The following is a 56108-nucleotide window of genomic DNA, read 5'->3' as shown; positions in this document are numbered from 1 at the left end:
TGATATTCAAGGAGTTTTTCGTTCCGATGTCGCTGGAAGTGGGGCGCATTATAAGGGGATCTGACAGGGCGTCAACCTTTTATTTCAGGAATATGAAAAGGACCGCGTCAGGGCTACCAGGCGTCCCCACCGCCCTTGCCGCGCCTGACAGCCCTCACACCATCTCCCCCATCCCATCCTTGCCAACCCGCCTACCACTGCGCACTATATTGCGCACCCTTGCGCGCACACTAAACGGAAACCTTCATGAACACCCCAAACCGCAGCCTGACCGCCACGCTGTTCCCCATCGGTCTGCTGCTGATCGCCATGGCCTCCATCCAGTCCGGGGCCTCGTTGGCCAAGAGCATGTTCCCCGTCGTCGGCGCCCAGGGCACCACCGCCCTGCGCCTCATTTTCGCCAGCATCATCATGCTCCTGCTGTTGCGTCCCTGGCGCGCTCGCCTGGACGCCAGCACCCTGCGCAGCGTGATCATCTACGGCATGGCCCTGGGCGGCATGAACTTCCTCTTCTATATGTCTTTGCGCAGTGTGCCACTGGGTATCGCCGTCGCCCTCGAGTTCACCGGGCCGCTGGCCGTGGCGCTATGGGCCTCGCGACGGGCGCTGGACTTCCTGTGGATCGCCCTGGCGGTCGTCGGCCTGCTGCTGCTGATTCCCGTTGGCCAGGCCGGTGCCAGTCTCGATCCGGTCGGCGCCGCCTACGCCCTGGGGGCCGGAGTGTGTTGGGCGCTGTACATTCTCTATGGGCAAAAAGCCGGCGCCGAGAACGGCATCCAGACTGCAGCCCTGGGCGTGGTGATCGCAGCGCTGTTCGTCGCCCCTATCGGCATCGCCCACGCCGGCAGCGCCTTGCTGACGCCTGCGCTGCTACCCGTGGCCCTGGGCGTGGCCATCCTGTCGACAGCCCTCCCCTACAGCCTGGAGATGGTCGCCCTGACCCGCATGCCCGCCCGTACCTTCGGCACGCTGATGAGCATCGAACCGGCCTTTGGCGCATTGTCCGGGCTACTTTTCCTGGGCGAGAAACTCACCCTGTGGCAATGGCTGGCGATCCTCGCCATCATCACCGCCTCGGTGGGCGCGACACTTTCCATGAAACGGGATGCAGCACCGCCCGTGGCCGCCGACTGATTTGAGAAATATTTGCATTTAGATGACCTGTAACCTTGTACCACCCGGCCTGGCTGATTAAGCTGTCACCCAATCATCATCTTGACGCTATCTACTGTGCGGCACATGGACGCCGGGGATCATCAGGGAAGAGGCAAAGCGCAAACGACAGGTCCGTTAAAGCAGTCGGGCCGATAAGGACAGGAATGAAACGTATTTTGCTCATCCTGGGCATCCTGGCCATCGCGGGATGCGCCGCGACAGCCAACACCGAGGTGAAGCGGGGGAAGAAGGGCCTGCACATCAACTGCTCGGGGCTCTCCTCGTCGTGGGACAAGTGTTATAGCAAAGCTGCCAGCTCCTGCAGCAGCAAGGGCTACAAGGTCATCGCCCGCTCCGGCGACACCGACGAAGAGCCTGGCGATTATGTATTCGGCATCAATCCGGCCGGCTATACCAGCCGCAGCATGATCGTGATCTGCAAGTAACAGATGCAAACAGGGCAGCCAGTGGCTGCCCTTTTCATAGTCAGAGCGCCGCGGTGCGCCGCTCCAGCCAGGCCAGCGCCTCGCCTTCGAGCAGCGGTGCCAGCCGTTCCCGCACCGTCTGGTGGTAACGGTTCAGCCAGGCGATATCTTCACTGCCCAGCGCCTCGACCAGCAGGCAACGCGTGTCGATCGGACACAGGGTCAACGTCTCGAAGTTCAGGAACTCTCCGAACTCACTGATACCAGCCTCGCGGTTGACTACCAGGTTCTCGATCCGCACACCCCACTGCCCCGGACGATAGGTCCCAGGCTCGATGGAGCTGATCATGCCCGGCTGCATGGCCGTCTGCGGTGTGGTCGCGGCCTGGTAGGCGATCACCTGCGGGCCTTCGTGCACGTTCATGAAATAGCCGACACCGTGGCCGGTGCCATGGCCGTACTCGACCTGATCGGCCCAGATCGGTGCGCGGGCAATGGCATCGAGCAGCGGCGAGAGTATTGCGCGCGGGAACGTGGTCCGCGACAAGGCGATCATGCCCTTGAGCACCCGGGAGCAATCGGCCTTCTGCTCATGGCTCGGCTCGCCGATCGGCACCATGCGGGTGATATCGGTGGTCCCGCCCAGGTACTGGCCACCCGAATCGATCAACAGCAAACCATTGCCTTCGATGACGGCATGGGACTCTTCGGTGGCGCGGTAATGCGGCATCGCGCCGTTGGCGTTGTAAGCCGCAATGGTGGAAAAGCTCAGCGACACGAAGCCCGGGCGACGGGCACGGGCCGCGCTCAACTGGTCGTCGATGGTCAGCTCGGTGATTGGTTGCGCACCAAGGTTCGCTTCGAACCAGGCGAAGAATTCGCACAGCGCCGCGCCATCCTGCTCCATGGCCTGGCGGATATGGACGAGGTCGCCCTCCCCCTTGCGCGACTTGCTCAGGGTAGTCGGGTTGATGCTCTCGACCAGCCGCACCTGCTGGTGCAGGTTGTCCAGCAGGCCACGGGTGACCCGCGCCGGGTCGACCAGCAGGCTCGCCGCAGCCGGAATCGCGGCCAGCGCGTCATTGACCCCGGCGTAGTCGCGAACCTCGATGCCATCGGCCGCCAACACCTGGCGCAGGTGGCCATCGACCTTGTCACGCCCGACAAACAAGAACGCCTTGTCCTGGCTGACCAGCGCGAAGGAAACGAACACGGGGTTGTAGGAGACATCGCTGCCCCGCAGGTTGAACAGCCAGGCGATGTCGTCGAGGGTGGCGATGAAATGCCAGTCGGCGCCCTTCTCCCGCAGTGTGCTGCGCAACTCGGCGAGTTTTTGCGCACGGTTGACCGTGGCATGGGGTGGCAGGTGCTGGTACACCGGATTGCCTGGCAGCGAGGGACGGTCGGCCCAGACCCGATCCAGCAGGTCAAGATCGGTGCGCAACGTCGCGCCTCGCGCCTGCAGGCGCTCGCCCAGTTGCCGCGCCGAGGCCAGGGCCATGACCGCGCCGTCCACCGCGACGGTACCGGACACTTCTGCGCCCAGCCACTCCAGCGCCCCGGGCTGGCCGGGGCGCAGCTTCATCAATTCGATGCCGCTGCCGGCCAGTTCCTTGTCCGCCTGTTCCCAGTAACGGCTGTCAGCCCACAGCCCGGCAAAGTCTGCCGTCACCACCAGCGTCCCCACCGAACCGAGGAACCCGGACAGCCACTGCCGCCCCTGCCAGTAGCCCGGCAGGTACTCGGACAGGTGCGGGTCGGCCGAAGGCACCAGCAGGGCATTCACGCCCTCCCGGGCCATGGCCTCGCGCACGCGGGCAAGGCGCGCCGGGATGGATTCGTGAAGGGGGGACTGACTGTTCATGCGCACTCCTGCGGATAGGTGACGACGGGTCCAGGACGCTGATAATGGAACAGCCGGCAGGCGCCCGCAATCACCACGACCTTAACAAGGCATGCATTGCCCCATGTGCCCTGCTTCGGCACCCCGTGCTTGATGCTCCGCTATGCGCCCTGGGCATCAAGCACCGCACCCAGCTGGCAATGCAGACCGCCATCGGCGCCACGCACCAGACTGCGCAGCGTCTGGTACGCGGCGAAGTTCACCCCACGGGCCTGATGCTCGCCCAGCAGGTCGAGGAACGGCTCCTCGATGAAGCAGCCGGCGGCGGCGGCCCAGGCCTGGCGCGATTGCCAGCGCAGGTGCTGGAGCACCCGGCGACCGTCGTCGCTGACCTGGATGCTGACGCTGAGCAGGCCGTCGCAGCGTTGCGCGAGGTGCTCGCTGCGCACCACCAGGGCCTCGGCCAGGGCATCCTGGCGCAAGGGTGGCACGTCGTACTCGATCATCTGGGTGAACCACAGGGAATGGGTGTTGACCGCCATGACGCATCTCCTCGTTTCGGGCTCTTGCAGCAGATGGTCGTGGAGGGTAAAACCTCCAGCTAACTCAAGGTCAAGGATTTTATTGCCGATGAAGCCCCCTTCCGCCCAGGAGCGCCTGCTCAGCGTCGGCCAGCTGGCCGCGCGCAGCGGCGTGGCCGTGACCGCCCTGCACTTCTATGAAACCAAGGGGCTGATCCACAGCACCCGCAACGCCGGCAACCAGCGCCGCTATCCACGGGCCATGCTGCGCCGGGTGGCGGTGATCAAGATGGCCCAACGCCTGGGCATCGCCCTGGCCGACATCGCCAGCGCCCTGGAGGCCCTGCCCTGCGATCACACCCCCACCGCCGACGACTGGCAGCGCCTGTCAGCGCGGTGGCGCGACGACCTGAGCCGGCGCATCGACGAGATGGTGATGCTGCGCGATCAGCTCGACGGCTGCATCGGCTGTGGCTGCATGTCGTTGAAGGAATGCCCGCTGCGCAACCATCACGACCGCCTCGCCGATGAAGGCCCGGGGCCGCACCCGACCACCAGCGAAGCTCAGCCGCTGATGACCGCGAAGCGCCGCCGGTAGTCGCTTGGGGTCATCCCGGTCAGGCGCTGGAACACCTTGCGAAAGGCGCTGGGGTCCTGGTAGCCGACGCCCCAGGCGATCTGGTCGACGCTGCGCCGGGTGAACTCCAGCAAGCGGCAGGCCCGGCCGACCCGCACCTGCTGCGCGTATTCGGTGGGGCGCAGGCCGGTGGCGGCGCGAAAGCGGCGCAGGAAGGTGCGCGGCTCGAGACCCGCGCAACCGGCCATGTCGGCCAGACCCGCATCCCGGGCCTCCTCTGCCTGCAACCAATGTTGCACCTTAAGCACCGCCTCGTCGCCATGGTCCAGGCGCGGCTGGAACAGGGCGCCGGGCAGCGGCGCCGGCGAGGGCTCGACCGCAAGATAGCGGGCCGTCTCGCGGGCCAGGGTGTGGCCGAGGAAGCGCTCGATCAGGTGCAGGCCGAGATCGGTCCAGGCCATCAGCCCGGCGGAGGTGACGATGTCGCCGTCGTCGAGCAGTGGCTGGCTGCCTTGCACCCGCACCTTGGGGAAGCGATCGGAAAGGGCCTGGGTATAGTTCCAGTGGGTACAGGCCGCCCGCCCATCCAGCAGGCCGCTGCCGGCAACAAGGAACACACCGATGCACACCGAGGCCAGCACGGCACCCTGGCCGTGCACCTGGCAGAGCGCGGCGCGATGGGCCTGCAACACCTCGGCCGACGGGGTCGCCGCCAGGCTCGGCGGGATCATCAGCGCTCGCAGCGCATGGCCGTTCGCCGGCTGGCTGTCATGCACCACCTGCAGCTGCCCCGCGCCATCGAGCTGCCAATGGGTGACTCGCAACACCGGCAGATCGTGGGCACCCAGTTGCCCGGCGACCCGGTTAGCCACCGCGAACAGGTCGGTCAGGCCGTGCACCGCCGCGCTCTGCGCGCCGGGATAGATCAGCACGCCGATTTCCAGGCTGTCAGTTTTTGCCGTCATTGTGTCGCTCGCGCCTATCCTCGATCGGGTCGCCCAAGCCTATAACTATCGGCAGTTCATCACTACTGCCGCTGGAGGCACCATGAGCAAGCGCGCCCTGATCATCATCGATATCCAGAATGACTACTTCCCCGGTGGCAAATGGACCCTGGACGGCGCCGAGGCGGCGGCCGACAACGCCGCCCGGTTACTGGCTGCGGCCCGCGAGCGGGGCGACCTGGTGGTGCATGTGCGCCATGAGTTCGAAAGTGCCGACGCGCCCTTCTTCGTGCCAGGCTCGGCCGGCGCGCAGATCCACCCCAAGGTCGCGCCGGCGGCCGGCGAAGCGGTGGTGCTCAAGCACAAGGTCAACAGCTTCCGCGACACCCAGCTGAAGGCGCTGCTCGACCAGCACGACATCAAGGCACTGACCATCGCCGGCAGCATGAGCCATATGTGCATCGATGCCGCGACCCGCGCCGCCGCCGACTTCGGCTATGAAGTCAGCGTGGCCCACGATGCCTGCGCGACCCTGCCGCTGGAGTTCGACGGCAAATCGGTGGCGGCGGCCGATGTGCACGCCTCGGCAATGGCCGCGCTGGCATTCGCCTACGCCAGGGTGACCAGTACCGACGAGTTGCTGGCCGGTTGAAGGCTCAGATCACCACGTTGCGCACGAAGCGCACCGACTCCTGCCCATCGTTGCGGTAGGCGTAGCGGCAGTCGCTGGGGAAGACGAAGAATTCACCCTTGCCCAGTTGCCGCTCCCCCCCTTCGATGATCAGGGTCAGGCGGCCTTCGGTCACATAGATCTGCTCGCTCCAGCCAGCGGCATCGGCTTCGCTGGCGTAGCACTCGCCGGGGGCCAGGGTCCACTCCCACAACTCGACCTCGCGTCGCGCCGGACTGCTGCCGAGCAGCACGGCGCGGCTGGCAGGGTGCACACCGGCCCAGGCCAGCTCTTCGATGCGGCTGGGGTCGCGGCGGTCCGGCGCCTGGATCAGGGTGCTGAACGCCACCCCGAGCGCTTCGGCGATCAGGTCCAGGGTGGTGAGGCTGACATTCTTCTCGCCGGCCTCGATGGCCACCAGCATCCGCCGGCTGACCCCGGAACGCTCGGCCAGAGCGGCCTGGCTCAGGCCGGCGTCGCCACGCAGGCGACGAACGTTCTGGCTGACATGCTGCAGCACCGATGCGCGGTGCTCGGAATCTTTGTGCACTATATTGCTCACTGGTAGGGGATGCGCAGTATACTGCCCACTTTGCGGCGAATTGTGCGCCGCCCCTTCCGAGTGCGCAAGACCATGAGCCAGGCCCCCACCCGCAAACCCACCGTCAGCTTGCGCCTGAGCAAGGCCGAACTGGTGCTGGTGTTCATCACCATGCTCTGGGGTGGCACCTTCCTGATCGTGCACAACGTCATGACCGTCAGCGGGCCGATGTTCTTTGTCGGCCTGCGCTTTGCTGCCGCCGCCCTGTTCGTCGGCCTGGTGTCGGCCCGTTCGCTGTCGGGACTGACCCTCACCGAGCTCAAGGCCGGCGTGCTCATCGGCGTGTCGATCATGCTTGGCTACGGCTTGCAGACCATGGGCCTGCAGACCATCAGCAGCAGCCAGTCGGCGTTCATCACCGCGCTTTACGTGCCCTTCGTGCCCCTGCTGCAGTGGCTGGTACTGGGCCGCCGCCCGGGCCTGATGCCGAGCCTGGGCATCGGCCTGGCCTTCGTCGGACTGATGCTGCTGGCCGGTCCCGAGGGCGGCGCGTTGCACTTCAGCGAAGGCGAACTGGTGACGCTGGTCAGCGCCGTGGCGATCGCCGGCGAAATCATCCTGATCAGCCGCTACGCCGGCAAGGTCGATGTGCGCCGGGTCACCGTGGTGCAACTGGCCACCGCCTCGGCACTGTCGTTCCTGATGATCGTGCCGACCCAGGAGCAACTGCCCGGTTTTTCCTGGCTGCTGCTGGCAAGCGCGGTAGGCCTGGGCGCCATGAGCGCGGTGATCCAGGTGGCGATGAACTGGGCGCAGCAGTCGGTCTCGCCGACCCGCGCCACCCTGATCTACGCCGGCGAACCGGTGTGGGCCGGCATCGTCGGGCGCATCGCCGGCGAGCGCCTGCCGGGCGTGGCGCTGATCGGCGGGCTGCTGATCGTGCTGGCGGTGGTGGTAAGCGAGCTGAAGATCCGTCGCCAGGATGAGGCCGATGCCTTGCAGGATGATGAGGCGCGTGAGCGTGAGGCGGGGTTGTAGGTAAGGCAACCACCCTGTGTAGGATCGACTTTGCGCCGCGAAAGGGATGCAGAGCTGCCCCGGCAATTGATGCGTCAACGCTGAATCCCCGGGGCCGCTTTGCGGCCCTTTCCGGCCGGTCCGACGCCTCGGCGAGGCCGATCCTACAGGGAACGCACAACCCCACGGGCACACGATCAGCCGCTATGCTCTGAAAGAAACTGTTATAAAAAAACAGCTTGTCACTGCACATTTGTAGGATCCTGCAAACCCTTGCGTGTTGGTGATCAACCGTCCGGCACGTATGATCCTTGGCAAACTTCTCAGAACAGAACGCTATGTCATTGATTGTGCTATTGCTTCTGCCCTTCCTGGGCAGTTGCCTGGCGGCTGTACTGCCGCACAACGCACGCAACGCCGAGTCCATTCTCGCCGGGCTCGTGGCCCTGGTCGGCACCGTCCAGGTGGCGTTGCTGTACCCTCAAGTCGCCGATGGCGGGGTGATCCGCGAGGAATTCCTCTGGCTGCCGAGCCTGGGCCTGAACCTGGTCCTGCGCATGGACGGCTTCGCCTGGCTGTTCAGCCTGCTGGTGCTGGGCATTGGCACCCTGGTGTCGCTGTACGCCCGCTACTACATGTCGCCCCAAGACCCGGTGCCGCGCTTCTTCGCCTTCTTCCTGGCATTCATGGGCGCCATGCTCGGCCTGGTGATCTCCGGCAACCTGATCCAGCTGGTGTTCTTCTGGGAGCTGACCAGCCTGTTCTCCTTCCTGCTGATCGGCTACTGGCACCACCGTGCCGACGCCCGCCGCGGCGCCTACATGGCCTTGATGGTCACGGGGGCCGGCGGCTTGTGCCTGCTGGTCGGGGCCCTGCTGCTCGGCCATGTGGTCGGCAGCTACGACCTGGACAAGGTCCTGGCTGCCGGCGACACCATCCGCCAGCATGCGCTGTACCCGGTGCTGCTGCCCCTCATCCTGATCGGCGCCCTGAGCAAAAGCGCGCAATTCCCCTTCCAGTTCTGGCTGCCCCATGCCATGGCGGCGCCCACCCCCGTCTCGGCTTACCTGCACTCGGCGACCATGGTCAAGGCCGGGGTGTTCCTGCTGGCCCGCCTGTGGCCGGCGCTATCGGGCAGCGAGGAATGGTTCTGGATCGTTGGCGGCGCCGGCGCCGCTACCCTGCTGCTCGGCGCCTTCGCCGCGATGTTCCAGAACGACCTCAAGGGCCTGCTGGCCTATTCGACCATCAGCCACCTGGGCCTGATCACCCTGCTGCTGGGCCTGAACAGCCCGCTGGCGGCGGTCGCCGCGGTGTTCCACATCCTCAACCACGCCACCTTCAAGGCCTCGCTGTTCATGGCGGCGGGGATCATCGACCACGAGAGCGGTACCCGTGACATCCGCCGCCTGAGCGGCCTGTTCCGCCTGGTGCCGTTCACCGCGACCCTGGCCATGGTCGCCAGCGCCTCGATGGCCGGCGTGCCGCTGATGAACGGTTTCCTGTCCAAGGAGATGTTCTTCGCCGAGACCGTGTTCATCACCTCCACGGCCTGGGTCGAAGCGGCCCTGCCGGTGATCGCCACCCTGGCCGGGACCTTCAGCGTGGCCTACGCGCTGCGCTTTACCGTCGATGTGTTCTTCGGCCCACCGGCCCAGGACCTGCCGCACACGCCCCACGAGCCGCCGCGCTGGATGCGCGCGCCGGTCGAGCTGCTGGTGCTCACCTGCCTGGTGGTCGGCATCTTCCCGGCGCAATCGGTCGGCCCGCTGCTGGCCGCGGCCGCGACCCCCGTGGTGGGTGGCGTGCTGCCGGAATACAGCCTGGCCATCTGGCACGGCTGGAACGCGCCACTGATGATGAGCCTGATCGCCATGACCGGCGGTATCGTCCTCTACCTGCTGTTGCGCAAGCAGCTGCAGCGCGGCCGTTTCCCCTACCCGCCGCTGATCGAGCGCTTCAACGGCAAGCGCCTGTTCGAGCACGGCCTGGTGCGCCTGATGCTGCTGGCCCGGCATGCCGAGCGCCTGCTGACCACCAAGCGACTGCAGACGCAACTGTTCATGCTGGTGCTGGCAGCCTTCGTCGCCGGCCTGGTGCCGCTTCTGTACAGCGGCCTGAGCTGGGGTGACCGACCAAAGATCCCGGGCTCCGGCGTGTTCGTCGCGCTCTGGCTGATCGCCATCGCCTGCGCCATCGGCGCCGCCTACCAGGCCAAGTACCACCGACTGGCCGCCTTGATCATGGTCGGCGTCTGCGGCCTGATGACCTGCATCACCTTCGTCTGGTTCTCCGCGCCGGACCTGGCGCTGACCCAGCTGGCGGTCGAGGTGGTCACCACCGTGCTGATCCTGCTCGGCCTGCGCTGGCTGCCACGACGTATCGAAGGCGTGTCGCCGCTGCCCGGCAGCCAGGACCGCGCACGCCTGCGGCGCCTGCGCGACCTGGTGCTGGCGGTGCTGGTCGGCGGCGGCATGGCGCTGCTGTCCTACGCCATGCTGACCCGTCCGACGCCCAACGACATCTCGTCGTTCTACCTCAGCCGCGCCTTGCCCCAGGGCGGCGGCAGCAACGTGGTCAACGTGATGCTGGTGGACTTCCGCGGCTTCGACACCCTCGGCGAGGTCACCGTGCTGGTGGCCGTGGCGCTGACCGTGTTCGCCCTGCTGCGCCGCTTCCGCCCGCCGAAGGAGAGCATGCAGTTGCCGGCCCAGCAGCGTTTGCTTGCGCCGGACGTGGTCACCGACCTGGTCAACCCGCGTCAGGCCACCGACACCGCGCTCGGCTTCATGATGGTGCCGGCCGCCCTGGTGCGCCTGCTGCTGCCGATCGCCCTGCTGGTGTCGATGTACCTGTTCATGCGCGGCCACAACCAGCCGGGTGGCGGCTTCGTCGCCGGCCTGGTGATGTCGGTGGCGTTCATCCTGCAGTACATGGTCGCCGGCACCCAGTGGGTCGAGGCGCAGATGAGCCTGCGTCCGCTGCGCTGGATGGGCACCGGCCTGCTCTGCGCCACCCTCACCGGCGCCGGGGCGATGCTGCTGGGCTACCCGTTCCTGACCACCCACACCGCCCACCTGCACCTGCCGCTGCTGGGTGACGTGCACGTGGCCAGCGCGCTGTTCTTCGACATCGGCGTGTACACCGTGGTGGTCGGCTCGACCCTGCTGATCCTCACCGCCCTGGCCCACCAGTCGGTACGCGCCTACCGCCCCACCAAGTCCAGCCAAGCAGGAGCCGCCTGATGGAAGAAGTCATTGCAGTCGCCATCGGCGTCCTGGCCGCCTCCGGGGTCTGGCTGGTCCTGCGCCCACGGACCTACCAGGTGATCATGGGCCTGTGCCTGCTGTCCTACGGGGTCAACCTGTTCATCTTCAGCATGGGCAGCCTGTTCATCGGCAAGGAGCCGATCATCAAGGACGGCGTGCCCCACGACCTGCTGCACTACACCGACCCGCTGCCCCAGGCACTGGTGCTCACCGCGATCGTCATCAGCTTCGCCATGACCGCGCTGTTCCTGGTGGTGCTGCTGGCTTCCCGCGGCCTGACCGGGACCGACCACGTCGATGGCCGGGAGCGTGAGGAATGAGCGGGATGAACCAACTGATCATCGCGCCGATCCTGCTGCCGCTGATCACCGCCTCATTGATGCTGCTGATCGGCGAGAAGCACCGCTGGCTCAAGGCGCGCCTGAACCTGCTGTCCACCGCCGTCGGCCTGGGCATTGCCGTCACCCTGCTGATGTGGGTGCGTACCCAGGGCCAGGCCGAGTCCATCGGCGTCTACCTGCCGGGCAACTGGCCGGCGCCGTTTGGTATCGCCCTGGTGGTCGATCACCTGTCGGCGCTGCTGCTCACCCTCACCGGCATCGTCGGCTTGAGCGCCCTGCTGTTCGCCCGGGCACGCTGGGACGGCGCCGGAGCCAGCTTCCATGCGCTGTTCCAGATCCAGCTGATGGGCCTGTACGGCGCCTTCCTTACCGCCGACCTGTTCAACCTGTTCGTGTTCTTCGAGGTGCTGCTGGCGGCCTCCTACGGCCTGCTGCTGCATGGCTCGGGGCGGGCGCGGGTCAAGGCCGGGCTGCACTACATCGCCATCAACCTGTTCGCCTCGTCGCTGTTCCTGGTCGGCGCGGCCATGCTCTATGGCGTGACCGGCACCCTGAACATGGCCGACCTGGCGCTGAAAGTGCCGCTGGTCCCGGAAGCCGACCGCGGCCTGCTGCATGCCGGCGCGGCGATCCTGGCCATCGCCTTCCTGGCCAAGGCCGGGATGTGGCCGTTGAACTTCTGGCTGGTGCCGGCCTATTCGTCGGCCAGCGCGCCGGTGGCTGCGCTGTTCGCGATCATGACCAAGGTCGGGTTGTACGCCATCCTGCGCATGTGGACGCTGCTGTTCTCCGGCCAGGCTGGCGCCTCGGCGTTCTTCGGTGGCGACTGGCTGGTGTACGGCGGCCTGGCGACCCTGGCCGTGGCGGCCATGTCGATCCTCGCCGCCCAACGCCTGGAGCGCCTGGCGGCCCTGAGCATCCTGATGTCCGCCGGCACGCTGCTGGCCGCCGTCGGCTTCGGCCAGTCGATCCTGACCGGCGCCGCGCTGTTCTACCTGGCAAGCTCCACGCTGGCCCTGTGCGCGCTGTTCCTGCTGGCCGAACTGGTGGAGCGTTCGCGCTCGGCCAACGAGGCACCGCTGGACGAAGAAGAGGATGCGATGCCCTCGCCGCTGGAGTCGCTGCACCCGCCCAAGGGCATCAACCTGGACGACGAGCAGCAGGTGGTGATCGGCCAGATCATTCCCTGGACCATGGCCTTCCTGGGCCTTAGCTTCATCGCCTGCGCCCTGCTGATCATCGGCATGCCACCGCTGTCGGGCTTCATCGGCAAGCTCAACCTGATCAGCGCGCTGTTCAACCCGCAAGGCCTGGGCGTTGCCCCGGAGCAGCCACTGGGCGCCGCGGGCTGGACCCTGGTCACCCTGCTGGTGCTGTCCGGCATGGCCTCGTTGATCGCCTTCGGCCGTGTTGGCATCCAGCGCTTCTGGAAACCCGAGGAGCGCCCCTCCCCGGTGCTTCGCCGCTATGAATGCGTGCCCATCGTCATCCTCCTGGGCCTGTGCATCTTCCTCAGCCTCAAGGCCGAGCCGCTGCTGCGCTACACCCAGGACACCGCCGCCAGCCTGCGCACGCCGGAGGCCTACATCAAGGCCGTGATGTCGACCCGGCCGCTGCCCGGCCCGACCACCGCCGGCCTGGAGGTGCAGCCATGAACCGACTGTTCCCCGCGCCGCTGCTGTCCGTCGCGCTGTTCGTGCTGTGGCTGCTGCTCAATCTGTCGGTCAGCCCGGGCAACCTGCTGCTGGGCGCCTTGCTGGGCATCCTCGCACCGATCCTGATGGCGCCGCTGCGCCCGCAACATGCCCACGTGCGTAGGCCCTGGGTGATCGCCAAGCTGATCGGCCGGGTCGGCCTCGACGTGATCCATTCCAACCTGCAGGTCGCCCGTGGCGTCCTGCGCGCCGGCAACACGCCACCGCGCTCGGCGTTCGTGCATATCCCGCTGGACCTGCGCGACGCCCACGGCCTGGCGGCCCTGTCGATGATCACCACCGTGGTACCGGGCACCATCTGGTCGGAGCTGGCACTGGACCGCAGCATGCTCTTGCTGCACGTGTTCGACCTGGACGACGAACCAGCATTCATCGAACACTTCAAACACACCTATGAACGCCCGCTGATGGAGATCTTCGAATGAGCGGCCTGCTCGCCAATGCCGTCCTCGCCAGCCTGTTCATCTTCGCCCTGGCCATGGGGCTGACGCTGATCCGGCTGTTCCGCGGCCCGTCCGCCCAGGACCGGGTACTGGCCCTGGACTACTTGTACATCCTGGGCATGCTGATGATGCTGGTGCTGGGCATCCGCTACGCCAGCGACACCTATTTCGAAGGCGCCCTGCTGATCGCCCTGTTCGGCTTCGTCGGCTCTTTCGCCCTGGCCAAGTTCCTCCTGCGTGGCGAGGTGATCGAATGAACGAATCCGTGGCATTGCCGTTCTGGCTGGAGCTGGTCACCGCCGCCCTGCTGCTCACCGGCAGCCTGTTCGCGCTGATCGGCGCCATCGGCCTGGTGCGCCTGAAGGAGTACTTCCAGCGCATGCACCCGCCCGCGCTGGCCTCGACCATCGGCGCCTGGTGCGTGGCGCTGGCCTCGATCCTGTACTTCTCGGTGCTCAAGCAGAGCCCGGTGCTGCACGCCTGGCTGATTCCGATCCTGCTGTCGATCACCGTGCCGGTGACCACCCTGCTGCTGGCCAGGGCCGCGCTGTTTCGCAAGCGCACCTCGGGCGAGGACGTACCGGAAGAAGTCAGCAGCGGGCGTGATCGCGGGAACTGAACCTCAGGCCTGGCTCAGACGCTGCAACTCGCGTCGCACCATGGCAACAAATGGCGGTGGGCTCATCTGGTAGAGCTCGCCGGCCACCCAGCCCAGCCACGCTCCCTGCAGTTCATCCCGGCGCGCCAACAGGCGCTCGGCCTGCTCAAGCGCATCGGCCTGATGCTCACGGTGGAAATCAGCCCGCGAGGCGGGCGTGGCCTCGTCGCTCACTCGCTGGCCTTGAAGGTGGTCAGCTCGCCCTTGCGCCACTTGGCGACCTTGCCGGTCACTGCCTTGAGCAGCTTGCCCAGGCCTTCCTGGACCTGCTGCTGGGCTGCGAACACCAGCATCACGCCCTGCCCTTCACGGAACACGATGGCCTCGCCTTCCGGCACGGAAACAAAGGCGTAGTCACCCTGCCCGTACACATTGAACTTGATCTCGCGAAAACGCAGTTCGAGCTTGCCGCCTTCGCGGCTGGGCAGCACCGCGGCGCGGAAGTGGTCACCCACTTTCAGCTCCAGGCGCTGCTTGTCGTCGACCACCATGGCGTCGTCGGTATCGATCTCGGCCATGTACAGGCCGTCGGGGTTCTGCTCGGTGACATACACGAAGCGCCCCTGGAACAACTTGACCAGCTTGGCGCGCAAATCGCCCAGGGCAAACAACGCATGGGTATCAAGAGTACTGACTGCCAATGAAAAGCTCCTCACATCAATTACAGCGGGCCGCACCGCGCACGCCGCTGGGCGTGGGGTGGCAGCCACTTCAAGTCGAAGTCCGATGGACCATGGATTCGGTAAGCGAAGATCCACGCACACGGACGATACGCCAAGCAGGGAACACTTCCCCGCTGGAACATCCGGCGTGCTTCGGCAAACTATCCGCAAATAGGAAACGTATTACCTGACAGCTATGGGGTCAGGAAGATGCGACTACTGAGGGCGACACTTCAGCATGAGTGTGCCCCAACCCTTCGTCGCGCATTACAGGGATACGAATATGCACGAAAACACTGAAATCCGTCGAGAGGCGCGTAACATTTCTTGTCATGCGGCTATGCCAGACAAGCCTCGATATCGTGTCGTGGCAGCCGGTAAAGGATTGTTCCACATCACCGAAAGCCCCTCAGGCAAGGTCCGTGGCTTTCGCCAGCGTTATCAGGACGCCTGTGAACTGGCACGCTACCTGGAGCGCTGAGACCTCACGCCGCATGACTCCTGTCCACTTGCCGCTGCCACGCCGCCTGGCACTCCAGGGCTTCGTCGCGGCTGGCGAAGGCCGTGCCACGGCGTTCGCCGTCAACCAGCACCACCCAGCAGGCCCTTTTGCCCAGGGCCTGCAAGGAGCGTGGCACACCACTGCCGATCATCACGGCCACATCGACTCGGCTAGTCATCATTCCCTCCGGAATTTAATTAGCAACCTAACGATGTGCGCATAATACGACTTGGGTGCCCCGCGAATAAAGCGCAAGGCGGTACAGCAGTGTTGCATTCCAGGCAACAAATCGACTTAGTCGAGCCCGGGTTCGGGCCGATATCCCAGGCGCAGGCCGCCCCAGTGCTGCCCCGCAACGAAGATCGGCACCGACAGGTCGTGCATCAGCTCACCGGTATCTCGCGTGTACGTCTGCAGCAATACCCGCTGCTGATGGTTACCGCAGCGCGCGCCCGTACGGTCGTCGAACATGCGCTTGCTGCGGTTATGTGCGGTGTCGTGGGCGATATCGCCGGTCAGCGGCTGGTTGAAGGCATTGTTGTGGGTCGGCACATACCCCTGCTGGGTGCAGGCGATGGCATACACCAGCCCGTCCTGCATCAGCAGCGGCTCCTGGAGCTGTGGCAGCACGGTATCGGTGTAGTGGTCGAATCGCGTGGAGAAACGCGGGGGCTGCATGCCGGCAATCGGCCGGTACTGCCGGTCGAACAGATCATCCAGGCCGATGCGCCCCTGTTCGATATCCGCCTCGAAACGCTCGCCGATCTGCCGCGCGCCCACCTGCGCCAGCTCGAACACCCGCTGGTGGTAGGCATCGAGGCCGACCTCGGCCAGCCGTTCGCTGAGGCTTTCCACCTGCCCCTCCATCTGCACGGCCGCCTTGGCCAGGCGCCGGGTCTGCTGGTCGCTGACCTCCAGATCGCCACGCACCTGGGCCACGGCCTGGAACAGGGTGTCGAGCTGGGCCTGGTTGACCTGCGTGCCCCCGGCGATCTCGCTCACCTGACCCTCGACACTGGCCGCCAGGCTGGCGATCTGCGCCAGCTGCCCGCCGGCCTGCTCGACCTGGCCGACACCCTTGCCCAGGTCCTCGGCCAGCGTGCGGATCTGCGCCACCACCTGGGCGGTGCGTGCCTGGATATCCGCGACCATCTGCCCCACCTCCTCGGTAGCGCTGGCGGTGCGCCCGGCCAGGCCGCGCACCTCGTCGGCCACCACCGCGAAGCCCCGCCCATGCTCGCCGGCTCGTGCCGCCTCGATGGCGGCGTTGAGCGCCAGCAGGTTGGTCTGGCTGGCGATGCCCTGGATCACCAGGGTGACCCGGGCGATATCCTCGCTGCGCTGGTGCAGGGCCTCGATCAGCTCACGGCTGGCCGAGGCGCGCGCACTCAGCTCGCGCATGCACTGGATGGATTCGGCCAGCACTTCGCTGCCGACCACGCTGCTGCCGTGGGCAGAGCGAGCAGCTTCAAGCGCCTGCTGGCTGAGCTGGGCGGTCTGCTCCTCGGTGGTGATCATGATCTCGGCACTGCCGACGATCTCCTGGGCCGCCCCCAGCTGCGACTGCACCCGGGCCGCCAGTTGCTGCACCGAATGGGCCACCGCGGCGGCCGACAGGGCATTATGGCTGGTGCCACGAGCCAGCTCTTGAAGCAACGCACCGTCCTGGGCCGGAGCCGGAGTCGGCTGCACGACGGCTGCCTTGCGCGCACGCGGCAGCCACAGCACCAGAAGCGCCAACGGCAAGGCCAGGTACAAGGGCAGCCCGGCGAACGCCATGGCCGCCAATACCGCGCACAGCGCAACGCCCTGCAACAGGGTAACGGCGGTCCCCGCAAGGGCCGGGGTGGCCCGCGGTGATTCGCTGGCCGGCAGAGATCCTTCTCGCATCATCTTCGTGGTCCATCCGCATGTCGTTATTGTGACGCCATTAAACGCCACTATAACGCCATTATCCACGCTCACTTGGATGCAGCCGGCCACCCGTTGATACAGGGCAAGAAAACACGAAGGCCCCAGGGATCACTCCGTGGGGCCTTGCGCAAGGCGCTGGATCAGATCTGCCGCTGGTGGCGGTCGAGCTGCTCGTGACGCTCCTGGGCTTCGATGCAGTACTTGGTGGTCGGGCTGATCAGCAGGCGCTTCAGGCCGATCGGCTCGCCGCTGTCGTCGCACCAGCCGAAGCTTTCGTCGGCGATGCGGTCCAGGGCCATCTCCAGCTGCGGCAGCAGGCGCTGGTCGCGGTCGATGGCGTTGACCAGCCAGGTACGCTCTTCCTCGACCGAGGCCACGTCGGCCGGATCCGATGGGCTGTCCAGGCTTTCGATGGAGGTGCGGCTGAGTTCGATGCGCTCGTGCGTTTCGACTTTCATCGCTTGCAGCAGCTTGGTGAAGAACGCGAGCTGTTCGGCGTTCATGTAGTCATCGGCCGACATGGCCAGCAACTGTTCCTTGGTCATCGATTTCTCTATGAAAAAATGTGCATTTGGGCGATTCGGGTGCCGCCGACGAAGCTTCGTCGGCCGCGGAATTCTTCAAGCGCCAACCGGCACTCTTTTACAGGGGGCGGCAGTCTAAGGCGCCGCGCCCGAGTGGGCAACAGAAATGACGGCGGATTTGGCCGAAACACGTGAGGAATCCGCTGACTGGCGCCGGGGAATAGTACGGATTGCTCGCCTGCGCGACGCCACTGGGTAATATGCCGAAATAATAATGGTTCCTTCAGGTGGTAGCCAGCTAGCGCACGAAACGGCAGGCAAGCGTGCTTGATTGTGGTCCTCTCAACAGCCCGAGGCCCACTCATGAACGACAACCTGCACCAACGCCTGGCCAGCTTCAGCAGCCTGGACTGCAAGGTCGCCAGACGCTTCAGTGACCGCCCCACCCTGCTGGACGCCGCCGACGATATCCTGCGCGAACAATGGCAGCAACGCCATATCAGCAGCGTCCACGACCCTCTTGCCCTGAACCTGGCCAGTGCGCAACCGGATCCGAAAGCACCCTGGGTCCGCCCGCTCTCGCAGGTCCTGGTGGAGCGCTATTGCCAGGCCGATACCCTGAACCTGACTGTCGATGAGGACTTTCTCACCACACGGACAGATGCCGAGCCTGCCGGTAGGGTGGACATCGATCTGCACGAGGTCGAACGGCTGATCAACGAAGCAGGCCCCTTGTTGCTCGATATCTATCTGCAGCAGCTGGTCGCCTACTGGAGCCGCTATGACATCAATGGCGAGACACCCTGGAGCTGGTACTCCGGATACCTCCGCGATCAGTTTCAACAGGTTCAACGCAAGGCAATCCGCTTGCCAGCTTATGCCCGCGCCATCCTGCAGATGGTACATGACGATCCTGCAGAGGGTCAGCGCGACCGCTGGGCGAACACGAAAGGACTCAAGGCACTCAACATGGGACTGGACTTGTCGGCTGCCGGCAAACTCGATGCCGATCTGTCCAGCGCAGTACTGGTAGAACACAGCGACGACAATCCAGCTCGCAATGTGTCACTGCTCTATACCCTGACCGGCCGTCTGTTCCGTTACCCTTCACGCCAATCCCTGCTGCAGGCGCTCGGTCGAGCCTTGCCGGTATCACTGCAATCCGCCCCACCCCAACTCGAGATCGCCACCTCGACCGACTCTGTCTTCGAGGTACAGGCCCTGGGGCTGTTGAGCCAACAGATACGGCTCATGGAGCGCCTCGCCGGGCGGTACCGCGGCAGGTTCGACGCCATCGCGTTGAATCGAGACCTGGATCGCCTGACGTCGTTGATCGACTTGTGCGACGAGACCGAAACCGCCCAGCGCCGAGCCCTCAGCGAACACTTGCCAGACTGGTTGCGCAACGCCACGAGCCGCTCGTTGATGCAGTACAGCGAGCGGCTTATCGATGTCGCCCAGCAATACCGTGACAGCAATGGCCAATTCTGGCTCGACGGTATCGACGAGGCCGAAGCCTTCGCCAACCGAAAACTGGCGGCACGACTGACCACCGATCACCCGCAAAGCCCGCTCGCACCCGAGGATATCGTCGTCACCAACTACCAGACCACTGCCAGCGCAGTTGCCGGGCAGGATGCGATCATCACCTCCGGAAAGGTCACGCCTGTGATCTTCTCGATGGCCCAATTGGCGATCGGCAATCTAGGGCTGCTCAGGCCGGGACGCGTGACCTTGGGCAGCAAGAGCGGCAAGGCCTTGCCCGACTGGATGGACGAGACCTACCTGCGCCACCTGGTCACCGAGCTGGACATCGGTCGCACCTATCCCGCCATGCTGCGTGAACAGCTGCTGGAGGACACGATCCAGCGCCCGCAACGCCAACGCCAGCTGCACGAACAATTGCGTGTACAGCTGCCGGCCCTGGCCATGGAACTGTACCTGCGCGGCCAACTGCCCAACCCGGCCCTGGCCGGGCACATCACCCAGGTGTTCGCCCCCGGCCCAGGCCAAGGTACGACACGCTGGATCATGCGCCCGCTGGGGTTCATCAAGGCACCCGGCTCATCAGCCGACCATCCGCTCAACACCTGGCTGATCGAACCCGACAGCCCCGGTCTCGGAGGCGGCCTGCTGTACCGCCCTCTGCACCAGCAGCCGCTGCTGTACTTTGCCGATCGCATGGCACTGTTCGTCGCCGTCAGCACCCCCGGGGCCTTGCAGGACGATCTGTTGCAGCGTCTGCCCGCCGAGGACCGGCGCTTCTATGCCCACGGTGGTTTCCTCGAGCCACATCTGTTCGTCCCCCTCGAGGACACCAGCGCCGTGCCCTTCGGTAGGCCTGCGCCGGTCACCCTGTCCATCGAGGACGCCGTCGGCGACCCTGGCAAGGCGCTCTACGAGGGCTGCGTGAGCGAGTCGATCCAACGCTTCGAGGCACAGTCCGCCAGCACCGCCCAGACCCGCTGGAACCGCTGGAAGGAACTGGGCTGGCTGCTGTTCAACACGTTGCTGCCCTTGGCGGGCAACACCCTGGGCAAGGTTGCATGGCTGGCCCAGATGGAGGTCGCGCTGGCCGAGTTCGTCGAATCCGATGCCGAGAAAAACCCGGTCGGTCGTGAGCTGAACCTGGTCAACCTGCTGTTGAACATTGCCTTGTTGCTGCTTTCCCACTCGATCTTCCGTCTGCAACTGGGGCATGGCGAGGCCGAACAGTCGCCTGCCGAGGGAGCGCCGCCCGCTACCTCAGCCGCCAACATCGCGCTTGTCGTTACCAGTGAATCGCCACCCACCCGCCTCGAATTCGGCTGGGCGCGCCCCGACCGCAAGCTCAACGCTACGCAAAACGCGGCCCTGAAGGCCCTGCAAGCCACGATCGAACCTTCCGCGCTGGACAGTCCGATTCCAACCGGCATGCTCCAGGGACTCTACATCCGAGACTCACGCTTCTTCACGCTGCTCGAGAGCAAGGTCTACGAGCTCGAGTGGGTCGAGCGGCAGAAGCTGCGCATCATCGGTCCGGACCGTACCAAGGGTCCGTGGTTGCACCGCGACGAGGTCGGCCGCTGGCAGATGGACCTGCGTCTGGGTTTGAGGGGCGGTATGCCACTGTCCGAACAGATTCGCAAGCTGCGCCTTGACAAGGAACAGGCCATGCTCGCGGCCAATGAAGCGATCAAGGTGGACAAGGCAGTCCTGTCGGACAGGATCCGTGAAATGAGCACGGTCGAAAAGCTGGTGCACGCCACCTCGGAGGACGCCATCCTCGAACAGTGCCAAAGCAAGATCCAGGCACTCTCGCAGTTCTGGGCCGAGCACATCGAGCACCTCAAGGCACGCAACGCCATTGAGCCGGTGAAAGATTTCAGGAAAGTGCATGCCTTCGCGCTGTATCAGGACGCTTGCTGCCAGCTTCTGCAGGGCACGCTCCTGAACAAGCGCTACAAGCCCGGCCGGGAACAGTTGCTGGAGATCGCCCGGCAACAGCAGCACGATGGCGAGGAACTCAACGCCACCGATATCCGCATCGCCACCGAGCGCCTGGACAAGCTGGTGCCTCTGCTCAAGCAGATGATCGACAACAACACCCTGCTACGCCAACGTCAGGAGGAGCTGGCCAGACTGGCCAGCCAACGACACCCCAACATCGTTGAATGGCGTGACCTGGTGGCGCGACCCGCGGCTACAACGCAGAAAGAACTGATCCTGCGCTTCCTGCACCTGGAGGGGCTGCTCAATCGCCTGACCCTGATCCACGGCATGAGCATCGAGGCCGCCTACTGGCGGGACCGTTTCTGGAGAAACTTCCAGCTGGGGATCGTCCAGCGCAGCGAACTGTACAAGTTGAACGATCCCGCGCAAGAGCTGACCGTGCGTCTGCTGCGCAGCATCCAGGGACACTTCCAGGCAGCGGCACGCCAGCTGGGCAACCTTGCCGAGCTGACCCAGGGCGAGGCCCCGCACCAGACCCTGCGTCAACTACAAGACGAGTTGCAACACATCCAGGCGCTGATTGCCCAGGACCTCGGCAACCTCCCCGACTACCCTCCGGTCAGTTCCCTGAAGCAACTGCGCAGCAAGGCCCCAGGCCTGATTGAAACCACCGAGCACGGCCTGTTGCTGGCCGAGCCCCGCGCGAACGATGAGAACACCGTCGACATCCCCGGCCCGGACAACAAGACCCCCGGCCAGACGTATCACCTCAAGCAGGGTGAATGGGTGGAAGTCGCGCCGGTCGTTGTACCTGGCCGTCCCTCGGGGCTCAGCCTCAAACGCCTGCTCAAGGGCAGTGACGGACTGATCGTCGAGACCACACGGGAGGTCGACCGCCTGCAACGTGCCTCGGACAGCTATCTGCCGGTGGAGATCGAAGAGTCGGTGCTGCACCAGCGCGACCGCGTGCTGGCCATGGTCGATGACATCGAGGAGCGCTTGACCCAGGATAATGAAACCGATGAGGCCAGCCAGGGCAAGGACGCCGAAGCGGTCGCCAAACGTCTGCGCGAGCTGGCGCAGACCTTCGCGTCACAGGCGACACAGCTGCGGATCGAAGCGGCGGTGGCGGGCAAACCTAGGATGGGTGAGGTACAGTTCCTGCTGGCAAAAGGCGAAGTACGCATTGCCGCGCTGGGCAGTCGCACACGCCTGGCCAAGGTCAAGGGCCGCCCCGCCGACTTCATCGACGAGTACAGCATCAGCCGCGCCGGCCAGGTGCTGTGGTACGCCCATTTCCACTACCCAGCCCTGGACACGGCCAAGGTCGATTTCACCGCCGGGCACCTGAAAACCGCGGCCCAGCGCCATGCCGCCGGCGGGCGCTACACCGACGCCAGCGGCAAGGACGTGGAGGTCTACCGAGCACCGATTACCGGCGCGGCGGCCGCTCGTTACTTCTTCAGTCTGGAGTGAGCGCCAGTGGGGCGCCGCACGGACGGCGCCCCTGTTACATCAACGGTCCTTGAACTGCGCCTCGCGCTTGGCGATGAACGCGGCCATGCCTTCCTTCTGGTCCTCGGTGGCAAAGGCGGCGTGGAACACCCGGCGCTCGAAGCGCACGCCCTCGCTCAGGGTGACCTCGAAGGCGCGGTTGACGCTTTCCTTGACCATCATGCTCACCGGGATCGACTTGCTGGCGATAGTCGCGGCCACCTTCAGCGCCTCTTCCAGCAGCTCCGCCTGCGGCACGATGCGCGCCACCAGGCCGGCGCGCTCGGCTTCCTCGGCGCCCATCAGGCGGCCGGTCAGGCACAGTTCCATGGCCTTGGCCTTGCCGACGGCGCGGGTCAGGCGCTGGGTGCCGCCCATGCCCGGCAACACGCCGAGGTTGATCTCCGGCTGGCCGAACTTGGCGTTGTCGGCGGCGAGGATGAAGTCGCACATCATCGCCAGCTCGCAGCCACCGCCCAGGGCAAAGCCCGATACCGCGGCGATGATCGGCTTGCGCCGGTTGGCGATGCGGTCGGAATCGCTGAACAGGTCGTCGACGTAGATCTGCGGGTATTGCAGCTCGGCCATTTCCTTGATGTCGGCGCCAGCGGCAAAGGCCTTGGCGGAACCGGTCAGCACCACGCAGCCGATGTTGGGGTCACGCTCCAGCTGGTCCAGGGCCTGGTTGATCTCGCCGACGATCTGCGCGTTCAGCGCGTTCAGCGCCTGCGGGCGGTTGAGGGTGATCAGGCCGACCTTGCCGTGGATGTCCAACAGGATGGTTTCGAATGCCATGCAGTCTGCTCCTTCAAAGATTGCGCGCAATGACCATGCGCTGAATGTCGCTGGTGCCTTCGTAGATCTGGCAGACCCGCACGTCGCGGTAGATCCGCTCCAGCGGGAAGTCGCTCAGATAGCCATAACCGCCCAGGGTCTGCAAGGCGTCCGAACAGACCTTTTCGGCCATTTCCGAGGCAAAAAGCTTGGCCATCGAGGCTTCCACCAGCGCCGGGCGCCCGGCGTCGCGCAGGGCGGCGGCGTGCAGGACCATCTGCCGGGCCACGGCGATCTTGGTTGCCATGTCGGCCAGGCGGAAGGCCACGGCCTGGTGCTCGATCAACGGCTTGCCGAAGGTCTGCCGCTCGTTGGCGTAGTCGCGTGCCGCCTCGAAGGCCGCGCGGGCCATGCCCACCGACTGCGAGGCGATACCGATGCGCCCGCCTTCGAGGTTGGCCAGGGCGATCTTGTAGCCCTGCCCTTCCTCACCCAGGCGGTTGGCCACCGGCACGCGCACGTTGTCGAAGACGATCTGGCAGGTGTCGGAGGCGTGCTGGCCAAGTTTGTCCTCGACCCGCGCCACCTGGTAGCCCGGTGAGTCGGTGGGCACAATGAAGGCTGTGATGCCGCGCTTGCCGGCGTCCGGGTCGGTGACGGCGAAAACGATCACCACCCCGGCGTTCTGCCCGGAGGTGATGAACTGCTTGCTGCCGTTAAGCACGTAGTGGTCGCCATCCAGACGGGCGCGGGTCTTCAGGCTGCTGGCGTCGGAGCCGGCCTGGGGTTCGGTCAAGGCAAAGGCGCCGAGCATCGCACCGCTGGCCAGTGGCGCCAGGAACTGCTGCTTCTGCGCCTCTGTACCGAACTTGAGGATCGGCACGCAGCCGACCGAGTTGTGCACGCTCATGATGGTCGAGCAGGCGCCGTCACCGGCGGCGATCTCTTCCAGGGCCATGGCATAGGCCACATAACCGGTGTCGCTGCCGCCGTACTGTTCCGGCACCAGCATGCCGAACAGGCCCAGGCCGGCCATCTCTTCGATGGCCTCCTTGGGGAAGCGGTGTTCCTTGTCCCATTGCTCGGCAAACGGCTTCAGACGCTCCTGGGCGAAGTCGCGCACGGCGTCGGCGATCTGTTGTTGCTCTTCAGTTACCAGCATGATTCACCTCAGTACAGGCACTCGACCGCCATGGCCGTCGCTTCGCCACCGCCGATGCAGATGGCCGCCACGCCACGGCGCAGGTTGTTCTGGCGCAGGGCCGACAGCAGGGTTACCAGAATGCGCGCGCCCGAGGCGCCGATCGGGTGGCCCAGGGCGCAGGCGCCGCCGTGGACATTGACCTTTTCATGGGGCAGGTCGAGGTGCTTCATGGCCGCCAGGGTGACCACGGCGAAGGCCTCGTTGATCTCGAACAGGTCCACCTCGGCCAGGTTCCAGCCGGTGCGCTTGAGCAGCTTGTCGATGGCGCCGATGGGCGCGGTGGGGAACAGTGCCGGGGTGTCGGCGAAAGCCGCGTGGCCATGGATCACCGCCAGCGGCTTTAGGCCGCGTTTCTCGGCCTCGGAGCGACGCATCAGCACCAGCGCGGCGGCGCCGTCGGAGATGGAGCTGGAGTTGGCCGCAGTAACGGTGCCACCTTCGCGGAAGGCCGGCTTGAGCTGCGGGATCTTGTCCAGGCGCGCCTTGGGCGGCTGCTCGTCGTCCTTGATGACGCGCTTTTCCTTGCCCTCGGTGACTTCCACCGGAACGATCTCGGCGGCAAAGCGGCCGCTCTTGATCGCCTCCTGGGCACGGGTCAGCGAAGCGATGGCGAAGGCGTCCTGGGCCTCGCGGCTGAAGTCGCCCTTCTGCGCGCAATCCTCGGCGAAGGTGCCCATCAGGCGCCCCTTGTCATAGGCGTCTTCAAGGCCGTCCATGAACATGTGGTCGATGATCTTGCCGTGGCCCATGCGGTAGCCGCCACGGGCCTTGTCCAGCAGGTACGGGGCGTTGGTCATGCTTTCCATGCCACCGGCGACGATCACCTCGGCACTGCCGGCCAGCAGCTGATCATGGGCCATGATCGCCGCCTGCATGCCCGAGCCGCACATCTTGTTCAGGGTGGTGCAGGTGGTGTGCTTGTCCAGGCCGGCACCCAGCGCCGCCTGGCGCGCCGGTGCCTGGCCCTGGCCGGCCGGCAGCACGCAGCCGAACAGCACTTGCTCGACACTGGCGGCATCGATACCGGCGCGTTCGACGGCGGCACGGATCGCCGCGCTGCCCAGTTGTGGCGCGGTCAGGCTCTTGAGGTCACCCTGCAGCCCACCCATGGGCGTGCGCACGGCGCTGACGATGACAATCGGATCGTGGTTCAGGCTCATGTTCGGTTCTCCTTACTTGGCAGCCATGCGCAGCGCGCCGTCGAGGCGGATCACTTCGCCGTTGAGCATGCTGTTCTCGATGATATGACGAGCGAGCGCTGCGTACTCCTGCGGACGGCCCAGGCGCGGCGGGAACGGCACGCCGGCGGACAGCGAAGCGCGGACTTCGTCGGTCATGCCGGCCATCATCGGGGTTTCGAAGATACCGGGGGCGATGGTCATCACGCGGATGCCGAAGCGCGCCAGCTCACGGGCCGCCGGCAGGGTGAGGCTGGCGATGGCGCCCTTGGAGGCGGCATAGGCGGCCTGGCCGATCTGGCCGTCGTAGGCGGCGATGGAGGCGGTATTGATGATCACGCCGCGCTCGCCGCCCTCGTCCGCCGGCCCTTCGGCCATGGCCGCGGCGGCCAGGCGCAACAGGTTGAAACTGCCGATCAGGTTGACGTTGATGACCTTGGCGAAGCTGCCCAGGGCATGCGGACCATTCTTGCCCAGGACCTTCTCGGCACCGACGATGCCGGCGCAGTTGACCAGCCCGTGCAGGCTGCCGAAGGCGCTGACGGCGGCATCGACCGCCGCCTTGGCGGCCTGCTCGTCGCTGATGTCGGCCACCGCGAAGCGGGCATTGGCGCCCAGTTCGGCGGCCTTGGCCTCGACGGCCGCGGCGTTCAGGTCGACCAGCATGACCTTGGCGCCGGCCTCGATGAGCATCTGCGCAGTGGCGGCGCCCAGGCCCGAGGCCGCGCCGCTGACGATGAAATTCTTTTGAGTGATGTGCATATCGGTCTTCCTTCAGGCGCCCGCAGCGATCGGCTGCGCGGCTTGTTGTCGGGCGATTTCCTGGTTGCGCAGGATGAAGCGTTGCAGCTTGCCGCTCGGGGTCTTGGGCAGCTCGCCGACGAATTCGATTTCACGCGGGTAGGCGTGGGCGTAGAGGCGCTGGCGCACATGCTGGCGCAGGGTTTCCTCGAGTTCGGCGCTGCCCTGATGACCCTGGGCCAGCACCACGAAGGCCTTGATCAGTTCGGTGCGCTCGGGGTCCGGCTTGCCGATCACCGCCGCCTCGACCACGGCCGGGTGCTCGATCAGCGCGCTTTCCACATCGAACGGGCCGACCCGGTAGCCCGAGGTGGTGATCACATCGTCGCTGCGGCCGACAAAGCTGATGCTGCCGTCGTGGTTGAGCTCGACGGTGTCGCCGGACAGGTAGTACTTGCCGATGAAGGCCTTGGTCGGCAGCCCGTGGTAACCGGCGAACCAGCACAGCGGCGACTGCTCGCGGTCCACCGCGAGGATGCCGGGCTGGCCGGCAGGCAGTTCGTTGCCCTGCTCGTCCACCACGACGATGCGGTGGCCGGGAATGGCGAAGCCGGCCGAGCCCAGGTGCACCGGGTGCGCCAGCGCATGGTGGTTGCACAGCACCATGCCCAGCTCGGTCTGGCCGTAGTGGTCGTGGATGGTCACGCCGAGCTCGTCGGCGAACCAGCGGATCACCTCAGGGTTGAGCGGTTCGCCGGCACTGCTGACTACCCGCAGGCGCCCTTTGATCGGCGCCGAGAATGCGCTGCCCGCCGCGATCAGCAGCCTGTAGGCCGTGGGCGAGCCTGCCAGGTTGGTGATACCCAGCTTGTCGATGACCCGCGCGCAGCTTTCGACGCTGAACGGGCCGTCGTAGAAGGTGGTGGCGTGGCCCAGTGACAGCGGTCCGGTGACCGCATAGTAAAGGCCATAGGCCCAACCGGGGTCGGCCAGGTTCCAGAAGTTGTCGTCCGGGCGCAGGCCGATGGCGTCGCGCATGTAGCCCTGGAACGCGACGATGGCGCGCAATGGTACTTCCAGCGGCTTGGCCGGGCCGGTGGTGCCCGAGGTAAACATCAGCAAGAAAGGATCGTTGCCAGTACGCATCACTGGCGCGCAAGCGTCGGCGGCGGCCGCGAGACTGCGATGGAAGTCCAGTTCGCCCTCGACGGCACCGACCGTGACGACAGTCGGACAGTCCGCCACCTCATCGAGCTTGGGCCGGTTGTGGCGGTCGGTGACCACCACCTTGGCGTGGGACTGCTCAAGACGGTGCTCGATGGCCTTGGGGCCGAAAGCGGTGAACAATGGCTGGTAGACCGCGCCCAGGCGCCAGGTGGCGAGGATGGTCACCAGCAATTCGGGGGTACGCGGCATGAGGCCGGCGACGCGGTCGCCGGCCTTGACGCCCTGGGCCTTGAGCACGTTGGCAAAGCGTGCGGCCAGGGCCTGCAGTTGATCGAAGGTGTAGCACCCGCTGTTGCCATCCCGGTCTTCCCAGACCAGGGCGGGCTTGTCGCTGCCAGTGTGGCGGTCGCAGCACTCGACACAGGCATTGAGGGCCTCGAAGTTGCCATGCAGCGCCGTAGCGGCGGCCTGGGCATGGTCGAACGAACGGGCGGCCTCGGCGTAATCGCGCATCGTCAGACTCCTGGTTTCTTATTGTTGGAGTGCACCATCGGTCTGACGATGTTCGCGCCGAGAGGCGCAGCCGGCAATGGCCAAAGCTGTCAATCCGGCTGAGCGGATTCGCCATCCACCGGGTCAAGCTTGCCACCCACTGCCTCCAGGTCCAGCACATCCTGGGTGAGCGTGACCATCAAGGTGCGCTCACTGGCCTCACGCTCCACCGCCACGGCATTGCAGGCCTTCAGGTACGCATCGCTGCTCAAGGCCTGCTCGTCCAGCGCGGCAAGCTTTTCAACGTACTCTTCGTCATGCTGGGCAAAGAGCGCGCCATGCCGCACTTTCAGGTAGTCCCGCCAGAACTCGCGATTGGCCAGACTCTGCACCAGGTGCCCATCCGTCTCGTCCGCCAGCACCGCGTTGACCGCTCGCTCCTTCAACGAAGGCGTGATATCCGCTACCGCCCCGTACAGCATCGACCTGGGCTGCCCGATCAGACCAAGCGTGTCGGTCAACTCGACGCGCAAGCCGAGCACGACCTCCAGTTCATCGACATCACGCCCCGACACCTCCCGCAGCATCACCTCCTCCCTGGCAAACTCGTCCAGCCGGTCCAGGCGGAACAGTGAGCGCCCCAGTTTCAGCAACTCGTCACCGTTCTCCCCTACCTTGCCCTCTATTTCGGCATGGTGGACCAGCGCCCGCATCCACAGCCTGCTGAAGCGCTCCGCGACGCTGTCGTGGCAGGTGAGCTGGATGCCAGCATGGGTGAAAAGGTCGTCGCGCAACACGCTGTCGCTGTCGACCTCCTCGATCAACTGCCAGACCTGCTCGCCCAGGTACTTGGGGGCCTGGAGAAAATCCTGGGTTCTGGTGAGATTGGCCAGCAACTGGAACAATTGCGTGCTGCCGTCGAGTTGCTGCACGCGCTGCCACATGACGCGCCGCTGCGCACGCCCTTTCGACTCCCCCGTCTCGAGCCAGCGCTGCATGGGGTCGACAACCTCCGGCAGCTGTGCATCGACAGGTTCTTCCGCGTCCCCGGCCATGAATGCGGTCAAGGTAGGCAATGGCAATGGATTGCCGTCCAGATTCACGCGACGCCTGAAGGCGCGCGAAGTCGCCATCAGGCCATTGGGAATCGTGGAAATCAGGTTGAAGCGCAGATCGGCCAGGATCAGTTGAGCGCATTGCTCGATACCTGCCGGCACGCCCCGCAGCGAGCATCGGTTCACCCTGAGGAACTGCAATTCGGTGAGCCGAGAGAAATCCAGGTCGAGCGAACGTAGCGGATTGAAGTCGAGCACCAGTGTCTCCAAACCGTCGAGACTGGACAAGGTCGCGGCGTCTGCGGCGCTCATCTGGATCCGGTTAGACCTCATTTCCAGCCTCCTGAGCTTGGGCAACTGGGCGATCTGCGCAGGCACCGAAGTCAGCAGGTTGTTGTTCAAGCTCAGGGTTTCCAGGGAGTCGAAGCACCCCAGAAACAGCGGCGACATACTCATCAGGTCCATGCCGGACATGCGCAGCTCGAAGATGTGTCCCATGTCGACTTCCGCAGGCAGGTCCGGCAACGAGCCGACACGCCAGCCTTCGATGCTCAGGATACGCCCGACCCGTCCCTCGCTCCGGCTGCGAACGATTTCCCCCTCATGACGCCAGGCACTGCGCAGGCGATTGGAGAACTGCCGGCGACGGTTGCGTACCCCACGGCTGCGCGGCTCACGCTCCCAGGCACTCAGCGTATCGTCCAGGTAGGTGAAGTTGGTTTCCTGGCTCAGAAGTTCCTCGATGGCATCCCCGGTGCGCAATTGCCACTCCTGGATCATCCTGTCCACCTCGACGACGCTGAGCGAGGGATAGAGCGCCCGGGCGCGCTGGCGAAGGGTATCCATGGAGCCCGCTCGACGAGAAAGGGAACCGCCAAGGGTGTAGCCGACTCGCCCGTCGGGCAGACGCCTGCCAGGGTTGAACCAGGGCGCCGCCGACCGCCAGCCCAGTCGGCTGATAACGGCCTCCCGGGTTTTCGGCAACACGCCGATAACCGCCTGTCGCAACTGCTCGGCCGGCGCCAGGTCGGTGAGCTTGAGTGCCTGCTTCCCTTCACGCCCCAGCAGACCGACCAGTGCCTGAAACAAGCCGCCGGGCGCGTCTATGTCCTGCTCCAGCGCCATGCCCTCGGGGTCGTAGAGGTGAAACTGCCCCGACCGCCAGACCAGCACGGTGCGGCTCGCACGCGGGCCGCCAGGATCCAGCACGCCGATCAATCGGCCAAAAGCCGAGCCTTCGCGCAGTTCCAGGTTCAACGATGCTGGCCAGTTGGCGACCCTGGGCAGCAGGGCCAGCACCAGTTCACCGGTCTCGTCACTGTAGCTGGTGTCCAGCAGGAGGCCTTCCAGGGCACGCGTCAACCGCGCTTGTCCAAGCAGTGCGCGGACCTGCTTGAGGATCGCCATCGGCAGCCGCGACTCGCTGATGGCCACCCGTCGCAGCATCGAGTCGGCGCTTTGCACCGCTTCGGTGGCATAGGCCAGGGGCAAGCCGGGAAACTCGTTTTGCATCTGCTGCAGCAGTGCGTCCGCGGCGGGCTCATCGTCCGGCAAGGCCTCCAGCGGGTCCTCGGCGAGCAACAGGTCCTCCGCGAGGTGCTTCTGCAACGCCTCACGCAACTCGTAGCGTCGCGTCAGCAACTGCCTGCCGATGGCCTGGTCATCCAGCGTGTGCATGTCCGCACAGGCCCTGCACCATGCCAACACCTGGGAGTCCTCCAGGATGGCGCCTGGTTTCTCCAGGGCGCTGAACAGCGCCGAAACCCGATTCGCCGCCATATAGCGCCTCAAGGTATCCCGCAAGCCGATCGGTGCCGGGCGGTTTTCCACCAGCACGCCGCGCAGCGCCTCCTTGTCGACGCCGGCGACCCGCAGGATCCGCCCGGCGGTGTCGGCGGACAGCGGCGGATCCAGCGGCCACAGGCGATTGAGCATCTGGGTGCTGTCATCCCACTCCAGAGGCCGCTCCAGGCGAATGCGCCAGCAACGCTCGCCATTGAAGTCGACCGGTGGCCCATAGGCATCCTGGCGCTCGGCATGACGCAGACGCCAGGGCTTGCCGGGTGCCTCCCGTTGCAACTCGTAGTACTTGTCGTCGGCGCGCAACCAGCGTCGAGCGCCTTTGCCATACAGGCCATTGTCCAGCAAGCGTGCCGCTCCCGGGTCCGACTCGTACACCTGCAGGTCGGCCTGCCAAAGACGCGCGCCCTGACCCGTCCTGACCGGATCCAGCAAGTCGACGAACGAACTGCGCTTGAACACCTTCGCCAGCACCGTCGCACCCGCGGCGGTGGCGGCGGTGATCGCCACGGTCTCGGCGACAGCGAACAGGTGCTCGAGGGCTTCATGCTGGTGCCCCTTGCTCCAGTCGACAACGCCCTCATAGACATGCGCCAGGGTGTCCACCACCAAGGTCGCGAACAGCGCGACACCGACGATCGGGATTCCCAGGCCGGCCAGTCCCAGCACGCTGAAACCGACCTCCGACCAGACCGCCAGGCGCTCGTTGGCGGCACGCTGATCGGCGTCCGCGTTCGAGACCAGCAGCAGCTTGCCATCGTCTTTGAACCGTGCGACCTGGGTATTGGCCAAGGTGATGAAGATGTCCTGCCCTGAAGTGGCGCCCTCCAACTGCAGGTCAGGCACATCATCGCTCAGGCGCATTTCCAGCAATTGACTGAACGCGGACCGGTCACGCAGGCGAATCCGTTCACGGAAATCCCGACGGATATCGGCGTTATCCAACTCGGTCGCCAGCGCCTGCTCCATCAACGTGGACGAATCGAAGTAGCGCAGGGAGTTCTGCCCGTCATCGGGCACGTACAGGATCACCCCCTGGTTCGCGCCCTCCTCGTCGCGCAACTGGATCTTCAGGGCGTTCTCGACGGTGTGACCGAGCATGCGCAGCTCGCCGGCGCTTGCGAAGCATCGCTGGCCCGGCTGATCCATCCTGCCGCTCGACAATTGGTGCAAAGCCACGTGTTGCTCGGCAGTGATCCCGGCACGACACAAGGCCAGCTCGCACATCAAGACAAACGCGGCACGTTTGTGCTCGGCGAGCAATGCCCGATTGGCCTGGCTCAGCACCCGCCCGATCAGTGCCTGGTACTGCTTGCCCAGGTCCAGCTTGCGACAACTGCCTGCAACGACTTCCGGACTTGCCAGGACACTCGATGCGCCGGTGTTCACCAACCCCGTGGCGACAAAGTACGAGGCCCCGGCGGGAAAGTTCTGCATCAAACGCAGCCGCGCCGGCGAACGCAGTTCGCGTGGCTCGACACTTGGCGTGGACAGGATCGGCGTCACCCCGTACCACGCGTCGATCCACTCCAGGGCATCCAGTGCAGGGGCATTGGGCAACTGGGTCTTGAGCATCGCCTGGAAATGCTGTTCGGCGAACTGCTGCGCCGACACCAACTCGACAGTCGCCTGCGCCAGGCGCTGACGGCTGCTTTCATGGGCCTGGAACGCCTTGTGCAGCGCCCTCAGACGTTCCAGGGAGGCTTGCGTGAACCAGTCCGGCAGTCTTGCGCCAACAAACTTGTCCAGCAGTGCGCGCAGCTGCTCGTTCCTGGCGGCTTCGGTTGGCAGGAGGGTGTTCGAATTCATGCTGTAAGGACCTTGTGCTTGGAGGTGCCTTACAGTGAACATGCCATCAAAACCGCTTCAGCGGGAAAGCTCACCCACCCGCTACGCCCCCTTCGTGCATGACCAGCGAACGGTAATGTCCTGGGTTGCAGCCGAACCACTTGCGAAACGCCTTGTAGAACGAACTGCTGTCGGCGAAGCCCAGGCGTTCAGCGATATCGCCCAACCCCAGCCGCGCCTCGGCCAGCCAGGCAATGGCCAGCTCCCGACGCACGCCATCCTTGATGCCCTGGTAACTCTGGCCCTCTTCCGACAGGCGTCGACGCAACGTTGACACCGACATGTGCAGGTTGACGGCCACCTGCTCGGCGTCCGGCCAGGCGCCCGGCGGCATCTCCAGCAAGCGGTGGCGGATCTGCCGGGCCAGGCTGGCCGGGTCGCGAAACTTGACCAGGATGTTGCCTGGGGCCTCGGCCAGGAAACGCTGCAACTCCTCGTCACTGCGCCTGACCGGCAGCTCCAGGCATTCGGCGGCGATGATCATCCGCGTGCGCGGGCGCTCGAACTGCAGGTTCTCGGAGAACATCACCCGGTAGTCGTCGCAGAACGGCGGCTCGGCGCAACGCAGGTCGATGGCCAGGATCGGGATGCGCCGCCCGGCCAACCAGCAAGCCAGTCCGTGCACGATCATCCAGAAGGTGAAATAGGTGAACGCCCGGCGCGGCGTCTCGCCGGGCTCGTTGATGACGATCTCGGCCAGGCTCTGCTGCCGCACCAGGCCCGGTTGCAGGTCTTCGAGCATCAGCGACAGGAACGCCAGCAGGTTGTCCAGGGCCGCGCCCAGGGTCGGCTGGGCCATGGCGCTGCGGGCCATGAAGGCCAGGCTGCCGCTGCGCAGGCCGCGCCGGTCCATGGCGAAGAACTCGTCGTTGCAGCGCCGCGCCAGCAGGCGCCAGAGCCGGGCATAGGACTCTGCCGTCACCCGCGCCTCGGGCAGGTCCAGCTGCTCGGCCGCGATCCCGGCACGGGCCAGCAGCCCGGCATCGGGTTCGCCGGCCGGGCAGGTCTGCAACAGGGCCTCGCGCACCAGTTGCATGGAAATGGTGTCCTTCTCGCTCATCGACAATCCAGTCTGCGCTGTGGCGGCCATCTTAGGCCGCCACGGGGAAAACGTCAGCCGCCAATCACTGGCCGGCGGCCAGGCCCAGGAACGCCTGGATCAGGCGCAGCTCGCGGCGGCGCTCCAGGCAACCGACCATGTGCTGGTTGACCAGGCCCTGGCCAGCCAGGGGACGGGCCACCACCCGAGGGTCATGGGCCACCTCGGTCGAGGACACCACGCCGATGCCCAGTTCCGCCGCCACCGCCTCGGTGACCGCTTCGCGGCTGTCCAGTTCAAGCAGCACCCGCGGCTGCACGCCCGCGTCGCTACAGGCCTTGTCGAAGGTGCGCCGGGTCGTCGAGCTGGGCTCGCGCAGCACCATGATCTGCCTGTCCAGCTCGGCCAGCGGCAAGTCTCCCCCGGCACCCGCCCACGCATGCCCCACGGGCAGCAGCGCGCACAACCGCGATTCACACAAGGCCTGCAGGTGCAGGCCCTTGCGCGGCTCGATCTCGGTCAGCACGGCCACATCCGCATGTTCCGACAGCAACGCGGCCAGGGTTTCCTGGGCATTGCCCAGGCGCAGGTTGACGGTGATGCCGGGGTAGCGTTCGCGCAACTGCGCCAGCATCGGCATCACCCGGTGCGGGCCGTCCGCCGCCACCTCCAGGCGCCCGGTCAGCAACTGCCGATTGGCCTCGAGCATGGCCTGGGCCTCCTCGGCCAGGCCGAACATGGCCCGGGTGATGGCCGCCAGGCGCGTGCCCTCCTCGGTCAGCTCAACCCGCCGGGCGGTGCGGCGCAGCAAGGTGATCTGGTAGTGCTCCTCCAACGCCTTTACATGCCCGGTCACCGCCGGCTGGCTGATGAACAGGCGCTCGGCGGCGCGGGTGAAGCTGCCCTCGCGGGCGACGGCGTCGAAAGCGCGGAGCTGGAACAGATTCATATCTATCGGCCTGACTTATGGCTGGCATATCTACAAACAATTTGATTGATGACACAGCGAATTGCAACCTAGCCCCACTAGTTTCCAGCCCACCGCATAGTGAGGAACCACGGAATGAGCAACGCCCCGATCCTGCTGACCCCCGGTCCACTGACCACCTCGATCCGCACCCGCCAGGCCATGCTCGTGGACTGGGGCTCGTGGGACCGCGACTTCAACCAGCTGACCGCCAGCGTGTGCGAACAACTGCTGGCCATCATCGACGGCAGCGCCAGCCACCACTGCGTGCCCCTGCAAGGCAGCGGCACCTTCGCCGTCGAGGCCGCCATCGGCACCCTGGTACCCCGTGACGGCAAGGTCCTGGTGCTGATCAACGGCGCCTACGGCCAGCGCCTGGCGAAGATCTGCAAGGTGCTAGGCCGCGCCTACAGCACCTTCGAGACCGCCGAGGACCAGCCGACCACCGCCGCCGACGTCGACCGCCTGCTGGCCGCCGACCCTGCCGTGACCCATCTAGCGCTGATCCACTGCGAGACCAGCACCGGCATCCTCAACCCGCTGCCCGAGATCGCCCAGGTGATCCAGCGCCACGGCAAGCGCCTGATCATCGACGCCATGAGCTCGTTCGGCGCGCTGCCGATCGATGCCCGCCAGGTCCCCTTCGAAGCGCTGATCGCCGCCTCCGGCAAGTGCCTGGAAGGCGTGCCGGGCATGGGCTTCGTCTTCGCCGAGAAAGCCGCCCTGGCTGCCGCCGAAGGCAACGCCCACTCCCTGGCCATGGACCTGCACGACCAGCACGCCTACATGGCCAAGACCGGCCAGTGGCGCTTCACCCCGCCGACCCACGTGGTCGCCGCCCTGCACGAAGCACTGCAGCAATACAACGAAGAGGGGGGACTGCCCGCCCGCCACCAGCGCTACGCCGACAACTGCAAGACCTTGCTCGACGGCATGGCGAAGATCGGCCTGCAGAGCTTCCTGCCAGCCGCAATCCAGGCACCGATCATCGTCACCTTCCACGCGCCGAAGGATCCGCGCTACCAGTTCAAGGACTTCTACGAGCGGGTCAAGGCCAAGGGCTTCATCCTTTACCCGGGCAAGCTGACCCAGGTCGAGACCTTCCGCGTCGGCTGCATCGGCGTGGTCGGTGCCGACGGCATGCAGGCCGCCGTCAATGCCGTGGCCGACGTGCTGCGGGAAATGGAAGTGCTGGACATCTGACCCCCTGCCCACCCAATCCAAGGAAAACGCGCACATGAACTACAGCAACCCCACCCAGCTGCAAGCCGCCATCCTCGACTGGGCCGGCACCGTGGTCGACTTCGGCTCGTTCGCCCCGACCCAGATCTTCGTCGAAGCCTTCGCCGAGTTCGACGTGCAGGTGTCCATCGAAGAAGCCCGTGGCCCGATGGGCATGGGCAAGTGGGACCACATCCGCACCCTGTGCGACGTGCCGGAGATCGCCGAGCGCTACCGCAAGGTGTTCGGCCGCACGCCGACCGACGACGACGTCACAGCCATCTACGAGCGCTTCATGCCGCTGCAGATCGAGAAGATCGCCGTGCACTCGGCGCTGATCCCCGGCGCCCTGGACACCCTGACCGGGCTGCGCAAGGACGGCCTGAAGATCGGTTCCTGCTCGGGCTACCCGAAGGTGGTGATGGACAAGGTGGTCGAACTGGCCGCGCAGAACGGCTACGTGGCCGACCATGTGGTGGCCACCGACGAGACGCCGAATGGTCGCCCGTGGCCAGCCCAGGCACTGGCCAACGTGATTGCCCTGGGCATCGATGACGTGGCTGCCTGCGTGAAGGTCGACGACACCGTGCCGGGGATTCTCGAAGGCCGCCGCGCCGGGATGTGGACCGTGGCGCTGGTGTGCTCGGGCAATGCCCTGGGGCTGACCTGGGAAGGCTACCGGGCGTTGAGCACGGAGAAACTGGAGAGCGAGCGCAAGCGGATCCATGGGATGTTCGCCGCATCGCGGCCGCACTACTTGATCGATACCATCAACGAGTTGCCCGAGGTGATTGCCGATATCAATCGGCGATTGGCCAAGGGGGAGATGCCGCAGAGCGCATGATGTCGAAAAACATCGCGGGGCAAGCCCGCTCCCACGCCCCAGCATACATGTCGTCTGGCGTGGGAGCGGGCTTGCCCCGCGATGCCTTTGGAGATCAAACTGCCCGATTGAGCTTCACCCACGATGCAAACCTGTCGATAAAGCCTTGCAGGAACGGCCGGGTCTTGTCATTGAGCTTGCCGCTGTCATCGAACAGCGTCGCCGCCCCGCCGATATACGCCTCGGGCATCTGCATGCACGGCATGTCGAGGAACACCAGCGACTGGCGCACCGCATGATTGGCGCCGAACCCGCCGATCGCCCCCGGCGACACGCTGGCCACCGCCGCCGGCTTGCCGCCCCACACACTCTGCCCATAGGGCCGCGATCCCACGTCGATGGCATTCTTCAACCCGCCCGGTACCGAACGGTTGTACTCCGGGGTGACGAACAGCACTGCGTCGCTACGGCGGATCTCGTCGCGAAAATGCTTCCACGCCTCGGGGGCGCCCTCGGCCTCGACATCTTCGTTGTACAACGGCAGGTCGCCGATCTCGACGATCCGCAGGGCAAGGCTGGACGGCGCCAGCTCAGACAGCGCGCGGGCCACCTTGCGGTTGTAGGACTCCTTGCGCAAGCTGCCGACGACAACCGCAACCGAATAGACCTGGCTCATGGCGTTTTGCAACCTCTGCTCTGGGAATGGGACCAGTTAGTTATAGATGACCGTTCCTCGGCTTCCCGGTTTTTTTCCATTCGGCTGAAAACTTCCCGGGCGTTTCACTGGTCTATGCCTACAGACATTTCCTACACGATTCAGAGGTTTCCACCTAAATGGCAGCAGTAATGGTCGGCCAGTTCCACGCCCGCGACGCCGAAGGCCGTATCTACCCCGTCCACGAATTCCAGGAATCCACCCTGCAGGCCGACGGCAGCACCCTCGGCGCGCCGGTCACCAGCTATCGGCTGGCCATCGGCGACCGCGTCAACCACCTGGGCGACGACCGCTTCGAGCTGGCCCAGACCGGCGTCGAGATCATCCGCATTCCTTGACGCAATCGACGGTGTACAGCGTCCCCTCGCGCTGCAGGCCATGCACGTCGGCGACGAAGCCCGGGAAGCCCTGGTCGAAGGCCCGGGCGCAATCCAGGTAGACCAGGATCGAGCGGGTCGCCTCGGTGAAGCGCTCGCCCGGCATGATCAAGGGGATTCCCGGCGGATACGGCACCAGCATCACCGCCGCGACCCGGCCCAGCAGTTGCTCGATCGGCACCGCCTCCACCTCCCCGCGCACCATCCGGTCATAGGCCTCGGCAGGCGTCATCGCCACCTCGGGCAAACGGGTGAACAGCAACTTGAGCTGCCTGGACGTGGCATTGCCACGATAGAAGGCATGCAGTTGCTGGCACAGGTCGCGCAGCCCCAGCCCCTGGTAGCGTGAAGGCTGCGGCGTTACCACGCTGGGCAGGCAGTCGGCCAGCGCGGTATTGGCGTCGTAGTGGCGCTTGAACTCCAGCAGTTCGGTGAGCAGCGTGCTCCACTTGCCCTTGGTGATGCCCATCGAGAACAGCACCAGGAAGCTGTACAGGCCAGTCTTCTCCACCACCAGCCCCCGCTCCCACAAAAACTTGCTGACCACTGCAGCCGGAATGCCCTGCTCGCCCGCGCCGCCACCGGCCCCGGGCATCACCAGGGTGACCTTGAGTGGGTCAAGCAGCACGTAGTCGTCGCTCAGTTCGGCAAAGCCATGCCATTCGGCACCCGGCTGCAGCAGCCAGTCCGCCGCCTCCAGGCGCTCACCGCCCTGGGCCTGTGGCGGCTGCCAGATGCTGAACCACCAGTCGTCGACGGCGATGTGCTCGCGCAGGTTGGCCAGCGCCCGGCGAAAGCTCAGAGCCTCGTCGAACATCTCCTGCAGCAGCGAACGCCCGGCCGGGCCTTCCATCATCGCCGAGGCCACGTCCAGCGAGGCGAGGATGCTGTACTGCGGCGAGGTGGAGATATGCATCATGAACGCTTCGTTGAAACGGTCGCGGTCCAGCTGGCGGGAGGCGCCGTCCTGCACATGGATCATCGACGCCTGGCTGAAGGCGGCCAGCAGCTTGTGGGTGGAATGGGTGCTGAACAGCAGCGGCCCTTCATCGCCGCGTGGCGTGCCCATGGCATAGCGGCCGGCGAAGAATTCATGGAAGGCGGCGTAGGCGAACCAGGCCTCGTCGAAGTGCAGCACCTCGACACTGGCGCCGAGGGTCTGCTTGATCAGCCCGGCGTGGTAGCACAGCCCGTCGTAGGTGGAGTTGGTGACCACCGCCAGCTTGATCGTCGCCGGCCGCCCCTGAGCCAGCGGATGGGCCTGGATCTTCGCCTGGATCGACGCCGGGGTGAACTCGCTGAGCGGAATCGGCCCGATGATGCCCAGCTCGTTGCGCTCCGGGCTCAGGTAGAGGGGGATGGCGCCGGTCATGATGATCGCGTGCACCACCGACTTGTGGCAGTTGCGGTCCACCAGCACCAGGTCACCGCGCCCGACCATGGCGTGCCAGACGATCTTGTTGGCGGTGGAGGTGCCGTTGATGACGAAGAAGGTATGGTCGGCGCCGAAGTTGCGCGCCGCCCGCGCCTCGGCGGCGGCCAGGGGGCCGGTGTGGTCGAGCAGCGAACCCAGCTCGGGCACCGACACGGACAGGTCCGAGCGCAGGGTGTTCTCGCCGAAGAACTGGTGGAATGCCTGCCCCACCGGGCTCTTGTGATAGGCCACGCCGCCGCCGTGGCCCGGCGTGTGCCAGGAATAGTTCGACTGCGCGGTGTGTTGCACCAGGGCCTTGAAGAACGGTGGCAGCAGGCCGTCGAGGTAGCTGTGCGCGGCCCGTGCCACCTGGCGGGCGAGAAAGGGCACGGTGTCTTCGAACAGGTAGAGGATGCCGCGCAGCTGGTTGAGCTCACCCATGGCCTCGGCCGGGGCGTTTTCCAGAGTGACCTGCTCGCCCAGGGCGAAGATCGGCAGGTTGGGTGCGCGCAGCCGAGCCAGGCGGATCAGCTCGGCCATGTTCTGCAGCAGGCGGCTGTTGTCGCCGACACCCTCGGCGGCGATCAGCATGCAGGCCAGGCCGTGGTGAGTGGCGGCCACCAGGCGCGCCTCGGCCTGGTCGGCGGCGGCGAGGATGGCAAAGCCGTCCCTGGCCAGTTCGTCGGCGATGCCGCGCACCCGTTCGCCGGCGACACTGTCGGCCTTGATCGCCCGGTGGACGATGAGGATGGGGAACTGGAGGTCCTTGTACATCGGGCGGCTACCTCTGCGGGCTTTTCCCTCAGGGTAGTTGATGCCATCGCGGGGCAAGCTCGCTCCCACGCCAGCCCTTAAAAAGTTATCAAGGGCTGGCGTGGGAGCGGCGGTTCGCCGCTGCGACTTGCCCCGCGATAGGGCCGGTACTTTCTTTAGATCAGCTGGCGGTCGGCTCGGTCAACGCCTGCCACATCGCCGGCCCACCGGCTGACTTCGCGACGGCCGCCAAGCGCTCTGCATGGGCCTCGAGCTCTTCCTCGCTAGCCATGATCACCTTACCTGCCGCACGGCCGGTAATCCGACGGATCTCGCTGCCGGTACTGGCCTGCCCATCCTCGCCCTGCGCGCCATCCCCCGCCAGCGACAGGCTGGTCTGGCCGCCGGTCATCGCCAGGTAGACGTCGGCCAGCAGTTCCGAGTCGAGCAAGGCGCCGTGCAGTTCACGGCCAGAGTTGTCGATACCGTAGCGTTTGCACAGCGCATCGAGGCTGTTGCGCTGCCCCGGATGGCGCGAGCGCGCCATCATCAGGGTGTCGAGGATCGGGCAGTGCTGTGAGATGTCGGCGCGGTCCTGCTGGCCGATCAGCGCGAACTCGTTGTTGATGAAGCCGACGTCGAACGCCGCGTTGTGGATGACCAGGGTGGCGCCCTGGATGAACTCGAAGAACTCCTCGGCCACATCGCCGAAACGCGGCTTGCCGACCAGGAAGGCGTCGGTGATGCCGTGGACGTTGATCGCGCCCTCGTCACTGTCGCGGTCAGGCTGCAGGTAGACGTGAAAATGCCGCCCGGTCAGGCGCCGGCCCACGACCTCGACGCAACCGATCTCGATGATGCGGTGGCCTTCGGCCACCGGCATGCCGGTGGTCTCGGTGTCGAGGATGACGAACCGTTTGTCTTGCTGCTGCTCCACGCGGGGACTCCAACTGGCGGTGCTTGAATTCGGGGTGGGAGTATACCGAAATCGGGGCCGCTTTGCGGCCATCGCGGGGCAAGCCCGCTCCCACGCATACAGTGCTCACCCTGTGGGAGCGGGCTTGCCCCGCGATGGCCCGCAACACAATCAACGCTGGGCGCGTACTTCGTCGACCCCACGATTGGCCAACTGGTCAGCCCGCTCGTTACCCGGGTGGCCGATATGCCCGCGCACCCACTTCCAGGTCACCTTGTGCCGGTTGACCTGTTCATCGAGGGCCATCCACAGGTCGGCGTTCTTCACCGGCTCCTTGGCGGCGGTTTTCCAGCCGCGCTTCTTCCAGTTGGTCATCCACTCGTTGATGCCCTTCATCACGTACTGGGAGTCGGTGGTCAGCACCACCTCGCACTCGCGCTTGAGCGCCTTCAGGCCCTCGATCGCGGCCATCAGCTCCATGCGGTTGTTGGTGGTCTCACGCTCGCCGCCCCACAGTTCCTTCTCGACGCCCTTGAAAACCATCAGGACGCCCCAGCCGCCCGGGCCGGGATTGCCCTTGCAGGCACCATCGGTGTAGATCTCGACGCTATCGCTCATGTACCACTCGTGTTCAGTGCTTTTCGGAATCGGGGTGGGTGGCGCTGCGGTTGACCTTGGCCAATGGCAGCGGCAGCAGCTTGCCCATCGGCTCGCGGCGTTCAAGGCGCAGCGGCCGCAGGCCGACCACCATCTTGCGCGCCACCAGCAGGTAGACGCCGCCCCCGGCGCTCTGCCAACCCCCGGCCACCCGCTCCCAGCCGGCCAGACGCTGCTGCCAGGCCGGCGAGGCAAGCGGCGGACGATAGCACCCGAAGCGGCGTTTCTCCAGCGCGAAGCCCAGCAGGTTGAGCCAGTCGCCGACCCGCGAAGGCGAGATGCAGCGGGCCTTGCGCAAGGCGCCCTGGCTGAAGAAATGCCGCAGGCCCCAGCTGCTCCACGGGTTGATGCCGACGATCAGCAGGTGACCGCCCGGGCGCACCGCGCTGGCCGCCTCGCGCAGCAGGCCATGGGGCGACAGGCTGAAGTCCAGGCCATGCTGCAGCACCACCACGTCGGCGGCATGCTCCGACAACGGCCAGGCCTGCTCCTCGCAGACGATCTCCACCCCCGGCAACGGCGCACCGAGGCGCACGTTGCGCTGCACCTGTGGCGCATTGGGCGGGGGTTCGGCGCAGGGGCCGTAGTGCACCAGGTAGCCACCGAAGAACCGTCGCAGCTCTTCTTCAAGCAACTTTTCCTCTTCCTTGAGCATCAACTGCCCAAGCGGGCCACTGAACCAGTCGCGGGCCAGGCTGATGAGCTCGACCCAGTCGGGGTCGGCCTGGGCGAAGGCTTGGTCGGTCATTGCGTTCTCCCTCGAAGGTTCTCCGGCCGCGCCATCGCGGCTAAGATGCCCCCAATGTCCAGGCTTGGCGATACGGATCCGCACATGATACAGATCGATGCCCTACCCGCTTTCAACGACAACTACATCTGGTTGTTACAGGATACTGCCAATCGCCGCTGCGCAGTGGTCGATCCCGGCGATGCCGGGCCGGTGCTCGCCTGGCTCGGCCAGCATCCCGACTGGGCGCTGGAGGCGATCCTGGTCACCCACCACCACCATGACCACGTCGGCGGCGTCGAAGCCCTGAAGCAGGCCAGCGGCGCCACCGTCTACGGCCCGGCCAGCGAACGCATCCCGGCCCGCGACGTTGCCCTGGAGGACGGCGCGCAGGTCCAGGCACTGGGCCTGACCTTCGAAGTCATGGCCATGCCCGGCCACACCTTGGGGCACATCGCCTATTACACTGCGCAATCGCCTACGCCGCTACTGTTCAGTGGCGACACCCTGTTCGCCGCCGGCTGCGGCCGCCTGTTCGAAGGCACGCCCGAGCAGATGCACCACTCGCTGCAGCGCCTGGCCGCGCTGCCCGCAGAGACCGAAGTGTACTGCGCCCACGAGTACACCCTGAGCAACCTGCGCTTCGCCCGCGCCGTGGAACCGGAAAACCCGCACGTTCTGCAACGCTTCGAAGACGTTACCCGCCTGCGCGCCGACAATCGCATCAGCTTGCCCTCCACCATCGGCCTCGAGCGCCTGACCAACCCGTTTTTGCGTACCGCTGAAACATTCGTTAAACAAAAAGCAGACGAATGGAAGGGACATTCCAACCCCACCCAAGCCACTGTTTTTGCTGCCTTGAGGTCTTGGAAGGACGTGTTCTGATAACCTCAAGATATATCGTGACATAAGCCCAAAGGTTGACCCGGCCGGGGCCGGTTTCTAGAATCGCCCAACTTTTTTGCCCGGATAACCGTTCCAGCCGATGTCTTCCCCTAGCCGCAGAACCGCTCATTCGGTCGCCCTGACGCGACTGGCACAGATCAGTGCACTGGCGCTGGCCGCCACCCTGGTCGGCTGCCAGAGCACCCGTCAGCTCGACGATTCGGACAGCGTTCGCGCGCACAACTACCAGGCGCGGATCAAGCACAAGCCCGCGCCGCTGGTGGTCAAGCCCAAGGAAGCGCCGCCACAGGACGTCTGGGAACGCATGCGCCAGGGCTTCACCCTGCAGGACGGCATGGACGTCAACCCACGCATCGAACAGCAACGCCTGTGGTTCGCCAGCAACCCGTCGTTCCTCGAGAACGCCGGCGAGCGCGGCAGCCTCTACCTGCACTACATCGTCGAGCGCCTCGAAGAACGCGACATGCCGCTGGAGCTGGCCCTGCTGCCGGCCATCGAGAGCGCCTACAACCCGATGGCCTACTCCCGCGCGCACGCCGCCGGCATGTGGCAGTTCATCCCGTCCACCGGGCGTCACTTCAAGCTGCGCCAGACCAACTTCTATGACGGCCGTCGCGACGTCACCGCCTCGACCAACGCCGCGCTGGACTACCTGAACCGCCTGCACGACATGTTCAACGGCGACTGGCTGCTGGCCCTGGCGGCCTACAATGCCGGAGAAGGCACCGTCAGCCGCGCCATCGAGCGCAACGAGCGCCTGGGCCTGCCGACCGACTACTGGAACCTGCCATTGCCGCAGGAAACCCGCGACTACGTACCCAAGCTGCTGGCCCTGTCGCAGGTGGTCAACACCCCGGCCGCCTACGGGATCAACCTGAACCCGATCGCCAACGAACCCTATTTCGAAGCCGTCGCCATCAACGACCGCCTCGACCTGTCCCGCGTCGCGGCCTTCGCCGACATCGACGAAGACGAGCTGATCCAGCTCAACCCCGCCTTCAAGAAGCGCATGACCGTGGATGGCCCGCAGCAATTGCTGGTGCCCACCGCCAAGGCGCAGCTGCTGAGCGACCGCATGTCCAACCTCAAGCCCGAGGAACTGGTCGCCCTGCAGCCGAACAAGGCCGTGTTCCAGGCCGCCCTGGCCGATGCCAAGGCACCGGCCGCACGCAGCTACCGGGTCAAGCGTGGCGACAACCTGGGCAGCATCGCCAAGGCCAACCGTGTCGCGGTCAAGGACATCCAGCGTTGGAACAGCCTACGCGGCAACAGCCTCAAGGTCGGCCAGGTGCTGGCCCTGCGTGGCGGCAACGCGCCGAGCGCGGCGGCCAACCGCGTGGCCGATGCCAAGCAACGCTCCACCCAGTACAAGGTGCGCAAGGGCGACTCGTACTACCTGGTGGCCAAGCGTTTCAACGTCGAGATGAAACACCTCAAGCGCTGGAACCCGCGTAGCGGGCATGCGCTCAAGCCGGGGCAGACGCTGACCGTCTACCTGTCGCGTTGACAGCCCAATCGCGGGGCAAGTCGCAGCGGCGAACCGCCGCTCCCACGCCGATCGTGACCTGGCGTGGGAGCGGGCTTGCCCCGCGATGCTTTGAAGGCTGAAGCAAAGCCCCGCGCCCTACCCTTTTTCCATTCCAGACAAGCTGTTACTGTACCCCGAACCAAGCCCAACGCCTTCTGGATCGGATGCCGACTTGATACGTCCCCTCCTGCTGTCTCTCAGCCTGGCCTTGAGCTTCCCCGCCGTCGCGATGGTGAGCGAAAGCCACGGATACGCGCAGTTCGGCACGCTCAAGTACCCGGCCAGCTTCACCCACTTCGACTGGGTCAATCCGCAAGCCCCGAAAGGCGGCACCTTGCGGGCCATGGCCTTCGGCACCTTCGACACGCTCAACCCCTACACCTTCAAGGGCTCGAGCCCGGTCACCACGCCCAACTTCCTGCAGTACGGCATCAACGAGCTCAACGAGCCGCTGATGGTTGGCACCGGCATGTACGACCCCTCCGGCGACGAGCCCACTTCCAGCTACGGCCTGATCGCCCGTTCCGTCGAGTACAGCGAGGACCGCAGCTGGGTGGTGTTCAACCTGCGCCCCGAAGCGCACTTCCACGACGGCGTGCCGATCACCGCCGCCGACGTCGCCTTCAGCTACCGCACCCTGCTCAAGGACGGCCACCCGATCTACCGCACCAACCTGCAGGAAGTGGCCCGGGTCGACATCCTCGGTCCGCTGCGCATCCGCTTCGTGTTCAAACGCGCCGGCAACCCGTTGCTGATCCTGCGCCTGGGCGAGATGCCGGTGCTGCCCAAGCACTACTGGGAAAAGCGCGACTTCAAGGCCACCACCTTCGAGCCGCCGCTGGGCAGCGGCCCCTACCGCATCAGCGAGGTGCAACCGGGCCGGCGCCTGGTGTTCGAACGGGTGAAGGACTACTGGGGCAAGGACCTGGCCGTGAACCGCGGCAAGTACAACTTCAAGCGCGTCGAATACGAGTTCTACCGTGACGCCACCGTGGCCTTCGAAGCGTTCAAGGCCGGTGAGTTCGACATCTATATCGAGCACCAGGCGAAGAACTGGGCCAACGGCTACACCTTCCCCGCCGTGCGCCGGGGCGAGGTGATCAAGGCGCAGATCCCGCACCAGATCCCCACGCAGACCCAAGGCCTGTTCATGAACAGCCGCCGTGCCGCGTTCAGCGACCCACGGGTGCGCCAGGCGCTGGGCCTGATGCTCGACTTCGAATGGACCAATCGCGCCCTGTTCAACGGCGCCTACCGGCGCGCCACCAGCTACTACCCCAACAGCGAGTTCACCGCCAGCGGCCTGCCCACCGGCAAGGAGTGGCTGCTGCTCAAGCCGTTCCGCGACCAGTTGCCCGAAAAGCTGTTCACCCAGCCCTACCAGGTCAGCCACACCGACGGCAGCGGCATCAGCCGCGCGGCCCTGCGCCAGGCCCTCGACCTGTTCGCCCAGGCCGGCTGGAAGCTCAACGGCCAGCGCCTGGTGGACGGCAAGGGCCAGCCATTCCGTATGGAACTGCTGCTGGTGAACCCGAACCTCGAACGCATCCTGCAACCTTATGTCGAAAATTTGGCCAGCATCGGCATCGATGCGCGCTTGCGCACCGTCGACCGCGCCCAGTACAAACAACGGCTCGACCAGTTCGATTTCGACATGATCCTGATGACCCTGAACCAGACCCTGAGCCCGGGCCTCGAACAGTGGCTGTATTTCCATTCGAGCCAGGCCGCCACCAAGGGCAGCAAGAACTATGCTGGCGTGAAGGACCCGGTGGTCGACCACCTGCTCGACACCCTGCTCGCCGCCCGCAGCCGCGATGACCAGATCGCCGCCGCGCGCGCCCTGGACCGCGTGCTCTCATGGCAGTACTACATGATCCCCAACTGGTACCTCGACAATCACCGCCTGGCCTACCGCAACCGGTTCGCCTTTGTCACCACGCCGCCCTACACCCTCGGGCTGAACAGCTGGTGGATCAAGAAGACTTCGGAGAAAGCCAAATGACGCCGACCCTGCGCCGCCTGGCCGCCAGCCTGCTGCTGGCCTGCCTCACGCTCCCGGCCGTGGCCGCCCCGCAACACGCCCTGACCCTGTACGGCGAAGCGCCGAAATACCCGGCCACCTTCAAGCACTTCGACTTCGTCAACCCCGACGCGCCCAAGGGCGGCACCTTCCGCCAATCCAGCTTCGGCGGCTTCGACAGCCTCAACCCGTTCATCAACAAGGGCGTGCCCGCCGACAACGTCGGCAGCATCTACGACACCCTGATGCGCCAGAGCCTGGACGAGCCCTTCACCGAGTACGGCCTGGTGGCCGGCAAGATCGAAAAGGCCCCCGACAACAGCTGGGTGCGCTTCTACCTGCGCCCCGAGGCGCGCTTCCACGACGGCCACCCGATGCGCGCCGAGGACGTGGTGTTCACCTTCAACGCCCTGATCAAGGACGGCGCGCCGCTGTACCGCCAGTACTATGCCGACGTCGCCGAAGTGGTCGCCGAAGACCCGCTGAAGGTGCTGTTCAAGTTCAAGCACAGCAACAACCGCGAGCTGCCGCTGATCCTCGGCCAACTGCCGGTGCTGCCCAAGCACTGGTATGCAAACCGCGACTTCAACCGCGGCAACCTGGAAATTCCGCTCGGCAGTGGCCCGTACAAGGTCGCCGAGGTGAAGGCCGGCCGCTCGATCCGTTACGAGCGGGTGAGGGACTACTGGGCCAAGGACCTGCCGATCAACCGCGGCTTCTACAACTTCGACGTGATGACCTTCGACTCCTACCGCGACAACACCGTCGCCCTCGAAGCCCTCAAGGCCGGCCAGTTCGACTACGGCCTGGAAGTCAGCGCGAAGAACTGGGCCACCGCCTACGATGTGCCCGCCGTGCGCGACGGCCGCCTGATCAAGGAAGAGATCCCCAACGGCAACCCGGTGGGCATGCAGGGCTTCATCTTCAACCTGCGCAAGCCGATGTTCCAGGACATCCGCGTGCGCCACGCCATCAGCCTGCTGATGGACTTCGAGTGGACCAACAAGCAGCTGTTCAACGGCGCCTACACTCGCACCGGCAGCTACTTCGAGAACTCCGAGATGGCCGCCAGCGGCCTGCCCTCGCCCGCCGAGCTGAAGATCCTCGAACCGCTGCGCGGCAAGGTGCCCGACGAGGTGTTCAACGGCGCCTTCCGCAACCCCGTCACCGACGGCAGCGGCATGATCCGCGACCAGCAGCGCCAGGCCTACAAGCTGCTGCAGGACGCCGGCTGGAAGATCGTCGACGACAAGATGGTCGACAAGGACGGCAAGCCGCTGAGCATCGAGTTCCTGCTGGCCCAGACCCAGTTCGAGCGCGTGCTGCTGCCATTCAAGCGTAACCTCGCGGACCTGGGCATCAACCTCGAGATCCGCCGCGTGGACGTATCGCAGTACATCACCCGCCTGCGTTCGCGGGACTACGACATGATCGTCGGCGGCTTCGCGCAATCGAACTCGCCCGGCAACGAGCAGCGTGAATACTGGAACAGCGCCGCCGCCGACAACCCCGGCAGCCGCAACTTCATCGGCCTGCGCGACCCCGCCATCGACCAGTTGGTGGAACAGCTGATCAACGCCGATTCGCGCCAGAGCCTGGTCGACCACTGCCGCGCCCTGGACCGGGTGCTGCTGTGGGGCTACTACGTGATCCCCAACTGGCACATCAAGACCTCCCGCGTGGCCTACTGGAACCACATCGGCCACCCCGCCGTGTCACCCAAGTACGACATCGGCATCGACACCTGGTGGATCAAGCCCGACGTCACGCCTGCCGTGAGCGAAGCCCCCGCCGTGGAAGAGGCCCACTGACATGCTGGCCTATATCCTGCGGCGCCTGCTGCTGATCATCCCGACCCTGTTCGGCATCCTCATCATCAACTTCATCATCGTCCAGGCCGCCCCTGGTGGCCCGGTCGAGCAGATGATCGCCAAGCTCGAAGGCTTCGACGGCGCCACCAGCCGCATTGCCGGTGGCGGCGCCGAAGTCTCGGTGGCCGGCTCCAACTACCGCGGCGCGCAAGGGCTGGATCCGGCACTGATCGCCGAGATCGAGCGCATGTACGGCTTCGACAAGTCGGCGCCCGAGCGGCTGTGGATCATGGTCAAGAACTACGCCCAACTGGACTTTGGCAACAGCTTCTTCCGCGACGCCAAGGTCATCGACCTGATCGCCGAGAAGATGCCCGTGTCCATCTCGTTGGGGCTATGGAGCACGCTGATCATGTACCTGGTGTCGATCCCCCTGGGGATCGCCAAGGCCGTGCGCCACGGCAGCCATTTCGACGTATGGACCAGCTCGGCGATCATCGTCGGCTACGCCATCCCCGCGTTCCTGTTCGCCATCCTGCTGATCGTGCTGTTCGCCGGCGGCAGCTACTTCGACTGGTTCCCGTTGCGCGGGCTGACCTCCAACAACTTCGACGAGCTTTCCACCACCGGCAAGGTCCTCGATTACTTCTGGCACCTGGTGCTGCCCATCACCGCGCTGGTGATCGGCAACTTCGCCACCATGACCCTGCTGACCAAGAACAGCTTCCTCGACGAGATCAACAAGCAGTACGTGGTCACCGCCAAGGCCAAGGGCCTGAGCCGCTCGCGGGTGCTGTACGGCCACGTGTTCCGCAACGCCATGCTGCTGGTGATCGCCGGCTTCCCCTCGGCGTTCATCGGCATCTTCTTCACCGGTTCCTTGTTGATCGAGGTGATCTTCAGCCTCGACGGCCTGGGCCTGATGAGTTTCGAAGCGGCGATCAACCGCGACTACCCGGTGGTGTTCGGCACCTTGTTCATCTTCACCCTGCTCGGTCTTGTGGTGAAGCTGATCGGCGACCTCACCTACACCCTGGTCGATCCGCGCATCGACTTCGCCAGCCGGGAGCACTGACATGGCCCTGTCCCCCCTCAATCGTCGGCGCTTCGAGCGCTTCAAGGCCAACCGCCGCGGCTGGTGGTCGCTGTGGATCTTCCTGGTGCTGTTCGTGCTGAGCCTGGGCGCCGAGTTCATCGCCAACGACAAGCCGATTGCCGTGCGCTACGACGGCGAGTGGTACTTCCCCGCCTTCAAGCGCTACCCCGAGACCACCTTCGGCGGCGAGTTCCCGCTGGAGGCCAACTACAAGAGCCCGTACATCCGCGAGCTTCTGGAAAAAAAGGACGCCTTCGTGCTGTGGGCGCCGATCCCCTACAGCTACCAGAGCATCAACTACGACCTGAAGGTGCCGGCCCCCGCGCCGCCTTCCACCGACAACCTGCTGGGCACCGACGACCAGGGCCGCGACGTGCTGGCCCGGGTGATCTACGGCTTCCGCATCTCGGTGCTGTTCGCCCTGACGCTGACCATCGCCAGCTCCATCGTCGGCGTGATCGCCGGCGCCTTGCAGGGCTTCTACGGCGGCTGGGTCGACCTGGCCGGCCAGCGCTTCCTGGAGATCTGGTCCGGCCTGCCGGTGCTGTACCTGCTGATCATCCTTGCCAGCTTCGTGCAGCCCAACTTCTGGTGGTTGCTGGGCATCATGCTGCTGTTCTCGTGGATGAGCCTGGTGGACGTGGTGCGCGCCGAGTTCCTGCGCGGGCGCAACCTCGAATACGTGCGCGCCGCCCGCGCGCTGGGCATGCGCAACGGCCCGATCATGTTCCGCCACATCCTGCCCAACGCCATGATCTCGACCATGACCTTCATGCCGTTCATCCTCACCGGCGCCATCGGCACCCTCACCGCCCTGGACTTCTTAGGCTTCGGCCTGCCTGCAGGCTCGCCGTCGCTGGGCGAACTGGTCGCCCAGGGCAAGTCCAACCTGCAAGCCCCCTGGCTGGGCATCAGCGCCTTCGCCGTGCTGGCGGTGATGCTGAGCCTGCTGGTATTCATCGGCGAATCCGCCCGCGACGCCTTCGACCCGAGGAAATGACATGAGCCAAGACACCCTGATCGAAGTCCGCGACCTGGCGGTGGAGTTCGTCACTGGCGAGCAGGTCAACCGCGTGGTCGACGGCATCAGCTTCGACATCCGCAAGGGCGAGACCCTGGCCCTGGTCGGCGAAAGCGGCTCGGGCAAGTCGGTGACCGCCCATTCGATTTTGCGCCTGCTGCCCTACCCGCTGGCCCGGCATCCGAGCGGCACCATCCAGTACGGCGGCAAGGACCTGTTGCACCTGGGCGAGAAGCCCATGCAGCGCATTCGCGGCAACCGCATTGCGATGATCTTCCAGGAGCCGATGACCTCGCTGAACCCGCTGCATAGCATCGAGAAGCAGATCAACGAGATCCTGTTGCTGCACAAGGGGCTGACCGGCAAGGCCGCCACGGCGCGCACGCTGGAGCTGCTGGAGCTGGTTGGTATTCCCGAGCCGAAGAAGCGCCTGAAAGCCCTGCCCCATGAGCTGTCCGGTGGCCAGCGCCAGCGGGTGATGATCGCCATGGCCCTGGCCAACGAGCCCGAACTGCTGATCGCCGACGAGCCCACCACGGCGCTCGACGTGACCGTGCAGTTGAAGATCCTCGACCTGCTCAAGGAACTTCAAGCGCGCCTCGGCATGGCCCTGCTGCTGATCAGCCACGACCTCAACCTGGTGCGCCGCATCGCCCACCGCGTGTGCGTGATGCAGTGCGGCAAGATCGTCGAGCAGGCCGATTGCGCCACGCTGTTCAGCAAGCCGCAGCATCCGTATACGCAGATGCTGATCAACGCCGAGCCCAGCGGCGCGCCTGCCGCGAATGCCGAAGGGGCGCCGTTGCTGGAGGTGAAGGACCTGAAGGTGTGGTTCCCGATCAAGAAGGGGCTGCTGCGCCGGACCGTGGACCATGTGAAGGCCGTGGATGGGGTGAACTTCAGCCTGCCACAGGGGCAGACGCTGGGGATCGTTGGCGAGAGTGGGTCGGGCAAGTCCACCTTGGGGCTGGCCATCCTGCGGTTGATTTCCAGCCAAGGCGGCATTCGCTTCCATGGGCAGAATCTTGAGGGGCTGAACCAGAAGGCCGTGCGGCCGCTGCGGCGGGAAATGCAGGTGGTGTTTCAGGATCCCTTTGGCAGCCTGAGCCCGCGCATGTGCGTGGCGGATATCGTTGGCGAGGGGTTACGGATTCACAAGATCGGCACGCCGGCTGAGCAGGAAGCGGCGATTATTGCGGCGTTGGAGGAAGTGGGGCTGGATCCGAGGACGCGGCATCGGTATCCCCATGAGTTTTCTGGCGGGCAGCGGCAGCGGATTGCGATTGCTCGGGCGTTGGTGTTGAAGCCGGCGCTGATTTTGCTGGATGAGCCGACCTCGGCGCTGGATCGGACGGTGCAGCGGCAGGTGGTTGAGCTTTTGCGGAATTTGCAGGTTAAGTACAACCTGACTTATCTGTTTATCAGTCATGACCTGGCGGTGGTGAAGGCGTTGAGTCATCAGTTGATGGTGATCAAGCATGGGCAGGTGGTGGAACAGGGGGATGCGGGGGCGATATTTCATGAGCCGAAGCATGGGTATACGAGGCAGTTATTGGAGGCGGCGTTTCTTGGAGGCAACAACCAAAACCTAGTTCAGTAAAGATCAAATGAAGTATTACCAAACGACTTAACAGACAGCCATAAGGGCAAGCACCTTGATATCGCTTAGAAAAATGGGCACCCGGAATACATTTATTATTTTTGGAATAATTCTACTTACCCCTATAGCAATTTATGCCTGGCAATTCGGGATCGGAATATGGAAAACGCATGACGACTGGGCAAAAATGGGGAGCGCGCTAGGAGGAATCTATGCACCCATACTTTCTGCGCTAACACTTTACATGATTTATCGGCAACTTAGACTTCAAGCAGTCATACACTTAGATCAGATGGACTGGCAAAAGCTGCAGACCTCTCGAAACCATGGGGTATTCTTATGCGAAAAAATCAAGGACATCATCTCTTCGCATCACGGAATGCGAAGATTTTTAGACACGCTTGAAGAAACCCAACCACACAAAAAAATATCAAAAGAAGATTACCTCACCTTTGTAGGCAAAGACGAAACATCGATGTTATTATATCAACTAATCACATTAATGCGTAAACTTAGATTCTGTGAAACTGGAAAAGAGATCAGATTTCATCTACATGGCTTAGCACTGGCCTCGATCGGAGCTGAATTACTGAATAGTTTTGAAATTCGCCTGTGCAGATGGCACGACATGGACCACAAAGACTTTAACAGAGACCTTTGCGTATTCACAGACCAGTCAGACCTCGACACCCTGCAACAGCTAAGACAAAGATAAATACAAGCAGGCGCAAAACCAGAAAAACACAGCCACGAGTGAAAACTCAATAGCTCCATAATATACCCTACTGCAATCTTTAACCGACTCCACCAGCGGCTTTAAAAGCAAATCTGCTCATGACTTTTCAACTGCCGTGCCAGCAGAGCTCTGCCCCGCGCTTAAGATTCAGTTTTATCCCCTTCCTTGTAGTCCATTTCCCAAATATTCTCTTATCGCTTTTTTCCGTTGCGACTGCTCCTGCATCACCTTAGTCTCGGCAAGTCGCTGAAATCAGCGATCGGCTTTGACAGGCCGCCGCGGCAAATTGCATGCAGCAGCCCTTATGGCAGCTGTACGTGCGGGCACGCTTGCGTGCGCCGGAGCTTGCAATTTCCGCCGGTCTGTCAACCCACGTACAGCTGCCACCCTACTGTTTGACAGCAGGCAGGTGGCCGCACCACTAAAGGGAAGTTGCTATGTTAAAGATCGTTCCAGATCCACCTCACAACCACCACTCCCTCGAAGACACCATCATCCAGGCCACGGAGTACGCCCTCTGCGCGCAGACCGTGGCGCATCAGGCTGTTCTGCTGCATCCCAAGTCGCCCGTGTCGATTCTGGTCCTGGCTGCGATGCATGAAATGGAGGCGCTGCGGGTGCTGCTCGAATCGGCGTTGATTCAGGTGCAGATGCCGCAGGTGGAGCCTCGGACTTTGCACTAGGGCTTAAGTCATTTGTTGGCTGGGCTGACGCAATCGCGGGGCAAGCCCGCTCCCACGCTGTAATCCAAACACGCTGTGATCCATCGCTGCGATCCACGCGCAGCACCCCACATGCGGCGTGATACATGTACCCGTGGGAGCGGGCTTGTCCCGCGATTGCGCAAGCCCAGGCACCGATCATTTCAGGGAGATTGAGCCATGAGCACAGACGACACCACGCCCCACACCACGGTGGGCAAGACCAAGTTCTACCAGGGTGAAGGGCATACCGACCCGCTGTTCTGCATCGAACCCGGCATCCCTTGCCAGCACGCTCGGGAACAGGCTTCGGAGTTGATGGGCTGCGTGTGCGACCTGACCATCACCGGGATCATGGAGGACAAGCCTCAGCTGATCTGGGCGTCGTATTACCTGAGCGCGCTGGCCAAGGCGCTGATGGATGATGCGGAGTTGGGGATGAAGCACTGACCTCTAGGTACATGCGGACTCTGTAGGAGCGGCCTTGTGCCGCGAAAGGGCTGTGTAGCAGCCCCGGCAATAGCCTGCGGCCCTTCGCGGCACAATGCCACTTCTGGAGATTTGTATGAGGGTGGACACGGCAGAAGCGCCACCCCATGGCTGTTTGGGAAAGCACTGACACACCGAGTCACGCTATCGGGCAGCTGCACAGTTTGCCCTGCCACTATAATCAGTTTTCCTGTTCGGCCCGGCACAGTACAAACAATGGAACTCCCCCATGAAAGGAAACCCCTTAAGCCGATTGGTGTACATAGCTATCTTGGTTCTCCTCACAGCAGGTGCACTTTTCACTGCACAAAAATACCCAGCATTGCATGACACTGACGTCAACACCTTGGGCTTCCTGGGATTCTGGTTAACGCTGTACGGCTTGATTGTTGCCATATGCGAAATTGTACGCAATGGCTCAGTGGCTCATCAAATGGCTCGCGTTGCCGAGGCTTCACACAACAGGCTCAAGCGTCAAATGGAACATCATGAAGTCCAAGCCTGCATTGAAATAATAAATTCCGCACTGAGCGACCTGTATAATAAGAAAGCCGTTTCAGTCATTTTTATCACCCGGATCAAACAAGGCTACATCTCGTCATTCTCAAAAGCCGGGATACCTGATCGTTACCGAGAAAACCTGAACATCCTGAATAGCTACGAGCATCTGGTGCAATCCCGAGTGCTCAAGACCAAAACCAATCCCAACTATGCGGGAAGCCAGTATCCCAAACCTAACCCCGGGGCGCCCGACAATCCCTATAGACTGACCATCGACACACTGAAGCGAATGCAAGATGACCTGCTGATGCATTCGGCTTCAAAAAATGAATACATAGGTGACCCTGCATGATTCCATCTCACTTCGAACGCTTTATGCAATTCGTCCTGACCCATACTCAAAATGGCGACTTGCAATGGGGCATTGGCGAGGGTGGTAGCTTCGTTGCTTCTCACGAAGAAATCACCTTGATCATCTCCTCTGATTACGACCCAGACCGCGATATCAACACATTCTGGTTCCGCCTGAATGGCAGTACGCGCTCCACGCCATTTTCAGTCTCTGAAAAAGAACAGGGATATGGGCTTATGAAGAGTATTTTTGAAGAAGTCACTGCAAACGCGAACGATGTCAAAAGCGATATGGAGAAGTTCATGGCCGGGTTCAGTCGTGGAGCTTGAGGCATAGCTCGCCATGCCTCGTTTTATTTCGATCTCAGTTGATCGCGGGGCAGGCTCGCTCCCACGAGATACCTGACTTCGACGCTCCGCTTTCAGGTCTCGACCTCCATCAGCCCCGGCGTGGGCTTGCTGAACCCCGCCGTCAGCCACATCAGGTACAACCCGCCACACACCAGCCAAGCCACCCCGGCCAGTATCACCACCGTGCTCAACAGCGACAGCAGATACAGGTTCACCCCAATCGCCAGCAGCGGAAACACCACGAACCCCACCCCACTCAACCGCTGCTTGCGCCGCTCACGCCGGTAGTACGCAATCACGCACACATTCACCGCCGCAAACGCCAGGAACGCGCCGAAGTTGATCAGCGAAGCGGCCGAGCTCACATCCGCGCCGATCCCGATCAACCCCAGCCCGGCAATCAGCAGCAGGTTGAACACCGGCGTTCGCGCCCTGCCCTGCAGCTTGGCGAAATAACGCGGCGGCAGCACGCCTTCGCG

General features: G+C 64.7%; 50 protein-coding genes (1 of these 50 only partly in view). 27 read left to right on the top strand and 23 right to left on the bottom strand.

Annotated elements, in window-relative coordinates; all coding sequences use genetic code 11:
* The first annotated feature begins 246 nt into the window (after positions 1–246).
* Together rhtA and HU751_RS26705 are read left to right on the top strand one after the other, a co-directional pair.
* Positions 247–1134 (top strand): threonine/homoserine exporter RhtA, encoded by an 888-nt coding sequence (gene rhtA / locus HU751_RS26710; RefSeq protein WP_186733958.1) that lies wholly within the window; start codon positions 247–249, stop codon positions 1132–1134.
* A 185-nt stretch (positions 1135–1319) separates the two neighbouring features.
* The gene (locus tag HU751_RS26705; RefSeq protein ID WP_050705007.1) at positions 1320–1601 is read left to right on the top strand and encodes a hypothetical protein; all 282 of its coding nucleotides are present in this window, start codon (positions 1320–1322) and stop codon (positions 1599–1601) included.
* A gap of 40 nt (positions 1602–1641) precedes the next feature.
* On the opposite strand, the gene HU751_RS26700 is transcribed toward HU751_RS26705, so the two are convergent.
* On the bottom strand, positions 1642–3444 hold the full coding sequence (locus HU751_RS26700; protein WP_186733957.1) for an aminopeptidase P family protein: 1803 nt from the start codon (positions 3442–3444) through the stop codon (positions 1642–1644).
* A gap of 140 nt (positions 3445–3584) precedes the next feature.
* On the bottom strand, positions 3585–3965 hold the full coding sequence (locus tag HU751_RS26695; protein ID WP_186733956.1) for an antibiotic biosynthesis monooxygenase: 381 nt from the start codon (positions 3963–3965) through the stop codon (positions 3585–3587).
* An 88-nt stretch (positions 3966–4053) separates the two neighbouring features.
* On the opposite strand from HU751_RS26695, the gene soxR reads away from it, so the two are divergent.
* The gene (soxR, locus tag HU751_RS26690; protein ID WP_186714889.1) at positions 4054–4542 is read left to right on the top strand and encodes a redox-sensitive transcriptional activator SoxR; all 489 of its coding nucleotides are present in this window, start codon (positions 4054–4056) and stop codon (positions 4540–4542) included.
* Here the strand turns inward: soxR and HU751_RS26685 are convergent.
* Positions 4509–5486, bottom strand: a complete 978-nt coding sequence (locus HU751_RS26685; protein WP_186733955.1) for a GlxA family transcriptional regulator — start codon at positions 5484–5486, stop codon at positions 4509–4511. The two genes, soxR and HU751_RS26685, sit on opposite strands and share 34 nt — an antisense overlap.
* Positions 5487–5568: 82 nt before the next feature.
* Here HU751_RS26685 and HU751_RS26680 point away from each other — a divergent pair, with 82 nt between their 5' ends.
* Positions 5569–6117 carry a cysteine hydrolase family protein gene (locus HU751_RS26680; RefSeq protein WP_186733954.1) on the top strand — a complete coding sequence of 183 codons (549 nt, stop codon included), beginning with the start codon at positions 5569–5571 and terminating at the stop codon, positions 6115–6117.
* A gap of 4 nt (positions 6118–6121) precedes the next feature.
* On the opposite strand, the gene HU751_RS26675 is transcribed toward HU751_RS26680, so the two are convergent.
* Positions 6122–6685: a helix-turn-helix domain-containing protein gene (locus tag HU751_RS26675; protein WP_186733953.1), complete on the bottom strand. Its 564-nt coding sequence runs from the start codon at positions 6683–6685 to the stop codon at positions 6122–6124.
* A gap of 84 nt (positions 6686–6769) precedes the next feature.
* Between HU751_RS26675 and HU751_RS26670 the strand changes: the two genes are divergently transcribed.
* The 7 genes from HU751_RS26670 (at position 6770) to HU751_RS26640 (ending at position 14080) form a co-directional block, all read left to right on the top strand.
* The gene (locus tag HU751_RS26670) at positions 6770–7714 is read left to right on the top strand and encodes a DMT family transporter (RefSeq protein WP_186733952.1); all 945 of its coding nucleotides are present in this window, start codon (positions 6770–6772) and stop codon (positions 7712–7714) included.
* Positions 7715–8031: 317 nt separating this feature from the next.
* Positions 8032–10938, top strand: coding sequence for a monovalent cation/H+ antiporter subunit A (locus HU751_RS26665; RefSeq protein WP_186733951.1), 2907 nt, complete (start codon positions 8032–8034; stop codon positions 10936–10938).
* Entirely contained in the window at positions 10938–11282 is a 345-nt protein-coding gene (locus HU751_RS26660) for a Na+/H+ antiporter subunit C (RefSeq protein WP_028690551.1), read from the top strand. The genes HU751_RS26665 and HU751_RS26660 overlap by 1 nt, the downstream gene beginning before the upstream one ends.
* Positions 11279–12958: a monovalent cation/H+ antiporter subunit D gene (locus tag HU751_RS26655; protein ID WP_186733950.1), complete on the top strand. Its 1680-nt coding sequence runs from the start codon at positions 11279–11281 to the stop codon at positions 12956–12958. The genes HU751_RS26660 and HU751_RS26655 overlap by 4 nt, the downstream gene beginning before the upstream one ends.
* Positions 12955–13443 (top strand): Na+/H+ antiporter subunit E, encoded by a 489-nt coding sequence (locus tag HU751_RS26650; RefSeq protein WP_186733949.1) that lies wholly within the window; start codon positions 12955–12957, stop codon positions 13441–13443. Before HU751_RS26655 ends, HU751_RS26650 begins: the two co-directional genes overlap by 4 nt.
* Entirely contained in the window at positions 13440–13718 is a 279-nt protein-coding gene (locus HU751_RS26645; RefSeq protein WP_011534656.1) for a K+/H+ antiporter subunit F, read from the top strand. Before HU751_RS26650 ends, HU751_RS26645 begins: the two co-directional genes overlap by 4 nt.
* Positions 13715–14080, top strand: a complete 366-nt coding sequence (locus tag HU751_RS26640) for a Na+/H+ antiporter subunit G (protein ID WP_186733948.1) — start codon at positions 13715–13717, stop codon at positions 14078–14080. Before HU751_RS26645 ends, HU751_RS26640 begins: the two co-directional genes overlap by 4 nt.
* A gap of 3 nt (positions 14081–14083) precedes the next feature.
* Here the strand turns inward: HU751_RS26640 and HU751_RS26635 are convergent, their stop codons facing one another.
* The 5 genes from HU751_RS26635 to HU751_RS26615 all read right to left on the bottom strand — a co-directional run bounded on the left by HU751_RS26635 (position 14084) and on the right by HU751_RS26615 (position 17742).
* Entirely contained in the window at positions 14084–14293 is a 210-nt protein-coding gene (locus HU751_RS26635; protein ID WP_186733947.1) for a hypothetical protein, read from the bottom strand.
* Complete coding sequence (locus HU751_RS26630) at positions 14290–14760, bottom strand: hypothetical protein (protein WP_028690546.1); 471 nt, start codon at positions 14758–14760, stop codon at positions 14290–14292. Before HU751_RS26630 ends, HU751_RS26635 begins: the two co-directional genes overlap by 4 nt.
* Before the next feature lie 506 nt (positions 14761–15266).
* Positions 15267–15461 carry a hypothetical protein gene (locus HU751_RS26625; protein ID WP_186714898.1) on the bottom strand — a complete coding sequence of 65 codons (195 nt, stop codon included), beginning with the start codon at positions 15459–15461 and terminating at the stop codon, positions 15267–15269.
* Positions 15462–15577: 116 nt separating this feature from the next.
* On the bottom strand, positions 15578–17062 hold the full coding sequence (locus HU751_RS26620) for a methyl-accepting chemotaxis protein (RefSeq protein ID WP_225933420.1): 1485 nt from the start codon (positions 17060–17062) through the stop codon (positions 15578–15580).
* Between the two features lie 275 nt (positions 17063–17337).
* Complete coding sequence (locus HU751_RS26615) at positions 17338–17742, bottom strand: TraR/DksA family transcriptional regulator (protein WP_050704989.1); 405 nt, start codon at positions 17740–17742, stop codon at positions 17338–17340.
* A 342-nt stretch (positions 17743–18084) separates the two neighbouring features.
* On the opposite strand from HU751_RS26615, the gene HU751_RS26610 reads away from it, so the two are divergent.
* Positions 18085–22629, top strand: a complete 4545-nt coding sequence (locus tag HU751_RS26610) for a hypothetical protein (protein WP_186733945.1) — start codon at positions 18085–18087, stop codon at positions 22627–22629.
* Between the two features lie 39 nt (positions 22630–22668).
* On the opposite strand, the gene HU751_RS26605 is transcribed toward HU751_RS26610, so the two are convergent.
* The 8 genes from HU751_RS26605 to HU751_RS26570 form a co-directional block, all read right to left on the bottom strand.
* Complete coding sequence (locus tag HU751_RS26605) at positions 22669–23442, bottom strand: enoyl-CoA hydratase (protein WP_186733944.1); 774 nt, start codon at positions 23440–23442, stop codon at positions 22669–22671.
* Between the two features lie 13 nt (positions 23443–23455).
* Positions 23456–24583: an acyl-CoA dehydrogenase gene (locus HU751_RS26600; RefSeq protein WP_186733943.1), complete on the bottom strand. Its 1128-nt coding sequence runs from the start codon at positions 24581–24583 to the stop codon at positions 23456–23458.
* Between the two features lie 8 nt (positions 24584–24591).
* Positions 24592–25785, bottom strand: a complete 1194-nt coding sequence (locus HU751_RS26595) for an acetyl-CoA C-acyltransferase (RefSeq protein ID WP_186733942.1) — start codon at positions 25783–25785, stop codon at positions 24592–24594.
* A gap of 12 nt (positions 25786–25797) precedes the next feature.
* A complete protein-coding gene (locus tag HU751_RS26590) occupies positions 25798–26565 on the bottom strand; it encodes an SDR family NAD(P)-dependent oxidoreductase (protein ID WP_186733941.1) in 768 nt (255 codons plus the stop codon).
* A gap of 12 nt (positions 26566–26577) precedes the next feature.
* Entirely contained in the window at positions 26578–28224 is a 1647-nt protein-coding gene (locus HU751_RS26585) for an AMP-binding protein (RefSeq protein ID WP_186733940.1), read from the bottom strand.
* An 89-nt stretch (positions 28225–28313) separates the two neighbouring features.
* Positions 28314–32867, bottom strand: coding sequence for an NEL-type E3 ubiquitin ligase domain-containing protein (locus HU751_RS26580; RefSeq protein WP_186733939.1), 4554 nt, complete (start codon positions 32865–32867; stop codon positions 28314–28316).
* 70 nt (positions 32868–32937) lie between these two features.
* On the bottom strand, positions 32938–33966 hold the full coding sequence (locus tag HU751_RS26575; protein ID WP_186733938.1) for an AraC family transcriptional regulator: 1029 nt from the start codon (positions 33964–33966) through the stop codon (positions 32938–32940).
* Between the two features lie 64 nt (positions 33967–34030).
* The gene (locus HU751_RS26570) at positions 34031–34894 is read right to left on the bottom strand and encodes a LysR substrate-binding domain-containing protein (RefSeq protein ID WP_186733937.1); all 864 of its coding nucleotides are present in this window, start codon (positions 34892–34894) and stop codon (positions 34031–34033) included.
* Positions 34895–35008: 114 nt separating this feature from the next.
* Here HU751_RS26570 and HU751_RS26565 point away from each other — a divergent pair, with 114 nt between their 5' ends.
* Both HU751_RS26565 and phnX read left to right on the top strand, forming a co-directional pair.
* Complete coding sequence (locus HU751_RS26565) at positions 35009–36115, top strand: 2-aminoethylphosphonate--pyruvate transaminase (protein ID WP_186733936.1); 1107 nt, start codon at positions 35009–35011, stop codon at positions 36113–36115.
* A gap of 34 nt (positions 36116–36149) precedes the next feature.
* Positions 36150–36977, top strand: a complete 828-nt coding sequence (gene phnX, locus HU751_RS26560) for a phosphonoacetaldehyde hydrolase (protein WP_186733935.1) — start codon at positions 36150–36152, stop codon at positions 36975–36977.
* Between the two features lie 94 nt (positions 36978–37071).
* Here phnX and HU751_RS26555 read toward each other — a convergent pair whose 3' ends face one another.
* A complete protein-coding gene (locus HU751_RS26555) occupies positions 37072–37632 on the bottom strand; it encodes an NADPH-dependent FMN reductase (protein WP_062363610.1) in 561 nt (186 codons plus the stop codon).
* 158 nt (positions 37633–37790) lie between these two features.
* On the opposite strand from HU751_RS26555, the gene HU751_RS26550 reads away from it, so the two are divergent.
* Positions 37791–38009, top strand: a complete 219-nt coding sequence (locus HU751_RS26550) for a hypothetical protein (protein ID WP_028690532.1) — start codon at positions 37791–37793, stop codon at positions 38007–38009.
* On the opposite strand, the gene HU751_RS26545 is transcribed toward HU751_RS26550, so the two are convergent.
* The 4 genes from HU751_RS26545 to HU751_RS26530 all read right to left on the bottom strand — a co-directional run bounded on the left by HU751_RS26545 (position 37993) and on the right by HU751_RS26530 (position 42536).
* A complete protein-coding gene (locus tag HU751_RS26545) occupies positions 37993–40236 on the bottom strand; it encodes an Orn/Lys/Arg family decarboxylase (protein WP_186733934.1) in 2244 nt (747 codons plus the stop codon). The two genes, HU751_RS26550 and HU751_RS26545, sit on opposite strands and share 17 nt — an antisense overlap.
* Before the next feature lie 160 nt (positions 40237–40396).
* Positions 40397–41152: a DNA polymerase III subunit epsilon gene (gene dnaQ / locus HU751_RS26540; protein ID WP_186733933.1), complete on the bottom strand. Its 756-nt coding sequence runs from the start codon at positions 41150–41152 to the stop codon at positions 40397–40399.
* 150 nt (positions 41153–41302) lie between these two features.
* A complete protein-coding gene (gene rnhA / locus HU751_RS26535; protein WP_028690529.1) occupies positions 41303–41749 on the bottom strand; it encodes a ribonuclease HI in 447 nt (148 codons plus the stop codon).
* 13 nt (positions 41750–41762) lie between these two features.
* Positions 41763–42536, bottom strand: a complete 774-nt coding sequence (locus HU751_RS26530; protein ID WP_186733932.1) for a class I SAM-dependent methyltransferase — start codon at positions 42534–42536, stop codon at positions 41763–41765.
* Positions 42537–42620: 84 nt separating this feature from the next.
* On the opposite strand from HU751_RS26530, the gene gloB reads away from it, so the two are divergent.
* The 12 genes from gloB (at position 42621) to HU751_RS26470 (ending at position 55608) form a co-directional block, all read left to right on the top strand.
* Positions 42621–43400, top strand: coding sequence for a hydroxyacylglutathione hydrolase (gene gloB, locus HU751_RS26525; protein WP_186733931.1), 780 nt, complete (start codon positions 42621–42623; stop codon positions 43398–43400).
* 100 nt (positions 43401–43500) lie between these two features.
* Complete coding sequence (locus HU751_RS26520; RefSeq protein ID WP_186733930.1) at positions 43501–44928, top strand: lytic transglycosylase domain-containing protein; 1428 nt, start codon at positions 43501–43503, stop codon at positions 44926–44928.
* 193 nt (positions 44929–45121) lie between these two features.
* Entirely contained in the window at positions 45122–46954 is a 1833-nt protein-coding gene (locus HU751_RS26515) for an extracellular solute-binding protein (RefSeq protein WP_202892798.1), read from the top strand.
* Positions 46951–48783 carry an extracellular solute-binding protein gene (locus tag HU751_RS26510; RefSeq protein WP_186733929.1) on the top strand — a complete coding sequence of 611 codons (1833 nt, stop codon included), beginning with the start codon at positions 46951–46953 and terminating at the stop codon, positions 48781–48783. Before HU751_RS26515 ends, HU751_RS26510 begins: the two co-directional genes overlap by 4 nt.
* A 1-nt stretch (position 48784) precedes the next feature.
* A complete protein-coding gene (locus HU751_RS26505; protein WP_011534684.1) occupies positions 48785–49858 on the top strand; it encodes a microcin C ABC transporter permease YejB in 1074 nt (357 codons plus the stop codon).
* Position 49859: 1 nt separating this feature from the next.
* The gene (locus HU751_RS26500; RefSeq protein WP_028690523.1) at positions 49860–50879 is read left to right on the top strand and encodes an ABC transporter permease; all 1020 of its coding nucleotides are present in this window, start codon (positions 49860–49862) and stop codon (positions 50877–50879) included.
* Position 50880: 1 nt separating this feature from the next.
* Positions 50881–52500, top strand: a complete 1620-nt coding sequence (locus HU751_RS26495) for an ABC transporter ATP-binding protein (protein WP_186733928.1) — start codon at positions 50881–50883, stop codon at positions 52498–52500.
* A gap of 73 nt (positions 52501–52573) precedes the next feature.
* On the top strand, positions 52574–53215 hold the full coding sequence (locus tag HU751_RS26490; RefSeq protein ID WP_186733927.1) for a hypothetical protein: 642 nt from the start codon (positions 52574–52576) through the stop codon (positions 53213–53215).
* A gap of 458 nt (positions 53216–53673) precedes the next feature.
* Positions 53674–53919: a hypothetical protein gene (locus HU751_RS26485; protein WP_102683700.1), complete on the top strand. Its 246-nt coding sequence runs from the start codon at positions 53674–53676 to the stop codon at positions 53917–53919.
* Between the two features lie 198 nt (positions 53920–54117).
* Positions 54118–54387 carry a DUF3077 domain-containing protein gene (locus HU751_RS26480; protein ID WP_186660501.1) on the top strand — a complete coding sequence of 90 codons (270 nt, stop codon included), beginning with the start codon at positions 54118–54120 and terminating at the stop codon, positions 54385–54387.
* 268 nt (positions 54388–54655) lie between these two features.
* Entirely contained in the window at positions 54656–55279 is a 624-nt protein-coding gene (locus tag HU751_RS26475; protein WP_186733926.1) for a hypothetical protein, read from the top strand.
* Positions 55276–55608 carry a hypothetical protein gene (locus HU751_RS26470; protein ID WP_050704964.1) on the top strand — a complete coding sequence of 111 codons (333 nt, stop codon included), beginning with the start codon at positions 55276–55278 and terminating at the stop codon, positions 55606–55608. Before HU751_RS26475 ends, HU751_RS26470 begins: the two co-directional genes overlap by 4 nt.
* Positions 55609–55700: 92 nt before the next feature.
* On the opposite strand, the gene HU751_RS26465 is transcribed toward HU751_RS26470, so the two are convergent.
* Positions 55701–56108, bottom strand: partial view of an APC family permease gene (locus tag HU751_RS26465; RefSeq protein WP_186733925.1) — the final stretch only. It continues 909 nt past the right edge of the window; only the last 408 of its 1317 coding nucleotides appear in the window; its start codon lies beyond the right edge, outside the window; its stop codon occupies positions 55701–55703.

Origin of the sequence: Pseudomonas peradeniyensis, from assembly GCF_014268935.2 — a bacterium.
GTDB classification, from domain to species: domain Bacteria; phylum Pseudomonadota; class Gammaproteobacteria; order Pseudomonadales; family Pseudomonadaceae; genus Aquipseudomonas; species Aquipseudomonas peradeniyensis.
Note: the sequence above shows the minus strand (reverse complement) of the source record. Positions and strands in the feature narration are given on the sequence as shown.

Coding starts and splice junctions, on each gene's coding strand:
- rhtA (WP_186733958.1), top strand. CDS start 247: ATGAACACCCCAAACCGCAGCCTGACCGCCACGCTGTTCCCCATCGGT.
- HU751_RS26705 (WP_050705007.1), top strand. CDS start 1,320: ATGAAACGTATTTTGCTCATCCTGGGCATCCTGGCCATCGCGGGATGC.
- HU751_RS26700 (WP_186733957.1), bottom strand. CDS start 3,444: ATGAACAGTCAGTCCCCCCTTCACGAATCCATCCCGGCGCGCCTTGCC.
- HU751_RS26695 (WP_186733956.1), bottom strand. CDS start 3,965: ATGGCGGTCAACACCCATTCCCTGTGGTTCACCCAGATGATCGAGTAC.
- soxR (WP_186714889.1), top strand. CDS start 4,054: ATGAAGCCCCCTTCCGCCCAGGAGCGCCTGCTCAGCGTCGGCCAGCTG.
- HU751_RS26685 (WP_186733955.1), bottom strand. CDS start 5,486: ATGACGGCAAAAACTGACAGCCTGGAAATCGGCGTGCTGATCTATCCC.
- HU751_RS26680 (WP_186733954.1), top strand. CDS start 5,569: ATGAGCAAGCGCGCCCTGATCATCATCGATATCCAGAATGACTACTTC.
- HU751_RS26670 (WP_186733952.1), top strand. CDS start 6,770: ATGAGCCAGGCCCCCACCCGCAAACCCACCGTCAGCTTGCGCCTGAGC.
- HU751_RS26665 (WP_186733951.1), top strand. CDS start 8,032: ATGTCATTGATTGTGCTATTGCTTCTGCCCTTCCTGGGCAGTTGCCTG.
- HU751_RS26660 (WP_028690551.1), top strand. CDS start 10,938: ATGGAAGAAGTCATTGCAGTCGCCATCGGCGTCCTGGCCGCCTCCGGG.
- HU751_RS26655 (WP_186733950.1), top strand. CDS start 11,279: ATGAGCGGGATGAACCAACTGATCATCGCGCCGATCCTGCTGCCGCTG.
- HU751_RS26650 (WP_186733949.1), top strand. CDS start 12,955: ATGAACCGACTGTTCCCCGCGCCGCTGCTGTCCGTCGCGCTGTTCGTG.
- HU751_RS26645 (WP_011534656.1), top strand. CDS start 13,440: ATGAGCGGCCTGCTCGCCAATGCCGTCCTCGCCAGCCTGTTCATCTTC.
- HU751_RS26640 (WP_186733948.1), top strand. CDS start 13,715: ATGAACGAATCCGTGGCATTGCCGTTCTGGCTGGAGCTGGTCACCGCC.
- HU751_RS26625 (WP_186714898.1), bottom strand. CDS start 15,461: ATGACTAGCCGAGTCGATGTGGCCGTGATGATCGGCAGTGGTGTGCCA.
- HU751_RS26620 (WP_225933420.1), bottom strand. CDS start 17,062: ATGGCGTTCGCCGGGCTGCCCTTGTACCTGGCCTTGCCGTTGGCGCTT.
- HU751_RS26615 (WP_050704989.1), bottom strand. CDS start 17,742: ATGACCAAGGAACAGTTGCTGGCCATGTCGGCCGATGACTACATGAAC.
- HU751_RS26610 (WP_186733945.1), top strand. CDS start 18,085: ATGAACGACAACCTGCACCAACGCCTGGCCAGCTTCAGCAGCCTGGAC.
- HU751_RS26605 (WP_186733944.1), bottom strand. CDS start 23,442: ATGGCATTCGAAACCATCCTGTTGGACATCCACGGCAAGGTCGGCCTG.
- HU751_RS26600 (WP_186733943.1), bottom strand. CDS start 24,583: ATGCTGGTAACTGAAGAGCAACAACAGATCGCCGACGCCGTGCGCGAC.
- HU751_RS26595 (WP_186733942.1), bottom strand. CDS start 25,785: ATGAGCCTGAACCACGATCCGATTGTCATCGTCAGCGCCGTGCGCACG.
- HU751_RS26590 (WP_186733941.1), bottom strand. CDS start 26,565: ATGCACATCACTCAAAAGAATTTCATCGTCAGCGGCGCGGCCTCGGGC.
- HU751_RS26585 (WP_186733940.1), bottom strand. CDS start 28,224: ATGCGCGATTACGCCGAGGCCGCCCGTTCGTTCGACCATGCCCAGGCC.
- HU751_RS26580 (WP_186733939.1), bottom strand. CDS start 32,867: ATGAATTCGAACACCCTCCTGCCAACCGAAGCCGCCAGGAACGAGCAG.
- HU751_RS26575 (WP_186733938.1), bottom strand. CDS start 33,966: ATGAGCGAGAAGGACACCATTTCCATGCAACTGGTGCGCGAGGCCCTG.
- HU751_RS26570 (WP_186733937.1), bottom strand. CDS start 34,894: ATGAATCTGTTCCAGCTCCGCGCTTTCGACGCCGTCGCCCGCGAGGGC.
- HU751_RS26565 (WP_186733936.1), top strand. CDS start 35,009: ATGAGCAACGCCCCGATCCTGCTGACCCCCGGTCCACTGACCACCTCG.
- phnX (WP_186733935.1), top strand. CDS start 36,150: ATGAACTACAGCAACCCCACCCAGCTGCAAGCCGCCATCCTCGACTGG.
- HU751_RS26555 (WP_062363610.1), bottom strand. CDS start 37,632: ATGAGCCAGGTCTATTCGGTTGCGGTTGTCGTCGGCAGCTTGCGCAAG.
- HU751_RS26550 (WP_028690532.1), top strand. CDS start 37,791: ATGGCAGCAGTAATGGTCGGCCAGTTCCACGCCCGCGACGCCGAAGGC.
- HU751_RS26545 (WP_186733934.1), bottom strand. CDS start 40,236: ATGTACAAGGACCTCCAGTTCCCCATCCTCATCGTCCACCGGGCGATC.
- rnhA (WP_028690529.1), bottom strand. CDS start 41,749: ATGAGCGATAGCGTCGAGATCTACACCGATGGTGCCTGCAAGGGCAAT.
- HU751_RS26530 (WP_186733932.1), bottom strand. CDS start 42,536: ATGACCGACCAAGCCTTCGCCCAGGCCGACCCCGACTGGGTCGAGCTC.
- gloB (WP_186733931.1), top strand. CDS start 42,621: ATGATACAGATCGATGCCCTACCCGCTTTCAACGACAACTACATCTGG.
- HU751_RS26520 (WP_186733930.1), top strand. CDS start 43,501: ATGTCTTCCCCTAGCCGCAGAACCGCTCATTCGGTCGCCCTGACGCGA.
- HU751_RS26510 (WP_186733929.1), top strand. CDS start 46,951: ATGACGCCGACCCTGCGCCGCCTGGCCGCCAGCCTGCTGCTGGCCTGC.
- HU751_RS26505 (WP_011534684.1), top strand. CDS start 48,785: ATGCTGGCCTATATCCTGCGGCGCCTGCTGCTGATCATCCCGACCCTG.
- HU751_RS26500 (WP_028690523.1), top strand. CDS start 49,860: ATGGCCCTGTCCCCCCTCAATCGTCGGCGCTTCGAGCGCTTCAAGGCC.
- HU751_RS26495 (WP_186733928.1), top strand. CDS start 50,881: ATGAGCCAAGACACCCTGATCGAAGTCCGCGACCTGGCGGTGGAGTTC.
- HU751_RS26490 (WP_186733927.1), top strand. CDS start 52,574: ATGGGCACCCGGAATACATTTATTATTTTTGGAATAATTCTACTTACC.
- HU751_RS26485 (WP_102683700.1), top strand. CDS start 53,674: ATGTTAAAGATCGTTCCAGATCCACCTCACAACCACCACTCCCTCGAA.
- HU751_RS26480 (WP_186660501.1), top strand. CDS start 54,118: ATGAGCACAGACGACACCACGCCCCACACCACGGTGGGCAAGACCAAG.
- HU751_RS26475 (WP_186733926.1), top strand. CDS start 54,656: ATGAAAGGAAACCCCTTAAGCCGATTGGTGTACATAGCTATCTTGGTT.
- HU751_RS26470 (WP_050704964.1), top strand. CDS start 55,276: ATGATTCCATCTCACTTCGAACGCTTTATGCAATTCGTCCTGACCCAT.